Origin of the sequence: Nonomuraea candida (assembly GCF_000725485.1) — a bacterium.
GTDB lineage: Bacteria > Actinomycetota > Actinomycetes > Streptosporangiales > Streptosporangiaceae > Nonomuraea > Nonomuraea candida.
In genome coordinates this window covers 1-56,015 of sequence record NZ_JOAG01000044.1, presented here as the reverse complement: position 1 = coordinate 56,015, position 56,015 = coordinate 1, and the positions used below count along the sequence as shown (strand labels likewise).

Genomic DNA, 56,015 nt, shown 5'->3' with positions numbered 1-56,015 from the left:
GCGGTGAGCTGCCACAGCGCCCACTCGGCGTGCCTGCGGTCCTGGAAGGTCACCTCCATCCGCAGCCGGCCGTCCGGGTCGGTCTCCTCGGCGAGGACGGCCAGCGCGGTGCCCACCAGGTCCTCCCGCCGCGCCGGGTCGATGCGCACCAGCACGGCGACCTGGTCGCCGCCGGTGCGGAACCGGGTGCTGCGCTCCTGCCAGGCGCGGTCCAGGTCGACCCGGTCCGGGCGCTGCGCGGGCTCGGCGAGCTCCTCGGCGGCCAGGATGCGCGACAGCCGGTACGTGCGGTCCGCGCCGGACCTGGTGGCCAGCAGGTAGCCCCGCTCGCGTACGGTGACCAGGCCGATCGGGTCCACCGTGCGCCACTTCGGGCTCTGGTCCACCGCCGCGTAGTGGATGCGCAGCTTGCGCCCGGCGAACACCGCGCGCAGGACCTCGGCCACGATCGCGTCCGGCACCTCCTCGTCGGCCAGCCGGCGCGACAGCAGGTCGGTCTCCGGGTCGATGAGCAACCGCTCGGCCGCGCCGGCCGCGGTGCCCCGATAGCTCTCGGGCAGCGCGTCGACCACCTTGAGCATCGCCGAGGCCAGCGCCGAGCCGAGGCCGAACGCCTGCGCGCCGCGCCGCGACCCCGCGACCAGCAGGGCGAGGGCCTCGTCGTGGTTCAGCCCGGTCAGCTCGGTACGGAAGCCGGGCATCAGCGCGAACCCGCCGTGCCGGCCGCGTTCGGCGTAGACCGGGACGCCGGCCGCCGACAGCGCCTCGATGTCGCGCAGCACGGTGCGGGTGGACACCTCCAGCTCGCGGGCCAGCGCGGTGGCCGACATCCGGCCGTGCTGCCGCAGCAGCAACACCAGGGAGACCAGCCGGTCGGCACGCATGCGGAAAATCTATCCGGAATACACGACACAGGATGTCGCCATTGCCTGGAAGGCTCATCGACGTGCCGGAAGGGCCCGAGGGCCCCGGCGATGTCGACGAAACGAATGGAGCTGATGTGGCAATGGAGCGTACGGCGGTCAACCCGTGGACGTGGTCGGTGGAGCTGGGGTACAACCAGGGCGAGCTCGTCTCCGGGCAGACCCGCACCCTCTACTGCGCCGGGCAGACCGCGATGAGCGGCGACGGCAAGCCCCGGCACGCCGGTGACATGGCGGCGCAGCTGGCGCTGAGCCTCGACAACCTGGAGGCCGTGCTCGGCGAGGCCGGCATGTCCCTCGCGGACCTCGTCCGGCTCAACGTCTACACCACCGACGTCGATCGGCTCTTCGAGCACTACGGCGTGCTGGCGTCCCGGCTGGGCGCCGCGGGGGTGGCGCCGGCCACCACGATGCTCGGGGTGACCCGGCTGGCGATCCCCGACCTGATGGTCGAGCTCGAAGGCACCGCGGTCGCGTGACGCGACCTCGCCGCCTCCGGCCGGGCCGCCGGAGGCGGCGGGGATTCCCGAAGCCCAGGACCCACGGGCGACGGAGGCCGTCAGCCGTGGCGGGGCTCCCAGCGGAAGTACTTGCGGGCGATCAGTGTTCCGACGACGATCCATGCGCAGATGAGCAGGAGCCGTGGTGCGGCGGCGGCCCAGGACTGGGTGAAGCCGAGTTCCGGGTGCGGGGCGGCTGTGGTGAAGTCGAGGCCGAAGTAGCCGATGCGGATGACGTCGACGACCGGGGACAGGGGCAGGGAGGCGGCGATGCGCTGGAGCAGCTCGGGCATGCCGGTCAGGGGGAAGCTGGCCTGGGAGGTGGCGGCCAGGACGAGCATCGCCGGCAGGACGGTGATCTGCGCGGACTCGCCGCTCTTGGTGACGCCGGACAGCGCGGCGGCCAGCGGGACGAACATGACCGAGCCCAGGACCACGCCGAGGAACAGCAGGGGCAGGTTGCGGGGCAGGTGGCCGCCGAGGGTGGTGATGCTCAGGGTGATCAGGACGGCTGCCTGGACGACGTAGACCAGGGTGGTGGCCAGGCCGCTGCCGGCGAAGATGGCCGTCTCGGACAGGACGCTGCCGCGCATGCGTTTGAGGACGAGTTCCTCGCGGCGGACGGTGAAGACGGTGGTCAGGTGCATGAAGGTGACGAAGAAGCCGGCCAGGGCGAGCATCCCGGTCAGGGTGTAGAGGCCGGTGGAGACGCCGGAGACGTAGCCGCTGCGCAGCAGCAGGGCCACGCTGCCCAGCAGCAGGGGGAAGGCGATGGCGGTGAAGAAGGCCATGCGGTTGCGCAGCAGCAGGGTCAGGTCGAGCCGGGCCACCCTCCAGGTGTTGCCGAGCAGCAGTGATGGATCGAGGGACGGGGACTGGGGCCGGCTAAGCGCCATGAGCCACCTCCAGGAAGACGTCCTCCAGGGAGGCGCTGCGCACCTCGAGCCGGGTCAGGACGAGACGGTGTTCGGATGCCCAGGCCAGCAGGCGGGCCAGGGCGTGCTGGGTGTCGGCCGGGTCGGGGCTGAGCCGGTACTCGACCGTGCCGCGCTCCACCCGGGGCCGGACGCCGTTCAGGGCGGGCAGGTGGCGGGCGGCGACCTGGGCGGGGTGCTGGAAGCGGATGCTGTGCCCGTGGGCGGCCACCACCTCGGCGACGGTGCCGGTCAACTCGATCCGGCCGGCGTGCATGATGGCCAGCCGGCCGGCGAGTTGCTCGGCCTCTTCCAGGTAGTGGGTGGTGAGCAGGACGGTGGTGCCGGCGGCGACCAGGTCCTGGATGAGGGTCCAGGTGTTGCGGCGCGCCTCGGGGTCCATGCCGGTGGTGGGCTCGTCCAGGAACAGCACCTGGGGCCGGGCCAGCGTGGCCAGGGCCAGGTCCAGGCGGCGCTTCTGCCCGCCGGACAGCTGCCTGACCCGGACGCCCGCCTTGTCGGCGAGCTCGACCCGTTCCAGGATCTCGGTGGCCGAGCAGGGCTTGCGCGGGGAGACGTCGCGCCAGAACCGGACGGTCTCCGCCACGGTCAGGTCGCCGAAGAACCCGCCTTCCTGGAGCATCAGGCCGGTGCGGGCGCGGACCCTGGCCCGCTCGGTGAACGGGTCGTGGCCGAGTACCTTCACGCTGCCGCCGGTGGGCGCGGAGAACCCTTCCAGGACCTCGATGGTGGTGGTCTTGCCGGCGCCGTTGGTACCCAGCAGCGCGAACAGCTCGCCCGGCTGGACCTGGAAGGAGACGCCACGCACGGCCTCGAAGTCGCCATAGCTCTGCCGCAGGTCACGCACCTCGATGGCGGGCGCACCCCGGGCGCCGTCCGGGATCGTCACTGGTGAAACCTCGTGTGTGATCATGGATTTCTCAGCCTTACCTGTAGGGGATGTTCCGGCGTGCGCGGGCGCACGACGTGGCTTGGCGCATCGCACATTAGGCGGCGCGGCTTTTCCCGAAGAGGGAGAAGCTGCCGGATGGCAGCAAGCTGCCTGCCCATATCCGGTGGAATTCGCGCCGATACGGGTGGCTACCGGATAAATGGCCGCGAGTGGCGGTGTTATAGTGCCCGCGCTCACTGTCGTACATAGGGCTCAGCGGGGGATCTGTGACGGAGAAGGCGCGGATTGAAGAGCACGACGAGAGCGCCGCGAGCGAAATGGGAAACCTGCTGAGCGGGCTTCTTCCCGAGCGGCTCGCCACCGGTTACGCGGCTTTTCTCAGCCACGGTGAATGCTCCGAATCCGAGGCGGTGGAACGCGCGGGTTCGCCCGTCTCGCTGGACGAGCTGATCAGCCGCGGCCTCGTCCACCGGGTGGTCTACAGCTCCTCGACCGCCATCCGGCCCACCGACCCCACCCTGGCCTTCCGTGACATCCTTCATGACCTGCAGAGACAGCTGATCGAGTCGAGCGATCAACTCGCCGCGGCCTACGTCCGGCTCAACGACATCCAGCGGATCTTCTCGCAGCGGGCCGTCGAGCGGGCCCCCGAGGAGGGGATCCGGATCGTGACCGACCCGGAGGAGATCCACTCGCTGTCGCTCTCCCTCGTCAACTCGGCCCGCTCCGACTTCCTGGGCCTGCACACCTGGCGCTTCGACATGCCGCTGCGCAAGGAGAGCTCGGTCCCGCCACCGCGCCGCGTGACCTCGCGCAACGTCCGCTGCCGGTCGGTCTACTCCACCGAGTACTTCGGCAACGAGGTCGGCCACCACGTCATCCAGAGCTCCATCGCCGATGGCGAGGAGGTGCGGATCATGCGCAACCTGCCGATGAAGATGAAGCTCGTCGACGAGGAGGTCGCGATGCTCCCGCTGACTCCCAGCGGCGCCCATGGGATCGCCCTGGTCAGGGCTCCCGTCATCGTCAAGGCGCTGCGGCAGTACTTCGAGCTGCTGTGGGCCAGGGCCACGCCCGTCGCCTCCCCCGCCGGAGCCGGGGCCGCCCCGGCGCCCTCGGCTCCCGGCGGGCCCAGCGAACTGCAGCTCCAGCTCGTGGGGATGATGGCCCTCGGGCTCAAGGACGAGACCATCGCCAACCGCACCGGCATGAGCCTGCGCACCGTCCGCCGCCACATCTCCACGATCATGGAGATGTGGCGGCGGAGACCAGGTTCGCCGCCGGCGTCACGGCCGCCAGGCGCGGCTGGATCGGCTGAAAGCCGGGCGGTCAGGACGGGGTTCCGGGGGTGGTCGCGGGCCGGGCGCCGTCGGCGTTCCTGCGCTCCTCCTCCTCGGTGACGGCGACCCTGGCCATCGCCACCCGCAGGATCGGCGGCGCCATCAGCGAGGTGACGACCGCGACGAGGATGATGATCGTGTACGTTTCCAGGTTCAGCACGCCGAGCCGCAGGCCGACCATGGCGACGATGACCTCGATGACGCCGCGGGCGTTCATCCCCGCGCCCAGCGCGAGCGCCTCCCAGGAGGTGAGCCGGCTGAGCCGGGCCCCGAGGAAGGCCCCGGCGAACTTCCCGGCAACGGCGACGGCCAGCACCAGCAGCCCCGCGCCGAGGACCTCGGGCCTGGCCAGGGCGGTCAGGTCCATGCGCAGCCCCGCGGTGGCGAAGAACACCGGGGCGAGCACGGCCAGCACGACGGTGCGCAGCGGGGCGAGCCCGGCGGGGTCGGGTTTGCCCCAGGCGCCGATGAGGATGCCCATCACGAAGGCGCCGAAGACGGCCTCCAGGCCCAGCGCGTGGGTGCCGGCGGCGGACAGCAGGACGAGCACCACGGTGACGGCGGTGACGGTGGAGGGCGTGCGTACCCGCCGGTAGAGCCGGGCGACCAGCGGCTTGCCGACGAGCGCCGCGAACAGGAGCACCGCGAGCACGTACGCGATCGAGAGCGCCACGTTCCGCGCGGCCAGCCCGGTCGTCGCCATGACCGAGACGATCGACAGCATCACCCAGCCGAACACGTCGTCCACCATTCCGGCGACCAGGGTGAGCTGGCCGATGTTGCGGTGCAGCAGGTTCATGTCGAACAGGGTCTTGGCGATGACCGGGATGGCGCTCACGCACATCGCCACCCCCAGGAAGAGCGCGAACACCGTGCGGTCCGGGCTGCCGGCGGCCAGCGGCGAGGGCAGCAGCCCGGCGCCGAGGCCCAGCGCGAACGGGATGACCAGGCCGAACAGGCTGACCTTGGCGGCGGTGGCGCCGCGCCTGCGCACCAGCCCGAGATCCAGGTGGCTGCCGGTGATCCCCACCAGCAGCAGCACGCCGAGCTGGCCGACCGAGTCCAGCAGGTGGAGCTGCTCGGCATCGCGCGGCAGCAGCCAGGCGGCCAGGGCGGGGGCGGCGTGCTGGAGGAGCGACGGGCCCAGGATGACGCCGGCGCACAGCTCGCCGACCACGGCGGGCAGCTTCCACCGTACGGCGAGCCGGCCCAGCGCCACGGCGACCAGGAGCAGCACCGCGACCTGGAGCAGGAACAGCAGCAGCGGATGGGCGCCGAGCGGCGGGACCGGCGGGGCCGCCACCATGGATGAGTCGGTCACAGTGCTGCCTTTCTCGCGTCATCGGACGTGCCCGGCGCGCGGCGCGCGCACGGGTTGCGGCTGTCGCACGTTCGCGTGGATCCCCCCGAATGCCCCGTTCGCTCCCGGGGGCCCCGCGACAGGGCTCCGGGATCTGCCCAGTGATACGCCCGGGACGGCTCCGGGGATGACGCCACTTTTCGCGCGTGCCGGTCGGCGGGCGGGACTGCAACGGAACTGCAACGGCCGCCCGGAGCATCGGGACTGACCAAGAAGACGAGCCCAGGAGGGACCGGTCACATGTCAGAACTCACCCAGTGGCAAGCCGAGGAGGTCGTCGCCGCCTGGCGCGCCGGGCACCAGACGGCCCAGGGGTTCGACGAACTGATCAACCCGGCGGGACCGCTGTTCGGCGCCGGCGAGGACGACCTCACCTTCGAGTCGGTCACCTTGGGCAGCACCCGGAGTGCCGGCAACACCCGGAGCCCGGCCAACACGCGGGAGATCAACACCCGCGCGGCCAACACGCGCCAGGTCAACACGCGGGAGATCAACACGCGCACGGTCAACACGCGTACCGCCAACACGCGCGAGATCAACACTCGCCAGATCAACACCCGCGCGGCCAGCACGCGTCAGATCAACACCCGCACAGTCAACACGCGCACGGTCAACACCCGCGCCGTCAACACCCGCGCCGTCAACACCCGCGCCGTCAACACCCGGGCGACGGTGAACACGCGGGCGCTGGCGAACACGCGCAGCCTGGCGAACACCCGCTCCACCCGTACCGTCCAGTTCGAGATGGCCGCGGTCTCCTAGCCGTGGGCAGCTTCGACCGGACGCCTCCGCACGCGGAGGTGACGACACCGTGAACGACACCGTGCCGGGTCACCTGCTGGAACCTGCCCTGGTCCGGCTGGCGGCCCGGCTCGGCGCGGTGCCGGGGCTGGCGGAGGCGGAGCGGGAGGCGCTGCACGCCGCCGCCGAGGCGGCGCTGCACGACACCGTACGCCGGCTCGTGGGCCGCGTCCTGCTCCTGGAGCTGCACGCGGCCCGCCTCACCGGCCGGCTCACCGGGGCCGACCCGGCGGCCCGGTGGGCGGAGTGGCGGGCCCTGACGGCCACCCCCGCCTTCTGGACCTCGCTGGGCGGCCACTATCCGACGCTGCTGCCCCGCCTGCGCCGGGTGATCGGCAACAGGTGCGCGGCGGCGCTGACGCTGGCGCACCGGTTCGCCACCGACCGCGCGGCGCTGGGCGCGCTCCTGGGCGGTGGTGGAACGGGGCTGGCCGAGGTGGAGTTCGCGGCCGGGGACAGCCATCGGGGCGGGCAGACCGTGGTCATCCTGGGGTGCGAGGGCGGCCGCGTCGTCTACAAGCCGCGGCCGGTCTCCGTGGACCGCGCCCTGGCGCGGTTCCTGGAGCGGGTGCTGCACGACGAGCCGGCCGAAGCCCGGATCCGGGTGCCCGAGGTGGTGGCGCGCGGCACGTACGGCTGGGCCGGACATGTCGGGCACCGCCACTGCGACGGCGACGCGGAGCTGCGGGCCTTCCATCGTGGCCTGGGACACTGGCTGGCGGTGATGCTCCTGCTCGGCGGCAGCGACCTGCACGCCGAGAACCTCGTCGCGGCCGGGCCGGTGCCCGTCGTCGTGGACTGCGAGACGCTGTTCACGCCGCCGCCGCCCGCCGTGGAGCTGGGGTGCGGCGACGCCACCGACAGGGCCGCGGCGCTGCTGGGCGGCTCGGTGCTGGGCACCGGCCTGCTGCCGGACCGCGGGGTGGCGCTCGGCTGGCGCGGGATCGACCCGTCCGGGATCGGCTCGCTGCCCGGCCAGCAACCGGCCGCGGAGCTGCAGGTCGTCCTGGACGCGGGCACCGATCGGGCCAGGATGGGCCGGGCCCGCGTGGAGGTGCCCGTGGAGCGCAACCTGCCGAGCCCCGAGCCGGTGCTGGGGGCGTACTGGGATCGGGTGGTCGCCGGGTTCACCGAGCTGACCGAGCGGTTGCGGGGCCTGGACGAGGCGGGTGAGCTGGAGCCGGCGCTCGCCGGTTTCGCCGACGTGCCGGTCCGGGTCGTTCCGCGCTCCACCGAGTCGTACGCCGAGCTGGGCCGCATGTTGTGGCACCCGGCGTCGCTGCACGACGAGCCGGCCGCCCGCGCACGCGCCGAGGCCGTGCTCGCCCGGCAGGCGGCCAACGCGCCCGGCAGGCCCGACGATCCGGCGGTGATCGCGGCCGAGGTGGCGGACCTGCTCGTCGCCGACGTGCCCGTCTACTCCACCACGCCGCGCAGGGGACTGCTGACCGGGCCGCGCGGGACGACGTGGGGGGCGGCGGACGACCTGTTCGCCGGCGCGCTGCGCCGCTGGCGGGCGGCCGACGTCGAGGTGGAACGGCAGGTCATCCGGTCCGCCGTGGTCGGCGCGTACCTGAACGACGGGTGGTTGCGCGGCGCGCGGAGCCTGGTGCCGCGCCGGGTGCGCACCACGGACCTGGACCGGCGGCGGCGCGCGGCGGCGGCCGGGATCGTGCGCGTGCTGGCCGCGTCCGCCGTGCGGGGGAACGACGGCAGCGCCACCTGGATCGGGCCGGTGCTCGACCCGGCCGGCTGGGCGGTGCTGCCGCTCGGGCCGGACATGTACGGCGGTACGGCGGGGGTCGCCGTGCTGCTCGCGGCCTACCGGCACGAGGTGGCGCACGGCCGGGCGGACCCGGTGCCCGAGGCGGACGGCCTGCTGCGAGCCGTGCTGCGCACCCTGCGCGCCACCGGCGACGCCCTGCTGCCGGCCGGCGCTTTCGAGGTCGCCGGGGGCTATCTGGGCATCGGGTCGTGGATCTGGGCCTGGCTGCTGCTCGGCCGGCTCGGTGCGGTGGAGCCGGCCGAGGCGGTGTCCCGGGCGTCGGCCGCGCTCACCTCCCTGCCCGCCGCCCTGCCCGCCGACGGGCCGGCCGGGCTGCCCGCCGACGGGCCGTCCGGGCTGCCGGACGGATCGGCCGGGCTGCCGGACGGGCCGGCCGGGCTGCTCGACGGGCCGGCCGGGGCGGTGGTGCCGCTGCTCAGGCTGGACGAGCACGTCCCGGGCGGGCACGCCGGCGCGGTGGCGCTGGCGGCCGAGATCGGGTCCCGGCTGGTGGCGACGGCGCAGGTCCGCGACGGCATCGTCCGGTGGACGGAGCCGGATCCGTCCGTGGCCTCCGCCGGCGAGCCGGCCCATGGGGCCGCTGCCGACCCGGCTTATGGCCCTGCCGGCGGGCCGGCTCATGGTGCCGCTGGGCTGGCCCATGGGGCCGCGGGGATCGGCTGGGCGCTGTCCCGGCTGGCGGCGGCCACCGGGAACGCGGAGGCCGCCGCTCTCGCCGCCGCCGTCTCGGGGCGGGACGAGCTGCCGGCGGGGCTCGATCATCCGACGGTCGGCGCTGCCACCTGGGCTTACGGGGCGGGCGGGATCGGGGTCGTCGCGGCGGACGAGCTGCGGCGGGTGGCCCGGGACGATCCGGCGAGCGCCGCGCGGTGGCGCGCCGTGCTGGGGCGGGCGGCGGCGGTGTGCCGGGCGGACGGTTTCGGCCGCAGCCACACCCTGGCCCACGGGGACCTCGGCGCCTGGGAGGTGCTCACGCTCGCCGCCGACGCCGGCGCGATCGGCGTGGACAGGGAGCGGCTGGACGGCCGCATGCTCAGCGGGATCGAGGAGTTCGGGCCCTGCAGCGGGTTCGCCGGGAACGCGCTGGTGCCGGGGCTGCTGCCCGGGCTCGGCGGTGTCGCCTACCAGCTGTTGCGGATGCATCCCGGCTGCCCGCTGCCCTCCGTCCTGCTCCCCGACCCGGGCGCCGGCGACCTGACCGCGCCCGCCCGCCCACCGGCGGCCGGGCTACCGGCGGCCGGCCTCCGCCAAGGGGCCGGCGGATGAACGTGACGCGGCGGAGGAGTCAGGGGGTGAGCGTGACGCGGCGGAGGAGTCAGGGGGTGAGCGTGACGCTGCCGAGGAGTCAGGGGGTGAGGGTGGCGCTGCGGAGGATGGCCACGTGGAGGGCGCTGGTGGCCGGGGTGGGGTCGATGCCCAGCTCCTCGGCGAGCGTGGCCCGGAGCCGCTCGTACGCGGTCAGCGCCTTGGCGGGCTCGCCGGCCAGCTCGTGGGCCCGCATGAGCAGGCGGCAGGCGATCTCGTCGTACGGATCCTGCGCCACGGCGGACTGCGCGGCCAGGCGCGCCTCCGTCAGACGCCGGCGGCGCAGCGCGGCGGCGGCGGTCACGTGCAGCGCCCGCCGCAGAACGTCGGCCCGCGCCGCCCTGGCGGGCTCGGCCCACGGCGCGTCCGTGGCGTCGGGGAACACCTCGGCGTCGGCGACGAGGCGGACGGCGTCGCCCGCCAGCCGCATGGCCAGGCGCGCGTCCCCCGGCAGGGCGCCTTCGGCGTGGCCGGTCAGCTCGCGCGCCTCCCACAGGTCGACGCGGACGTGCCGGTCCAGGCGGTATCCGCTGCGCCCGCCGAGCACGACGCCGGGGCCGAGCGTGGCGCGCAGCCTGCTGACCAGCGTGGCCAGGTTGTCCCCCGGCCGGGCCGGCCACGTCTCGCCCCACAACGCCTGGGCGGCGGCGTCCAGGCGCACCGGCCGCCCGTCGGCCACGGCGAGCAGCGCGAGCAGCGTACGGGCCTTGCGGCTGCCCACCTCGGCGCCGGTCAGGCGGCGCGCCCCGGAGAAGACCGCGAACTCGCCGACGATCCTCAGCCGCGTCTCCCGCCCGTCACGCTCCTGCCCGCTCATCCGGCCCGGCCCGTGAGCAGGGCGTGCGTCTGTACGGCGATCAGGGACAGCACCAGGACGCCCGCGCCCAGCGTGAGCCCCGCGAAGCCGAACGTGCCGACCACCGGGCCGGCGATCAGCCCGCCGGTCGCCGCGCACAGGCCCACCGTCATGTCGGCCGTGCCCTGGACCCGCAGCCGCCGCCCGGCCGGCACCGACTCGCTGAGCAGCAGCGAGCCGGAGACCAGGCAGGCCGACCAGCCCACGCCGAGCAGCACCAGCCCCGCGGTCAGCCGCCAGGAGTCGTGGCCGGCCGTGCCGGTCACGACGGCGGCGGCCAGCAGCAGCGCCGAGCCGGTCACCAGGCCCGCCCGCCGCCCGAACCGGTCGCAGAGCCGGCCGGCCAGCGGCGACAGGACGTACATGCCCAGCACGTGGGCGCTGGCCGCGGCGCCGATGACGGTCAGGCCGGTGCCCGCCGCCGCCATGTGCACGGGGGTGATCACCATCAGCGGCAGCATGACGGAGTGGCTCACCACCATCGTCATCAGCGCCAGCCGGGCCGGCGGGGTGGCCAGGATCAGCCGGGGCGCCCAGGCGCCGCCGGGGGCGGGCCGGGCCGGCTCGCCGGCGACCCGGCGGGACAGGAGCAGGGGGTCGGGGCGCAGCATCGTGCCGGCCACGGTGGCCGCCACCAGGAAGGCCGCCGCCGCGAAGACGTACGCGCCGGTCAGCGGGGGCAGGCCGGCGCGTCCGGCCACCGCGGCGGCGGGCCCGACCAGGTTCGGGCCGATCGCCACGCCGGCGGTAGCGGCCCAGACGACGGTGGACAGGGCGCGGGCGCGCTGCGCGGGCGTGGCCAGGTCGGTGGCGGCGTACCGGGACTGCAGGCTGGTGGCGGTCGCGGCGCCGTACAGGATGAGCCCGGCCATCAGGACGGGCAGCGAGTTCGTCCAGCCGCCCAGGACCGCGACGCACGCGCCGGCCAGCCCGGTGGCGAAGCCCGCGACCATGCCGCGGCGCCGGCCGAACCGCTGCATGACGAGCACGATGGGCAGGGCGAGCAGCGCCGCCCCGGCCACCTGGGAGCCCTGCGCGTATCCGGCGGCGGCCGGGTCGCCGGCGACGGACGCGGCGAGCAGCCCGCCGGCCGTGGTGCCGGCCAGCGCGCCCACGCCGCCGACGACCTGGGTGACGGCCAGCACCCGAACGGTACGCGCCTGCGCGCGGGCCACGGCGGCGGCGGTCACGTCCACGCCGGTGCGGTTGCCGATGCCGGTCACGGCAGCCGGTAGGCCAGCAGCCGGCCGTTGAGGGAGACGGAGTCGTCGGCGACGTACAGGGTGTCGCGGGCGAAGGACAACGAGCTGGGCATCGTCAGCCCCTCGGTGATGACGGGCACGGCCGTCCCGTCGCGTTCGACGCGGGTGACCCGGCCGGCGGGCGGAGGGACGGTGTGGGGGCTGCCGGCGTAGTCGACTTCGAGGACGTGCAGCCGTCCCCGGGCGTCGACGTCCATGTCGAGGATGGGTGACAGGCCCTGGGCGTGGACGCGCGGCGGCTGCCCGGGGACCACGTGCCAGACGCGCGCGATCTTGCCGGTGTAGGGGTATCCGGTGTACTCGCCGACGTAGTACGAGCCGCGCGGCCCGCGTACGACGGAGGTGGGCACCGACTGGACCTGGGCGGGCCCGTTCGGCGTGGTCACCGTCTGGGCCGGGAACACCGCGACGACCGAGACGGCGCCGTCTGCGGCCACCCGCAGCAGCGCGTTGGCCCCGGCGTCGGCGACCAGGAACCCGTCGCCGTCCGCCAGCACGGCGTACGGATGGCACCACAGCCCGGCGAAGCCCGCGCCGCCGTCCGGGTTGTTCGCGATCTCGTGGGCGGCCAGGTCGGCGAACGGCCGCAGCCCCTTGCGGGTGGCATAGGCGAGGGTGCCGAGGTCGCGACCGGCCGCGCCGAGCGCCTCGCGCCCGGTGGGGTTGTTGGCCAGGCCCATGACGACGACCAGCCCCTTCGGGGTGATGAGCAGGTCGCTCGGCCCGTGCGCGAAGGCGCCGTCCTTGGTGCCGAGCGAGGCGGCGCCGCCGACGAGCGTGGTCCTGCGGCCGTGCGTGAACAGGGAGACGGCGCCGGTGCGGCTGAGACACTGCTCGGCTCCCGCGCTGCCCGGGCTCCTGGGCAGGCAGGGCTCGGTGCCCTCCCGCCCGGACTCGGCGACCAGCACCACGCCGTCGGCCAGGGCGCGGATGCCGCGCGGATGCGCCAGCCCCTCCGCGACGATGCGGGGCGCGGGCGGCACCGGTGACGCCGCACGGGCCGTGGTGGTCGTGGTGGTCGCGGTCGCGCCGGTGGGCGCGCCGTGGGCCGGGAGCGGCAGGGCCGCGCAGGCGAGCAGGGTCGCCGCGAGGACGATGGCTGGTCTCATGAGGAGACGTCCTTTCTGTACGGTCCGCCCGCCGCCTCGGCGCCTTCACGCAGGACGAAGCGGCGGAGTTTGCCGGTGTGCGTGCGCGGAAGCTCCGCGACCACGCGGACCGACTTGGGCACCTTGAAGGCGGCCAGGTGTGCGCGGGCCAGCGCGATCAGCTCCGGCTCCAGCCGCGCGCCGTCCGCCCCGGGCGTGCCGGGCACGCGCGCGGCGTCCGCCCCGGGCGTGCCGGGCACCCGTGCGCCGTCCGCCCCCGGCGTGCCGGGCACCACGAACGCGCGGAGTGCGGTGACGCCGGCCGGGTCGCGCACGGACACCACGGCCACCTCGCGGACGCCGGGATGGCGGGCGAGCACCGCCTCGATCTCGGCCGGCGCCACGTTGATACCGCCGACGACCTCGATGTCGTCGGTGCGGCCGTGGTGCACGTACGTGCCGTCCGGGCGGCGGCTCACCTGGTCGCGCGTGTTGAGCCAGCCGTCGGCCAGCACGCTCGCGGTCAGGTCCGGCGCGCCGAGGTAGCCCGGCATGATCATGGGGCTGCGTACCCACAGCTCCCCGATCTCGCCGTCGGGGACCGGGCCGCCGTCCCGGCCACGGAGCTGGAGCTCGCATTCCGGCACCGGCCGGCCGAGGGTGCCGGGGGTGTTGTCCCAGACGGTGTTGGCGCAGTACGCGTGACCGGCCTCCGTGGCGCCGATCTGCTCCAGCACCGGCGCCCCCAGGGCCCTGGCCACCTTCTCGCCGAGCGCCGGGAGCAGCCGTTCGCCCGCCGACACCGCGGCGCGCAGCGAGGCGAACCCCTCCGGCGGGCAGTGGTCGAGCAGCTTGGCGTAGAACCCGGGCACGGAGAACAGCAGCGTGACCCCGTGCCGGCCGATCGCCGCCGCGACCTCCGCGGGCTTGGGCCGGTGCCCGAACAGCACCGCGCCCGCCCCGGTGAACAGCGGGAAGACCAGCGCGTTGCCGAACCCGTAGGCGAAGTACAGCTTCGACACCGACAGCAGCACGTCGTCGGCGCGCATGCCCAGCACGCCCGCGCCGACGCACCGCTGGTAGGCGGCGAGCTGCCCGTGGGTGTGCACCGCGCCCTTGGGCGCGCCGGTGGTGCCGGAGGTGTACTGGACGTACAGGGGCTCGCCGGGCCCGACGTCGAGGGGCTCGGGGACCGGCCGGGTCCGCCCCAGAGCGAACAACTCCCCGGGAGTGACGCGACACCCGGCGTCGAGGTGGGCGGCGACGATGGTGTGGGGGGTGCAGCCGGCGGCGATCCTGGCGTGGTCGGAGGTCGTGAGGTCGGGGTTGACGATGACGGCCGGCGCGCCGATCCGCGCCGCGCCGAGGAAGGCCGCGACCAGGCCGATGCCGTCGGGGAGCGCGAGCAGCACGCGGTCGCCCCGGCGCACCCCCCGCGCGGCCAGCCCGGCCGCGGCGACGGCGGCCAGCCGGTGCACGTCCGCGTGCGTGTGCGGGACGCCGTCGGCCCAGAACGCGGTGCGCCCCAGCCAGCCGCCCGCTTCGGCGAGCCGCTCGATCTGCCGGACGACGTTCATCGGGCCGCCTCCGGCAGCCCGCCGCCCGCACGCCCGCCGGCCTCTGATCGCGCGTCAGCCTCCAGCGGACCATCGGCCACCGGCGGCGCGCCGGTCGCCGGGTTGCCCGGGGTGGTCTCCTCGGCCAGGCCGAGGAGCGGGGCGCAGGCCTTGAGCAGCATCTCCTCGTACTCGGCCACGGGGTCGGAGTCGAGCACGACGGCGCCGCCCGCGCCGATCCTGACGCCGTCGGGGGTGAAGACGGCCGTCCTGATCGTGATGTTCAGGTCGGCGGTCCCGTTGCAGCCCAGGAACCCGATCGTGCCCGAGTACGGGCCGCGCGCCTCCGTCTCCAGCTCGTCGATGATCTCCATGGTGCGCAGCTTGGGCGCGCCGGTCATGGAGCCGCCGGGGAAGCACGCGCGCAGGCAGTCCACGGCCGACGCCCCGGGCCGCAGCGACCCGCGGATCGTCGAGACGAGCTGGTGCACGGTCTGGTACGACTCGACCTGCATCAGGGCGGGCACGTGCACGCTGCCGGGCTCGCACACCCGGCCGAGGTCGTTGCGGAGCAGGTCGACGATCATGAGGTTCTCCGCGCGGCTCTTCGGGTCGCCGGCCAGCGTGGTGCGCAGGCGCTCGTCCTCGGCCTCGGTGCCACCCCGGGGAGCGGTGCCCTTGATCGGCTTGCTCTCCACGACGCGGCCCCGGTCGATCGTCAGGAAGCGTTCGGGCGAGGAGCAGGCGACCTGGACGCCGCCGGCCGACAGGTAGGCCGCGTACGGCGCGGGGTTGCGGGCGCGCATCCGGCCGTAGAAGCGCAGCGGGCTCGCGACGGGCGGCAGGCGCACCGCGTTGGTCAGGCAGATCTCGTACGACTCGCCGGCGAGCAGCTCGTCCTGGCAGCGCCGCACGTCGGCCAGGTAGCGCGCGCGGCCGCGTACCAGACCGGCCTCCGCCACCGCGCGCAGGCCGGAACCGCCCATGACCCCGGAACCACCCGCCGGGCCGGGACGGGGCGGCCGCGGCGGGTGGGTGAGCGCGCCCGCGGTCGTGGCCGCCCGGTCCAGCCAGCCGGTCGCCGCCCGCTCCGACTCCCGCGTGGCGACGCTCAGGGCCACCAGGTGCAGGGTGCCGTCGGCGTGGTCGGCGACCGCGAACCGGTCGGGGAACATCCACACCGCGTCCGGCACCTCGGAGGAGTGCTTGGCCGAGGCGCCGCAGTCGGCCTTGACCTCGTAGCCGAGGTAGCCGATGAACCCGCCGGTGAAGTCGAACGGCAGCTCCGGCGCGTGCACCGTCCGCCGCCGCAGCTCCCGGTCCAGGACCTCCAGGATGGTCCCGGTGACCCGCCGCGTGCCGGCGCCGACCGTCTCGATGGCGACCTCCCCCTCGCCGACCCGGTAGGTCAGCACCTCGCCGTGCGCGGGGGACGCCTCGGCCAGGTAGGAGAACCTGGCCAGGCCGGGGCCGTGCCGGGCGCTGTCCAGCCACATGGTGTGCCGGGAGCCGCCGAAGAGCGCGTGGTAGACGGCCTCGCTCCCGGCGCGCAGCGGGACCGACCGCAGGTGCGCGGTGTACTGCCGGGGGCCGGTGGCCCGTGCCGCCGGGCGGCGGTGGTGGCGTTCGGCGATGTGCCGGAAGTTCGCCAGCAGCCGCGCCCCGTACTCGGTCAGCACCGACTCGGGGTGGAACTGCACCCCCCAGATCGGCCGGTGCCGGTGGCGCAGCCCCATGAGCACGCCGTCCTCCGCCCACGCGGTCGCCTCCAGGTGGCCGGGCAGCGGCTCGGGCACCCGCAACGAGTGGTAGCGCACTCCCCTGAAGTCCTGCGGGATGCCGTGGAACAGCTCGTCGCCGGTGTGGCGGACGCGGCTGACGTGCCCGTGCCGGGCGGCCGGGGCCCGCTCGACCGCGCCGCCCCCGGCCGCCGCGATCCCCTGGTGCCCGAGGCACACCCCGAGCACGGGTACGGTCGCCTCCCGCAGCACGTCGGCGCACCGGCCGAAGTCCTCCGGATTGCCGGGGTCGCCGGGGCCCGGGGAGATGACCACGCAGTCCAGCTCGGCGGCCAGCTCCAGGCAGCGCGGGTCGTCGTTGGCGACCACCACGGGGTCGGCGCCGTTGATCCGCGCCAGCAGCTGGAACAGGTTGTAGGTGTAGGAGTCGTAGTTGTCGATGAGCAGGCAGCGGATCAATTCCGGCCACCGCCGATCACGGTCGTCTTGCGGACGGCGAGCATGTGCATGAGGCCGTCGCCGTACAGGGAGGGGGGCATCGTGGCCCAGGGCGGCACGGGGGCGGTGACCACCCGGCCGATGCGGGGCTCCTCCTCGGCCAGGCGGGCCAGGCGGTCGTCGCCCAGCACGGTCACGACCAGGGAGTCACGCAGGGGCGCCACGCCCTCGTCCGGACGCCAGGGGGCGACGACGACGAAGGGCGAGGTCAGCTCGGTGTGCACGGCCGGGTGGGCGGAGCTCGGCGCCGACAGCACCACCGGGCGCACCGCGTACGAGCCGTCGCCGAGCGCGGCCAGCGGGTCGCCGCCGTAGTGCGGGGCGGTGTGGTCGGTCAGGCCGGCGGCCAGCTCGGCCAGGTGCTTGCGCAGGACGGCGGCGCGTTCGGCCGGCACGGCGGGCAGCCGTGCCCGGTCGTCGGTGACGAGGCGGACCGGGGTCGCCGCGAGCCGTTCGGCCAGGGTGTCGGCGAGCGCGCCGGGGTCCTGGGTGGTGAGGATGGCCGAGACGTTGTCGCAGCGCACGCCGCCGTCGCCGAGCACGGTGTCCAGCAGGTAGTCCAGCTCGGCGGCGGAGGGCTCGTGGTCGATGACGAGCTTGCTGCGGCCGGGGCCGTTCACGCGGACGTCGCGCCGTCGCTCCCACTGGCGGGTGAGCTTGGGCGGGCCCTGCACGGCTCCGGCGTCGGCGCGCTCGACCAGCAGGTGGCCGAGCCGGTCCGGTCCCGGCAGCAGGGTGAGCTTCTCCGGCGCGACCCCGGCCGCGAGCAGCGCGCCCATGAGGCGGTGCGGCGTGAGCGGGTCGGAACGTCCCGGGCGGATCATCACGCTGTAGCCGAGTGACAGGGCGCGCAGCCACAACGAGTTGCCCCCGGAGTGGGTGCCGAGGTTGGTGAGCATCGCGAAGAGCCGGCCCCGGGGGATCCAGCGGGTGGCGATGCCGTCCACGTCCGGGATCGGCGGCAGGTCGAGCGCGTTGTGCCGGCGCACGTCGGTGAGCACCCGGGCCAGGTAGTGCAGGCCGTCGCGGACGACGGGCTTGGGCACGCCGGTGGCGAGCGCGCAGCGGGTCAGGTAGTCGCCGGGCGAGCGGCCGTCCACCTCCTCGGTGAGCAGGATCTCGGCGGCGCGCGAGAGCGTCGCCTGGCCGGGCGGTACGCCGTCGGCTGCCGCGCGGACCCGTTCCACCGCCGGCGCCGCCGTCAGCGGCGCGGCCGGGCGCACCTCCGCCACGGGGGCGCCGTGCACGCCGAGGAGGTCGGAGCGGTCGTGACTGTCCATGGGCTCGCCGGCGACCAGCGGCCGGATCGTGGGGATGGGCATCGGCAGGTCTCCTGCGCGTCGGATGGGTCAGAGGGGTGGCGGTGGGTCATCGGGCGAGCTCCCGGGCGAAGGCGGTGACAACCCGCCGCGCCTGCTCCGGGTTGAGCCGCGGGTCGCACCCGGTCCGGTAGCGGCTGGGGTCGATACCGGGCAGCGGCCGCCCGGCGTGGTCCAGGCATTCGGCCACGTCGTCCGGGGTGATCTCCAGGTGCAGGCCCGCCGGGCGTACGCCGTGGCGGCGGGCGAGCCGGACGAACGACCGGGCCTCGGCGACGACGCGGTCGACGACGCGGATCTTGTATCCGCCGTGGCGTTCGGTGTTGCCGTGCATCGGATCGCACAGCCACAGGGGCCGGGCGCCGGCCCGGCGGGCGGCGGCCAGCAGCCCGGGCAGCGACTCGGCCACGCGGCCGGCCCCGAGCCGGGTGACGAAGGCCAGCCGGCCGGGCTCCCGTCCGGGGTCCAGCGCCTCGACGAGCGCGGTGACGTCCTGAGGCCGGGCGGACGGTCCGAGCTTGACCGCCACGGGGTTGGCGATCCGCGCGGCCAGCGCCACGTGCGGGCCGTCGGCCTGGCGGGTGCGCTCGCCCACCCACAGCAGGTGGGCGGAGGAGGCGTAGGCCGTGCCGGCGATCCCGGCGGGCCGGACCAGCGGCTCCTCGTAGGGGTGCAGCAGGGCCTCGTGGCTGGTGAAGACGGGGTGGGGGGTGCGCGCGGCGGCCAGGTGGGCGAGCACCTCGGCGGACTTGTCGTAGGCGAGCAGCAGCCGGCCGGGCCGGGGTGTGCGGGCGTGCGGGGTGGCGGCCAGGCCGTTCACCGCGTCGCCCATGTAGATCGGCACGCGCGTGCCGTCGGCGGCGGCCTCGGTGGGGTGTGACCGCGGCTTGGCGAACTGGCCGGCGATCCGGCCGACCACGACGGTTCCGGCGGGTCCGGCCACGCCGGCCAGGATCGTGGCCAGCTCGGCGAGCTGCGCGGCCTTGCGGGCGACGAGGCCGGGCAGCACCTCGGCGAACAGCTCGGCGCAGTCACCGGCGTGCAGGACGAGCCCGCCGCCCGTGGCGACCTCGGCGAGCCGCTCGCGCAGGGCGCGGGTGGCCGCGAAGGACACCAGGGCGGGCCGTCGCGCGAGCTCGGCGACCACCGCGGCGAGGTCGCCGCCGGCGGACCAGTCGGGCATCGGCACGGCCGGGGCCGCGACCGGCCGGGAAAGCGGCATCGAGGTCACCCTTCTCGTGGCGGGGAAGCGGGTTTCACGGGCGGGCGGGGAAGCGGGTTTCACGGCCGGGCGGCGATGCGCTCCGCGATGGCGTCCCACAGGTCGTGCCGGGCCTGCAGCGCGGTGTTCAGCGTGCGCGCGCACTCGTCCCACCTGGCCTGGTCGTCGCCGCAGAGGTCGACGAGCATCTGCATCGCCATCGGGGTGTGCTGCTCGCCGTCGACCTCGATGTGCCGCTCCAGGTAGTCGCGGAACGTGCCCAGCGCGCCGGCGTGCCGGTCCATGCGCATGACCCGGTCGAACATCTCGGGGATGAGGTCCTCCCTGCCGAACGCGAACGCGGCGGCCTGGCAGTGCAGCGGCTCCTCGGCGATGATGCGCCAGGTGGTGGTGACGAACGCGGCGGCCGGCCGGGGGACGCGCGCGCCGGCCAGCCCGTCGGGTACGGTGCCGCCGGAGCGCAGGTGGGCGATGAACGCCTCGATGGCCGTGGTGTCGGCGCCGGCCTGCCGCATGCCGTCGACGTACAGCTCGAAGTGGCTGATGTGACCGCCGGCCAGGGTGTCGCTCTCCTCGACCAGCACGATCTCGTTGACCAGCCGGCGGCTGGTCTCGGGGCCCTCCGGCACCCAGGGCACGCGCACGCAGGTGAGCTGCAGCTGGAGGCTCTTGAGCAGGGACATGAAGTCCCAGACGGCGAAGACGTGGTGCTCCATGAAGGTGACCACGTCGCCGAGGTCGTTGAGCGAGGTGTACATGGGGTGGGCGAGGATCTTGTCCCTGATCGGCTCGATGGCCTGCTGGAGCCCGTCCAGCCCCGGGTGCGAGATGCCCCACTTATAGCGATTTGTCGACATTTTGTGCTCCAGATGGTGTGGTCGGAACGGGAGAGGTGATCGGAAGGGGGCCGGGCGGCACCCGCGCCGGCTCCAGCTCGGTGCCCAGCAGCCCGCGGATCTCCAGCCGCTTGATCTTCCAGGTGGAGGTGCGCGGGAAGTCGGCGAAGTGCCACTGGACGGGGTCGCGCAGGCCGGGCAGCCCGGCCACGGCCGCCGCCCAGCGCCCGGGGTCGAGTGGCCGGTCGTGGCGGGTGGCCAGGACGGGCGTGGGCCGCCCCGACCGGTCCGGCACGATCACCAGCTCGGAGATCTCGGGCAGGCGCTCCATCAGGACGTCCTCCAGTCCGAGGTTGCTGTCGATGTCGCTGATCTTGTCCACCTCGCGGTCGGCTAGGTGGACGCGGCCGGCCCGGTCCCGCCAGCCCATGTCGCCGACGTACCACCAGCCGCCGTTGAGCTGGGACCGGAAGCGCTCCTCCTCGCCCAGGTAGGTGCGGACCCGGCCGCGGGTGCGCACCTCCAGGCGGCCGATCGTGCCGCGGGGCGCGGGCCGGCCGGCGGCGTCGACGACCCGCAGCCGGACGAAGCCGGGCAGCGGGTAGCCGATGCAGCGGCCGTCCATCCGCTCGACGTTGCGCCTGGTGTTGAGCCAGCCGGTGAGCGGGCCGGTCTCGCTCTGGCCGAACAGTTGCAGCAGGGCCGGGCGGCGGTGCCGGGAGGCCGACAGGAGCCGCTTGACCGTGCCGGGATGGATGGCGTCGAAGGTGCTGCTGTAGTAGCGCACGCCGGACAGCGGACCGCCGATCTCGTCCGCGAAGTCCTCCCACAGCACGAAGTTGTTCGGGTGGGTCTCCACGACGGCCGGCCTGGCCGTCTCGAGCATCCTGCGGACCGTGGCCAGGCCCGTCTCGCCGATCACGGCGAGGGGGTTGCCGTAGGACAGGAACACGCCGAGGGAGTTGAAGAAGCGCGAGTGCACGAACGACATCGCCAGCAGCACCCGCGCGCGGCGCCGGACCGGCCAGGCCAGCAACTGCTGGGGAAGCAGGCGGTGGGCGAGCGTGCGCGTGGTGTGCACCATCAGCTTGGGCACGCCGGTGGTGCCCGAGGAGTGGGTGATGAGCGCGGCGTGGTCGGGCGGCAGGTCGATCGGAGGACGCCGGGGCGCGCCCGCCAGCGCCGCGAGGTCGATGATGCGGACGCCGTCCAGGCCGGACGGCGGCTCGGGCCGAGTGCGGTCGGGACCGGACGCCGGCGCGGGCCGGGCGCCGTCGGGGCTGGACGGCGGCTCGGACCGGACGCCGTCGGGGGCGGCCGGTGGAGCGGCCGGTGGGGCGGAGCGTGCCGGGCCGTCGGTGAGGAGGACCTTCCGGCCCGCGAACGTGCCCTCGCCGGCCAGCCGGGCGAGCTGCGCCGTGTCGGTGACGATCCACGGCGACGACAGCCGGGCCAGCAGGGTCAGGACCACGGCGGGCTCCAGCGCCGGGGAGAGCATGACGGGCACCGCGCCCGCCCGGGCCGCGGCGCAGGCCAGCAGCGGCAGGTCGAAGTTCAGGCCCTTGTAGACGGGCAGGTGCTCCCCCCGTCCCACGCCGGCCGCCCGCAGCCGGGCGGCGAGGTCGTCGACGACGTCGGCCAGCTCGTCGTAGCCGTAGGCGGTCTGCCCGGAGCCGAGCACGCTCAGCGGCCGGTCCAGCCGGACCGTGGCGGCCGGGTGCCGCCGCGCCGCCTCCTCGAACATCCGCCCGATGCGGAACGTCCGCCGCAGCGCCGTCCGCAGGACCGGCGCCAGTGCGCCCGCTGCCCTCATGGTCTTTTCCCCTTCGTCGCTCACGGTCGTCATCCGTCCTGGTCGGGGCGCCACGCGGCGAAGCGCCGCAGGCCGTACAGCAGCGGGACACCCGCCGCCCGCGTCACGTCGGTGACCTCGCCCAGCACCACCGCGTGGTCGCCGACGAGCAGGCTCCTGGTCACCCGGCAGCCGGCGAAGGCGACGGCGTCCTCGGCGAGCACCGGCTGGCCGTTGGTCTCGGAGAAGGCCCAGGCGACGTGGGCGAACCGGTCGTCCACCGGCCGGGAGAACAGCTCGGCGACCCGGCGGCCCTCGGCCCGCAGCAGGTTCACCGCGAACCTGCCGCTCCGGCACAGCGCCTCCAGCGTGGAGCTGCGGGTGTGCAGGCAGATCAGCAGCGTCGGCGGGCTCACGGCCACGCTCGTCAGCGACGAGCAGGTCAGCCCGCGCGGCAAGCCGTCGGCGCCGGTGCTGGTCACCACCGCGACGCCGGTGGGGAAGGACCCCATCAGCGCGCGGTAGTCGTCCTCCGCGCACGTCCGCACGCCGGGCTGCGCGCCGGGCCGCGTGGTGGGCTGCGTGGCGGGCTGCGTGCCGGGCTGCGACGCCACGGCCGTGGTCGTCGCTCCGGCGGCTGCGATCTCCATCGGACGCCCGTCACGCACCGCTGTGCCAGAGCCAGCGCTCTTCGCCGTACCCGGTCACCCAGCTGTGCGGCCCGTGGACCAGGTTCCGGGTGAGCTCGGGCCGGGCGTGGAAGGCGGCCAGGGCCTGGCGCTGGGTCAGGGCGCGGGCCACGAGGGCGTCGGCGGCCGACTTGCGGGCCTGCCACGCCTCCAGCGGCTCGGCGCCGGTGACGAGCTCGGCCGGGTAGTTCTGGCCGAGCAGCAGGCAGTCGACGCCGTCCAGCTCGTAGAAGGTGGGGGCGGCGGCGCGGGCGAGCCTGCGGGTGATCGGGTCGCGCAGGTGCAGCGGCGCGCCGGCGGCGTAGACGTCCAGCAGCGGCTGGATGCCGGAGACGTCGGTGGAGGTCCAGACCTCCCGCCAGAACGGGGTGTCGCGGCGCCGGTTGTAGCGGTAGTGGAGGGCCAGGAACCAGCGCAGCCCGTCCCAGCGGTTCGCGGTCACCCGGTTGAGCGTCTCGCTGGGCACCGGGTGCTTCCAGGACGCCGGCAGCAGCGGCATCATGGACATGATCGTGAACACCAGCATGAGCAGGCTGCTGGACTCCAGCGGCTCCACGAACGCGTACGAGTTGCCCAGCGCGATCACGTTCCCGCGCCAGGTCTTCTCGTGCCGGCCGACCCGGAAGCGCACCGTCCTGAGGTCGCCGACCATGCCGTGCTGCCGGATCACCTCGCCGGCGGCCTGGTCACCGGAGAGGAAGGCGGAGGAGTAGACGTAGCCGACGTGGTCCTCCCCGGGGACGGGGATGCTCCAGCACCAGCCCGCGTCCATGGTCGCGGCCGTGGTGTACGGCTCGATCTCCTCGCTCTGGTGCGTGTAGCCGGTGACCGCCGTGTCGGTGAAGAGGCTGCCGGCGTAGCTGGTGAAGGGGGTCTTCAGCGCGTCGCCCAGCAGCAGGGAGCGGAATCCGGTGCAGTCGATGTACAGGTCGAAGTCGAGGCTGCGGCCGTCGGTCGTGCGCAGCGACTCGATCCAGTCCTCGCCGGACAGGCGGACGTCGCTGATCTGGGCGTCGATGTGGCGGATGCCGCGCTCCGCGGCGATCTGGGAGAGGAAGGCGACCAGGGCGCGGTTCTCCAGGTGGTAGGCGAACGGGAGGTCGTCCATCAGCGAGACGTACTCGCCGTCGCCGGTGCGGAACACCGGCACCCGGTTGTGCAGCATGAACAGCGACTGCAGGGTGTAGGCGTTCGGGTCGTTCCTGGTCGCCAGCGAGCCCAGCACCCCGATGGAGTTGGCGCCCCAGTCGAAGGGGGCCATGATGCCGTCGGGGTAGGGGCCCCAGTCGAACTTGATGCCCAGCTTCCAGGTCGGCTGGACCCGCTTGAGGAAGTCCAGCGCGTCGATGCCGAGATAGTGGTGCAGGAACGCCAGCAGCGGCGGCGTCGTGGCCTCGCCGACGCCGATGACGGGGATGGCGCTCGACTCGACGAGCGTGACGTCCAGCCAGGGCCGCCTGGCCCGCAGCGCCAGCGCCACCAGGTAGCCGGCGGTGCCGCCGCCGATCACGCCGACGCGGCGCACGGCGTGCGGGTCGTCGGGGTCGGGGCGGGGCGGCTCGTGGGTGAGCGCGGCGCGCTCCCGGTCGGGGACGCGGGAGCGGAACGCGCCCGCGCCGTCGCTCGCGGGGCCGGGCAGCAGGCTGGACAGCGTGCGCGCCTGGGCGTCCGGCATGGTGCGGGCCAGCAGCTCGATCTTCTCCGGCCAGGTCATGCCGTGGCCGGCCGCGGATGTGCTCGTCATCTGTGCGTCTTCTCTCTCGAAGTGGCGCTTCGATCCGGGGGTCGTCAGTACAGGCCGCCGCGCAGCGTGATGGGCCCGCGCGGGCCGTAGGGGGCCTTGTCCAGCCAGGCGCCGAGGCGCGGCAGCCATGGCGCCAGCCGGGCGGCGCCGGCCTGGGCCAGCCGGGACCGGGCGGACTCCGCGCGCAGGTGCCGCAGCGCGCCTTCGACGCGGGCCCGGTTGTGCCGCGCCGCCTGCCGGCGCACCGTGTCGTAGTCCTCGACGACGCCTCTGGCCCGTGCCACGCCGGTCGCGTGGAGCGCCAGGCACACGGCGGTCGCCGCGGCCTCTGCGTCGGCGATCGAGCTGTTCATCCCCCGCGCGCCCAGCGGGGCGAACAGGTGCGCGGCCTCCCCGGCGAGCAGGACGCGCCGGTGCCGGTCGGTGAAGGCGGTGGCGACGCGCTGCAGGCAGGGGTAACGCGACACCCAGAGCACCCGCTCCGCCTGCTCGGGCGCGACCACCTTGGGCAGCCACCGGCGCACGGCATCGGGGTCGCTGAGCGCCTCGCCGTCCGCCGGGTCCCGGCACTGCACGTCCACCTGGACGCCGCCGGTGAACGGCACGATCAGCAGGTTCCGGCCGTCGAGCGCGGGGTGGCGGTAGTGCATGTGCCGCTCCGCCGGCGCGCCGCCGGCGTCCTCGCCGGACAGGTCCACCGCGACCCGGTAGTCGCTGGAGCGGCCGCCGTCCATCTCGATCGGGAGGGCGGCGCGTACGGCGGACCGCGCGCCGTCGGCGGCGATGACGTAGCGGGCCCGCCACTCGCCGCCGTTCCCGGCGCGGACGGTCACCCCGTCGGGGTCGGGCAGGACCGCGTTCACCCGGGCTCCCCAGACGGGCTCCACGCCGGCGGCCCGGCAGGCGTCGAGCAGGAACCTCTCGGTGTCGAGCTGCCGCAGGCTCGCGTACGGCGGCAGCCCGCCGCCCGGCCCGGTGTCGTGCTCGCTGCCGTGCTCGCCGTCGTGCCCGCTGCCGTGCCGGCCGCCCGGCCCGGTGGCGTGCCCGCTGCCCGGCCCGGTGTCGTAGCGGCGGGCGTAGACCTCCCTGCCGCGGTAGAAGGTGCGGGCGACCTGCCACCGGACCCCGAAGCCGGCGATCTTCTCCCCCAGCCCCGGGCTCAGCCGCTCCAGCCGTGCCAGCGTCTCGTGGTGCACGAACAGCGCCCGGCTGCCCGGCCGCTCCTGGTCCCGCGCGTCCGCCTCGATCAAGGTCACCTCGACGCCGAGCGACCGGGCGGCCAGAGCGGCGCTCAGACCGGCCGGGCCGGCGCCCACGACCAGCAACTCCTGCTCATGGCTCATCGATCGGGCCTTCCTCGTCGGTGGTCCCCCGCCGCTCGTGCGGACAGCCCGGGTCGCTGAAGGGCCGAAGGGGGCGAAAGCCGGTCGCCCCGCATGCGGGGCCCGGGGGCGCGGCTCGAAGCCGTCGCTCACGCAGTTCAACAGGCGCCGGGCCGGAAAGTCCACTACCTGATTGAGTAGTGGACGGGCGGAAGGCCGCCTTTTATGGTGATGCCGTGAGTTCACGAGAGCGGCCGTGTCACGTCAAATGACTTTTTCGGGTACGGCGCCCGTGTAAATTCAGCCGACCTTTCGAAGGAATTCCATGACGAGTCAATCCGCGCGGCTGCCGCTGTTCCACATCGCCCGCGAGAGCTATGCGGCCATGGGCAGGCTCGCCCAGACCGTGACGCAGAGTGCGCTGCGGTCGGGGATCGCGGCGGAGGTCGTGCACCTCGTGAAGATCCGGGTCTCCCAGGTGAACGGCTGCGCGTTCTGCATCGACATGCACGTCATCGACGCGCAGGCCGCCGGGGTCACCGCCCAGCGCACCTACCTGCTGGACGCCTGGCGGCACTCACCGCGGTTCTTCTCCGAGCCGGAGCAGGCCGCGCTCGGCCTGGCCGAGGCGATCACGCTGCTCGGCGCGGACGCGGTGGACGACGACGTCTACCAGCGGGCCCGCAAGCACTTCAGCGAGGAGCAGGCCGCCCACCTCATCTTCGTGGCGACCGTCATGAACGCCTGGAACCGGCTGGCCATCTCGGCCCGGCTGGCGCCCGGCGCGCACCAGGGCCGTTCGTGAGCGCGGATCCGCGCTCCCCCGCCCCGCCCGGGGCCGTCCGTCACACGCGGGCCCGTCCCACGCAGGCCCATCACACGCAGGCTCATCACACGCGGGCCCGTCCACATGCGGGCCCGTCCACATGCGGGCCCATCACCCACAGGCCGGTCACACGCGGGCCCGTGAGCCGGGTTCGCAAGCCACACGCAGGGAGTAGAGCATGTCCGCGGTAGACGCGCACGCGCCGGCGACGGAGCTGGGCCGGCACCTCCAGGAGACCCTCGACTGGCACTTCGACCCGGCGACGGGGTCGCGGTTCTGGCTGGGGCTCGCCGGCGGGCTCGGCTTCGACCCGCGCGCCGACATCCGGTCCGTCGCGGACCTGCGGCGCTTCCCCGACGTCGGGGAGCTGCTGCGGACCGTGCCGGCCGAGGATCTGATCCCCCGGGGCGGCACCGGCACGTACGAGGTGTTCGACTCCGGCGGGACGACCGGGACGCCCAAGCGCGTCGTGGACGCCACCTCGCGGGTGGCCAACGCCGACTGGTGCGCCGACGTGCTCGACGCCCACGGCTTCCCGGCCCGGGGGCACTGGCTGCACATCGCGCCGTGCGGGCCGCACGTGGTCGGCCGTACCGTCCGGCGGATCGCGGCGCGGCGCAACGGGCTGTTCTTCACCGTCGACATGGACCCGCGCTGGGTGCGCAAGCTCCTCGCCGACGGCCGCGGCGACCTCGCCGACGAGTACGTCGAGCACGTGCTGGACCAGATGGAGGCGATCGTCGCCACCCAGGACATCCGGGTGCTGTTCATCACCCCGCCGATGCTGGAGGCGGCCTGCGCGCGGCCGGCCATCTACGAGGCCCTGTCCGAGCGCCTGGAAGGGCTGCTCTGGGCGGGCACCTCGGCGGGGCCGGAGACGCTGCGGCTCATCGAGGAGACGCTGTTCCCCAAGGCGAAGGTGTGCGGCATCTACGGCAACACGCTGATGGGCATCGCGCCCCAGCGCCCCCGCGAGCCCGGCGACGAGCACCCCTGCGTCTTCAGGCCCTACCACCCGGCCTCGGTCGTGGAGATCGTCGACCCGGACACCCGGGCCCCGGTGGCCTACGGCGAGCGCGGCCAGGTGCTCATACACCTGCTCTTCCGCGACATGTTCCTGCCCAACATCCTCGAACGCGACACCGCGCTGCGGATCGCCCCCGCGGCGGGCGACGTGGTGGACGGCATCGCCTCCGTCCGCCCCGTCACGACCGAGGAGATCGTCGAAGGGGTCTACTGAGCTTCACCGGCGACCGGCCGATCAGGGAGGAGGTGCCGGTTGGAGACGATCAGCGTCTTCGCCGGAGGCGGGTTCGTCGCGGGCGTGCCCGTCGAGGACGACCTGCTGGCGGCCGACTCCTGGCTGGTCGTGGACGGTGCGGCGCGCTTCCTCGCCGACCACGGCCGCCGCTTCCGCGCGGCCTGCGAGGCGGCGGCCGCGGCCGGGGAGCTGGTCGCCGCGATGTGGCGGGCGGCCGTCGCCGCGCTGCCCCGGGAGGGTGACTGGTTCCCCCGCGTGGAGCTGTCCGCCTCCGGCGAGCTGCGCCTCCGCCTGCGTACGGCGCCGCCCAGGGGCGGGCGGCTGACCGTCTGGGCCGGGCCGCCCGGCGACCCCCGGCGCGCGCCCCGCGTCAAGGGGCCGGACCTGGCCCTCCTCGCCCGCCTGCGGGCCGAGGCCCTGCGGCACGGCGCTCACGAGGCGCTGATCACCACCGCGGACGGGTGGGTGGTCGAAGGCGCCACCACCAGCCTGCTGTGGTGGGAGGACGGCACCCTCTGCGCACCGCCGGACGAGCTGCCCGCGTTACCCGGAGTGACGGCCGCGCGGCTCCGGCGCCGGGCCGCCGAGCTCGGCATCCCGGTCGCCCGCCGGCGCCGGCGCGTGCCGGACCTCGCGGGCCGCGAGATCTGGCTGGTCAACGCGCTGCACGGCATCCGTCCCGTGCGGGGCTGGGCGGCGCCCGGGCTCCCCGGCCCCGGCCCGGCCGCGATGGCGCCGTCCTGGCAGGCGTGGCTGGCGCGGCAGGCCGAGCCGCTGCCGCCGCCGCCCGCGCGATGAGCGGCGCGAGTAACCGCTCCGGAAAAAGAGCCGCCTTTTCGCGAGGTCCGGCCGATTCCTCTCATCCGGGACGGGCGGTCGCACGAATTGCTGTCACGACGGGAGAAAAACCGATAGGGGGCGGCACCTATGTCGATCGGTTTTGACAATATCGAAAAACAAAGCTGGCGGCCGTTCTTCAAGGTCCTGCGGCAGGCGGGGCCCGGCTGGACGCTGATCCTGCTGGCGCAGGAGGGCGAGCCCGCCGGGGCGCCGCGCCCGGCGGGGGCGGCGGGGACGGCAGGGGCGGCGGGGACGGCAGGGGCGGCGGGGACGGCGGGGCGGCGGGGCGGGCACGTCCTGCACCGCTCGCCGCCCGCCGGCGCCGAGACGGGCCAGGCGGACGCCGCCGTGGTGCGGCGCCAGGTCTGGGTGCTCCTGGTCACGCCGCCCGGCCCGGCGGAGACCGAGGCGAACCGCGAGCCCACCGCCGCCGACACCCTCGCCCGCGCCGTACGCGAGATCCTGCCGGTGTCCGCCCAGGCCGCGGTCAAGCTGGCGGATCGGCTCCTGGAGGAGCTGGACGCGCCGGAGCCCGCCCTCGCGCCCCACCTGGTGACCGTGGCGGACGCCCACCTCGCCGGCGGGCGGCTGGCCGGGGCGGGGGTGCTGCTGCGCGAGAGCCTGCGGCGGCCGTTGCCGGGGGACGTCGCGGCGGAGCTGCGTACCCGGCTGGTGCACGTGCTGGTCGCGGGCGGCCGGACCGCCGAGGCGATCACCGTCGCGCGGGCCGCGCCGCCCGGGCAGGACGGGCACGACGACGCGCGCGCCGCGCTGGCCTTCGCCCTCTCCCTGCACGACCCGGCACGCGCCGCCCCGCAACCGGCTCCGAGCGCTCCTCCGGGGGCTCCGGGGACGGCCGCGGGAGCGCCTCCGACGACGGCTGCGGGAGAGGCGGCGCGGACGGCTGCGGGAGAGGCGGCGGGGACGGCTTCGAAGGCGGTGGCGGAAGCGCCCGCGGGGGCGGTGGCGGCGGTGGCCGCGTGCGCGCTGGCCGGGAGCGCGTGGCGGCGCGGTGACGCCGGGCAGGCCCTGCGGCTGGCCCGGCAGGCCGTCACGGCCGCCGACGCCGGCGCGTCGCCGGTCTGGCGGATGCTCGTCCGGCTCGCCCACGCCCGCCGCCTCATGAGCTGCGGCCGGTACGCCGAGGCCGGCGACCACATCGAGCGGGCCGCCGGCGAGCTGTCCCGCCCCGGCGCGCCCAGCGTCTACGCCCCGGCCCCCGCCATCGCCCGGGCCGAGCTGCTGCTGCGCACCGGCGACCTGGAACAGGCGGTGGAGCTGGCCGAAGCGGCGCTGCGCAGCGCCCGCGAGATGGACGCCGGCCTGCTCGTCCCCCTCGGCCACGCGGTCCTGGCCGAGGCGCGGCTGCGGATCGGCGACCTCGACAGGAGCCGCCGGCACGCGGAGGTCCCGGACCGGCTGCGCGCGGCCGGCCGGCCCTGCCTGTGGCCGGTGCATCCCGGCTGGATCCAGGTGCGCGTCGCCGCCGAGTCCCACGGCCCGCGGCAGGCGGCCCGGCTCTTCGCCGGCGCGCACGCCGGCCCGGCCACGTACGCGCCGCTGCTGCTCGACGAGCCCGGCGCGGCCGTCTGGCTCACCCGGCTCGGCATCGCGGCGGGCGACGACGCGCTCACCGGCCGGACCCTCGCCGCCGTGGAAGGGCTGGCCCGGCGCAACCCGGACCTCCACCGCCTCGCCGTCGCCGCGCGCCACGCCAGGGCGCTGCGCGAGAAGGACGTGACGGCGCTGCGCCGGGCGGCCGCCGAGCATCCCGACCCCTGGGACCGGGCCGGTGCCCTGGAGGACCTCGCGGCCCGGCTCGCCGCCCCGCCCGCCGCCGACCTCGCCGAGGCCGCCCGGCGTTACCAGGCGGCCCTGTGCCTGTTCGAGCGGATCGGCGCGGTACGCGACAGCGAGCGCGTACGCGGCCGCTTGCGGGAGCTGGGCCAGGAGCCGGCGCCGCTCCGGCAGGGACGGCCCCTGTGGCGCGGCTTCAGCGAGACCGAGTGCCTCATCGCGCTGCTGGTGAGCCAGGGGCTGACCAACCACCAGATCGCCGGCCGGGTCTCGCTGTCGGCGCACACGGTCAACTACCACCTGCGCAAGATGTTCCGGAAGGTAGGGGTGAACTCGCGCGTCGAGCTCGCCCGCCTCGTCAACGAGGCCGGCCGCGACTCCCTGCCCCTCCCCTGCGCCTCCCGCGCCCTGCCCTGACCGCCCCGCGCCGCCGCCGCGCGCCTGCTTAGTATCCGCTGCCGGACGGGGCGATGTTCGGCGCCTTCGAGCCGCAGGCCGAGACGCGTGGCGGTGACTCCGGCGACTGCTGGTACACCATCCGCTTCCCGATCTCCACCGACCTGCCCGTCCACGAGGTGCTCCGCCACTACCGCCAGGCCAGGATCGAGGACCCTGACGGCGAACTCGGCGACTTCACCGTCCACGCCTGGATCATGGCCGACGAGTCCGGCCGCCGGGCGAACGAGGACCCGGCCACCGGCCCGGTGATCATCGACGTGGACGGCGTCTACTCAGGCGATCCCCCGGACTCGCGCTGCTGGTGAGCATCCCGGTCCCGGGCGCGCGCCGCGTACGGGGCCGAGGACGCGCGGCCGTGAGCTCCCCCGCGCGGGGGAGCCGGCCGGCCCGTGGGAGGGACGCCGGAGGCGGGCGGCCGGTCTTACCGTGGGCGGCCATGAGATCACGTACGCGGCCGGCGCTGCTGGCCGCCGGCTGGGCGGCCTCGGCCGCGCTCGTGCTGGTGGCGCCGGGGAACCTGGTCATGCGGCTGGCGTTCGGCAAGCTCGGCGATCCCGCGCTCGCCTGGCAGCTGCCCCTCGCCGCGCTGGGGCTGCTGCTCGCCCTGGCCACCCACCGCCACGGCGTGCGCACCGCCGCCCGTGCGCCCGGGCGCCGGGCGGACGGGACGGCGCGTCCCGCGCTCTGGGCCAGGTCGGCGGCCTGGGGCGCGGCCGGCGTGCCGGTGCTCGGCTTCTCGCTCCCGCACCTGCTGTGGGGGGTGGGCGTGCCGCTGGGCGTCGCCGCCGAGTCCCGTGCGGGCCTGGCGGAGCTGGGCGGCTCGCCGGTGTTCTGGGGGCTGCTCGTCGCCGGGCCGGTGCTCGGCGGGCTGCTCACGCTGGGGCTGGCCAGCCGGTGGGGGCAGGTCGTCCCGCGCTGGGTGCCGTTCGCGGCGGGGCGGCGGGTGCCGCGCGGCCTGGCCGTCGTGCCGGCGGTGGCCGTCGGCCTGCTGGTCGGCCAGTACGGCGCGATGATGACGACCTGCCTGACGTTCGGCATCACCCGCGCCTGCGCGCCCGGCGGCGGCGCCGGGATCCTCGACGGGAGCTGGGGCTTCGCGGCGACCTACCCGGTCTTCCTGGCCTGGGGGCTGTTCCTGCTCGCCGCCGCCGTCGGCTATCTCCACGCCACCCGGCGTGAGGGCGAGACCACGCCCCGCGCAGCCACGCCACGCCCCCGCTAGCGCCCTTCCGCCCGCGGCGGGCCCGGTTCGGGGACCAGCGTCGGTGCGCAGCCGCGCCGGCAGGCCGGCGAGGCGGTGAAAGGCCGCCCTGGACGTCTCCTGACCCCGAGCGCCCGGGGCCGCGCCGTCAGCCCTGGGGCCGCACGTCGGAGAACAGCCTGTCCAGGTGCAGGTCGATGGCGGCGAGCGCGTCCCGGGGCGCGATCACGTTCAGCTCGATCAGGGGGCTGAAGCCGGTGAGGGCGAGGAGCAGGTCGGTCTCGGCCGCCGGGTCGCGGTCGGCGGCGAGGTGCCCGTCGGCGATCGCCTGGCGGAGCAGCCGCTCGACCAGGGCCCGTCCCTGGACGAGGCCGCGGCGCGCCTGCTCGTGGACGGCCTCGTCGTGCAGCGCCTCCAGGACGTAGGCGGCGTTCATCCGGCTGGTGGCGCGGGCGTCGGCGTGCAGCGGGAGCATTTCCGCGAGCGTCAGCCGCAGCACGTCACGCGGGTGCGGGCGGTCTCCGAGCCGCTCCAGCCCCCGCTCGACGCGCAGCGCGGTCTGCTCGGACGCGAAGTCCATGGCGAAGGAGAGCATGGCGGCCCGGGAGGCGAAGTAGTGCTGCAGCTGCCCGAGCGAGATGCCCGCCTCCTGCGCCACCACGCGCATCGTCAGGTGCGTGACGCCGCGCCGCTCGACCACCCGCCACAGCGCGCGGGCGATCGCCTCGCGCCGTCCGCGATGGTCCACCTGTTTCGGCATCGCCGGCCTCTCCCCCGTCTCTCGGAGCCTTTCCCATACAGTTGACATAATACACCTGACCTATAACCTTGGCTCCACTCCAGGAAGGGACGGTGTCATGCCTGAACGACTGCCGGAACGGCCGAGCGTGCGCACCACGGAAGGGATGGTGCAGGGGCGCCGGCGGCGCGGCCACGCGGTGTTCCGCGGCATCCCCTACGCGCAGCCGCCGGTGGGAGCGCTGCGCTTCGCCGCGCCCGCCCCGCCGCTCCCCTGGGAGGGGACGCGGCAGGCGGCGGAGTTCGGCCCCGTGGTGCCGCTGTCCCTGCCGATCGACGTGCCCCCGCAGGGCGCCGACTGGCTGACGCTCAACGTCGGCACTCCGGATCCCGGCGCGGCGGGACTGCCGGTGCTGGTGTGGATCCCCGTGGGCGGCTACCTCGCGGCGGCGTCGAGCGACCCCATGTTCGACCCGGCGGCGCTGGCCGAGGCGGGACTCGTCGTGGTGACCATCAACTGCCGCGTGGGCGCGGAGGGTTTCGCGTTCCTCGACGACGTGCCGCCCAACCGCGGATTCCTCGACCAGATCGCGGCGCTGGAGTGGGTGCAGCGCAACATCGCCGCCTTCGGAGGCGACCCCGGCCAGGTCACCGTGGCCGGGGTGTCCGCCGGGGCAGGGTCGGTCGCCGCCCTCCTGACGATGAAGGCGGCGCGCGGCCTGTTCCGGCGGGCCATCGCCCACTCGGTGCCGGGGCTGCACAGCACGCCCGCGCTGGCCCGGCAGGTCACCGCCGCGTTCGCGGAGCGGCTCGGCGCGGGGGCTCCCACCGCCGCCGCCTGGCGCGACATCGACCCCTGGCACCTGGCCGCCGAGCTCACCTCCTTCAACGCCGGCCTCCACGCGCACCGGGAGAGCTGGGGACGTCTCACGGAGGCCGGCACCGCGCTGTGCCCCGTCGTCGACGGCGAGGTCCTCCCGGAAACGCCCTGGCCCGCGCTGACCGGCGCGCGCGCGAGCGGGACCGAACTGCTCGTCGGCCACACCCGGGACGAATTCCGATACTTCAGCGTCATGAGCGGACGGTACGGCACCTTCACCGAGGAGGACGCCCACGCGGCCCTGGAGCTGCTGGCCCCGCGGCCGGACGGCGCGCGGGCCTACCGTGCCGCGTTCCCGCAGGCGGGCCCGGAGGAGCTGGTGGAGACGGTGTACTCCGACGCCCTCTTCCGCATGCCGTCACAGAAGCTGGCCGAGGCGAACGCCGCAGCCGGCGGCACCTCCTACCTGTTCGAACTGTGCTGGGCCGCCCCGGCCCTCGGCGGCATCCTGGGCGCCTGCCACAGCCTCGACGTGCCCCTGGCGTTCGGCACGCTGGACAGCCCCGTCGGCACCCGGCTCATCGGCGAGGAGCCCACTCCCGAGGCCGTCGCGCTCTCCCGCGAGCTCCAGGAGGCATGGGTCCGCTTCGTCACCACCGGCGACGCGGGCTGGCCCGCCCACCGGCCCGGCGAGCGGCTCACCCGGGTCCTGGACGCCGGCTCGGAGACCGTGCCCTACCCCGAGGACGCCTCCCGCCGGATCTGGGCAGGCCACTCCCCCGCCCCCTTCGACCTGCCGTAGCGGCGGGCCGGCACCCGCCCACCGGTCAGGACCAGTCGTCGAGGTCTTCCCAGAGCAGCCGGCGGTGCTTGGTGAACAGCCAGTCGTGGGTGAGCCGCTCCCGGGTCAGGTGCTCGCAGAGCGCCGGCGCGAAGGCCCGGAACGCGACGACCTCGCCGGTGCCGAATCCGCCGCTCGCCGGCCGGCCGTCTCGGAAGACGTGGCGTCGATCATCGTACGGGACAGCGTCGGGGCGCCGGGCCGGGCCGATCAGTGGCCGTCGGCGGCAGGAGCCGGCCGGGCCGGGTCCTGCCGCCGATCGGCTCGGGCCGGTCAGCCGGTGACAGCGGGGGAGGTGTCGGCCGGCGTGGCGCCGGAGGGCTCCCGGCGGGGGCGCGGCAGGGCGAGCGTGACGAGCAGGCCGACGATCATCGCGGCCGCGGTGAGCAGGACGACGAGGAACTCCCCTTCCGCCGTGGCGGCGCGCAGCGCCTGGCCGGTCTTGCCGGCGGTGCCGACGTCGGCGATGACGGTGAAGACGGCCAGGCCGATGGCGTTGCCGAGGTTGAGCGCGGTGGAGGCGATGCCGTTGGCGACGCCCTGCTCGTGGGCGGCTGTGCCGGTGGCGGCGGCGATCCACATGGCGGTCCAGACGACGCCCTGCCCCAGGCCCGAGACGATGAGGCCGGGCACCAGCAGGCCGTAGCCGGCCCCGACGTCGAAGCCGAGCGCCAGCACGGCGGTGCCGGGCACGCCGACGGCGAAGCCGATGAGCAGGGTGGCGCGGGTGCCGAGGCGGGTGGCCAGGCGTTCACCGGCCTGGGTGCCGGCGGCGATGGCCAGCGAGGGGACGAGGAAGGCCAGCCCGCTCTGCAGCGCGCTGTAGCCGTGCACGCTCTGCAGCAGCACGGTGAGGAAGTAGGGCAGGACGCCGAAGGTGGCCATGTAGACGAAGGTGACCAGCATGCCGACGGTCAGGTGGCGGTTGCGGAAGAGCCGGAACGGCATGAGCGGGTCGGCGCTGCGCGCCTCGACCAGCGCGAAGATCACCAGCAGGACGGCGGCCAGCACGAAGGCGCCGATCACCAGCGGGCTGCCCCAGCCCAGCTCGGGCCCTTCGACCAGGGCGAAGACCAGCAGGGTCGATCCGCCGGTGACGCTCAGCGCGCCCGGCACGTCGAACCTGCGCCGCTCCCGCCGGGCCGGGTCGCGCGGGATGACGGCCAGCGCGGCCAGCGCGACCAGCCCGGCCAGCGGGACGTTGACGTAGAAGACGGCGGGCCAGCCGAAGTTCTCCGTGAGCAGGCCGCCGAGCAGCGCGCCGATGGTCAGCCCGCTCGCCCCGGCGCCGCCCCAGACCGCCAGCGCCCGGTTGCGCTGCGGACCTTGCGGAAACAGGCTGTTGAGCAGGGCCAGCGTGGCAGGCAGCAGCAGCGCCCCGCCGATTCCCTGGACGGCACGGGCCACGATGATCAGGACGGGGCCGTCGGCCAGGCCGCCGGCCAGCGAGGAGACGGCGTACAGGGTCAGGGCGAGCACGAAGACGCGGCGGCGGCCGAGCAGGTCGGCCGCCCGGCCGCCGAACAGCAGGAAGCCGCCGGCGAAGACGACGTAGGCGCTGACCACGAGCTGCTGGGTCTGGCCGGGGAAGCCCAGGTCGGCGCCGATCTGCGGCAGCGCGACGAACACGATGTTGAGGTCGAGCGCGTAGATGAGCTGGGCCAGGGCGAGCAGCGCCAGGGTCCAGCCGAGTCGCGGCGCTGCCCCCGCCGCGGACGGCGCGGGCAGCGTGGATGGTGCGGACATGGAAACGCCCTTCGGAGGAGGGAGACGGGTGGCGGGCATGCGGCGGCCCGCCCCCACAGGACGACTGTACGAGTATTCACGTACGATCGAACTATGCCACATCGGGAGACGATCGTTCGACCTTCGCAGTACAGTGGGACCATGGCCTTCCGTCATCCAGACCGCGACCAGATCCGGGTCGAAGACGTGCTCTCGGCGCTCGGGAACGGCGTGCGCCTGGCCGCCGTACGCGTGCTCGACGCGGGCGGCGAGCACAACTGCACCAGCGTCCTCAACACGCTGGGCATCACCGCGAAGTCGACCATGACCCATCACTGGCGGGTGCTGCGCGACAGCGGCGTCATCTGGCAACAGCCCTCGGGCCGGGAGAATCTGCTCGTCCTGCGGCGCGAGGATCTGGACGCCCGCTATCCCGGGCTGCTCGACGCCATCCTGTCCGGCGCCGCCGCTGACGCCGCCCTCGACCAAGCCGCCCCCGGCCAAGCCGCCCTCGACCAAGCCGCCCCCGGCGAGGCGGCCCCGGGCCGGGCTCAGGGCTCGTAGCCGTGCGGATCATCTCTCTCAACGCCTGGGGTGGCGCGATGTTCGATGAGCTCGCCCCCTGGCTCGACGAGTGCGACGCCGACGTGCTGTGCCTGCAGGAGGTGACGCGCACCCCGGGCGGCGGCGGGTGGACGCGCTTCGACGACGCCGAGCGGTCACTGCCGCAGCGGGCCGACCTGCTGGCCGACGTCCGCGCCCGCCTCCCCCGCCACCTCGGCCTGTTCACCGCGAGCGACTCGGGGCCGGTCCTGGACCACGGCCACGGCACGCGCCGGCAGGACTTCGGGCTGGCCACCTTCGTCGCCGAGACGTACCCGATCGCCGGCCTGCGCTCGGCGTTCGTCCACGGCGGCTACACCGAGCACCAGGAGGCATGGCCGGCGGACGGGCGGCCCCGCGCCGCCCTGGCCGTACGGACCTACGACCACCGGGCGCGGCGGTTCGTCACCGTCGTCAATCTCCACGGCCTGCGGGACTCGCGGGGCAAGGCCGACACCCCGGCGCGCCGCGCCCAGGCGGACCGGCTCGCGGACCTCGTCAAAGGCGTGCGCGAGGACGGCGACCTGACGGTGGTGTGCGGCGACTTCAACGTGCTGCCGGGCAGCGAGACGTTCCGCGTCCTGGCCGGGCTCGGCCTGACCGACCTGGTGGGCGACGCCGACACCAGGACCTCCCGCTATCCCAGGCCCGTACGCCATGCCAGCTACCTGCTCGTCTCCGACCCGGCCGCCGTCCGGCGGTTCGAGATCGCGACCGCGCCCGAGGTGTCCGACCACCGTGCCTTGATACTCGACCTCTGACAGCCTCCATTCCCATCCCCTGGGCCGCTCTCCTGACGGCCGCCGGGCGCGCTACGCGCTCGCGCGGGACCGGGACGGGCGCAGCCGGTGGAACAGCTCCACCCGGGCGCGATGGTAATCGAGGTCCTCCTCGTCGTGCGTCACCCCGGAGCGGACGGCCTTGTGGAAGTAGGCGTACTCCCTGCGGAGCTTGTGCCTGACGAGCTGGGCGAGCGACTCCTCGTCCAGCCGCGCCGCCGTGCCGCCCGCCTCGTGGTACGCGGCCAGGAACTCCTGGCTCGGCCCGGCCAGCTCGTCGCCCCATTCCAGGGCGGCGGCGGCCAGCTCCAGCTCGGGGGCGCCGACGAGGGCCTCGTCCCAGTCGAGCACCGCCACGATCCGGCCGTCCCTGGCCAGGGTGTTGCCGGGGTAGAAGTCGCCGTGCAGGGGGTGGCGCGCGGGGTGCGCGGCGTGGAAGGCGGCCAGCCAGCGGTCCAGGTCGGGGTCGTCCAGCTCGGCGGCGTCGCGGGGCGGATCGCCGTACAGGCCGGTCTCCTGGAAGGCGGGCACCGGGCGCGGGCCGGGGCGGAAGCCGGCCAGGGCCCGGTGCAGCCCGGCGAGCAGCCGGGCGCCGGCGTCGCGCTGGGCCGGAACGGCGGAGTCCGGCCAGGCGCCCTCGACGTACGGCCAGCAGGAGATCGGGCGGCCGCCGACGACGACGACCGTCGCTCCTTCGGGGGTCGGCAGCGGGGCGACCGCCTCGGGGAGGCTCGCGGCGGCGTGCCGGGCGATCGCGTGGCACCACTCCGACTCGGCGGCGGGGCGCCCCGCCGGGCCCACGCGGACGACGTGCCCGCCGAGGCGGTAGGCGGCTGACTCCTCCCCGCCGTGCAGCCTCTCCCCCTCTCCCGTGACACCCCAGGTCAGGGCCGCGGCTTCGCGGATCTCACGGGTGAGGGGCGTCTTGACGTAGATCATCCCGCCAGCCTACGCGCCCGCGCCGGGCGGCGGACTCCTCGAAGCCGGCGCCGGCCCGGCCGGACGCCACTCCGGCGGCCTGGAGCATCACCCGCGACCCCCAGGAGCTGACCGTCCCGGCGTCGCCGGTGAGGATCGCGCCGGTGGAACGCGGCGCGCACGGCCCGGTCGGTCAGCGCGACCGCGTGCGCCGGCCCCATCACGCGCTCGCTGAACACGCACGCCGGCTCCAGCACCCGGGCGCTGTCGATGTCCTGGAGGAAGTGCGTGCCGACCAGGTCGTGGTAGGTCATGCCGGTGATGGCCAGCACGGGCGCGCCGTCGATCCTGCCGTCGTACAGGCCGTTCATCAGGTGCAGCGCGCCCGGGCCCGGGGTGGCCACGCAGGCCGCGGGCCGGCCGGTGAACCTGGCGTGGCCCACCGCCGCCAGTGCGGCGTGCTCCTCGTGCCGTACGTGCACGAACCGCAGCTCCGGGTGGGTGCGCAGGGCCTCGAAGAAGCCGTTGACGGCGTCGCCGGTGCGGGTCTTGGCCGGGTGCGGGCGGAAGCCGCAGCCTCGCGCCGCTGGCCTTCGGCGTGGCCGTGCAGGGGCCGCCGCAGCGCGCGGACGCGCCGGGCCCGGCCGGTGGTCGTCTGGGTGCCGGTGCTCTTCGCCGCCGTGGCCGGCATGCTGATCAACCTGGGCGGCGACTCGGTGCGCGCCGCCGCCCGGTACACGGCTCTTCGGCCTCGCCCTCTCACCCGCCGCTCACGACAGGGAGCCCTCATGACCGACGCCCGGAAGCGCCCGGCGGTGGTCAGCCGCAGGCGCCCCAGGACTTCCAGGCGGACTTGGCGGCCTCGGCGCCGCGTCCCTTGCCGTGGATCGTCCCCATGTACTTGACGCAGCGGCCCTTGCCGTAGGTCTTCACCGGTCCCAGGTAGTGCTTGACGCTCCGGCCCTCGTTCTCGCCGCTCGCGCGGGAGCGGGGGCCCCGCGTCTGCGTCGTGATCGTGGCCATGACGAAGGTGGGGGTGCCGACGTTCGAGGTCTTGATCGTGGTCACGCAGGCGGCGCCGGTCCTGCGGTTGTAGAGCAGGTAGACGTGGCCCAGGACGCGCTTGCCCGGGGTCTGCACGGCCTGCTTGCTCTGGGGGACCCGGGCGAAGCCGGAACCGCACACCCGCTCCGGGGTGACGGCGGCGGCGGCCGCGTACGCGGGGGCGGCCATGACCCCTCCGATGGACAGCGCCGTGGCGAGGAGGACCGTCGTCGTTGACGCGCGCATGCAGCCAGCCTTTCGCAACCGTCTCCCATCGGCCGGGAGACCCGATGGCTGATCATCTTGCCGGATGTTCTCGCGCGGAATGACCGAAAGGACGAATTCGGGGGCATCCGGGGGCGGATGGTAGTGCCAGCTGTACCGAGAGACTCCAGCCCGCGGGATCGAGGCGGCGATCTTCCCGGGGACATGCTGTGAGGGTCAGGACCGACCCCGCCCATGAGGAACCCTTATGATCAAGCTCCGCCCGACCGCCCTGCTCGCGCTCAGCGCCCTCGCCCTCGGCGCCGCCCTGACCCGGGCGGGCCGTGGATCGACGTCACCGCCTTCGACCCGTCCTCCGGCTGGGCCGCCGGGCAGCTGATCGGCACCCCCGGCGACCTCAACCGTTTCCTGGTCGCGCTGCTGAACGGCCGGCTGCTCGAACCCGCGCAGCTCGCGGAGATGAAGAAGACCGTCGCCGCGCCGAAGATGGACACGGTCGGCGGCTCGCGCTACGGCCTGGGGCTGGCCACGTTCAGGCTGAGCTGTGGCGGCTTCGCCTGGACCCACGGCGGCGACGCCCCCGGCTACAGCACGCGCAACGCCGTGGCCAAGGACGGCAGGGCGGCCGCCGTCGCCGTCACCGGCGGGCCCCGCACCATGAAGGCGGCCGCCAACGTGGAAAAGGCCCTCGACACCGCCCTGTGCGACTGAGACCGCCGAGCCTGCGGGAGACCGGGGCGCGGGCCCGGTCCGCGCCCGGCTCGGCCGGATGAGCGCGTCTCACGCCCCGGGCGTCCACGCGGTCGCGTGGTCGCGGACGAACGCGGCGAAGCTGCGGGGCGGGCGGCCGGTCAGGTCCAGGACATCGGTGCTGACCTGGTCCTGCAGCCCGGCGGCGAGGCCGGCGTCCACGGCGGCGAGGGCGTCCGCGAGCGCGGCCGGCAGCCCGGCGGCCCGGTGGCCGGCCGCCACTTCGGCGGGCTCGATGGGCTCCACCCGGACCGGCCGGCCGGTCTCGGCGGTGATGATCGCCGCCGCCTCCCCGTAACTGAGCGCCTTCGGCCCGGTGAGCAGGTAGTCACGCCGGTCATGGGGGTGGCCGTCCGGGCCGGCCAGGAGCGCGGCCGCGGCAGCGGCGATGTCCCGGGCGTCGATCCAGCCCAGCCGGCCCGCGCCGGCGGCGGTGCGGATCTCGCCGTGCCGCCGGATCCCGTCGCCCACGGGGTGGGGGCTCAGGAAGTTCTGCATGAACCCGGACGGGCGCAGGACGACCCAGCCGGGGCGGGCCCGCACCCGCGCGGCCAGCTCCAGCGCGCCGGGCGCGTCCGGCAGCACGACGGCGGAGCCGAGCAGCACCACCCGGCGCACGCCGAGGCGTTCCGCCTCGTCCAGGAACGGCCCGACCTGGGGCATGGGGTCCACGGTGAGCGGTGGGGGCACCAGGTAGACCCGGTCCATCCCGCGCAGCGCGGCCGGGTGGGTGGCGGGGTCGTCCCAGTCGAACCGGACCGCGCCGGGATCGCCGGCCGGCGGCTTGCGGCCGGCCACCCGGACCGGCACCCCGCCGCCGCGCAGCAGCTCCGCCAGCACGCTTCCGGTCTTGCCGGTGCCGCCGGTGACCAGCACGCCGGTCATCGCGCGTCCTGCGTGCGCAGCTCGCCGAGCAGCTCGGGCAGCCCGCCGCCGGCCGCGGCGGCGGCCAGCGGGTTCCAGTAGTCCCGGTAGTGCGTGATCAGGCCGTCCCTGGTGGCGATCACCGTGACGTAGTCCAGCCGGTACGGCTCCCCGGTGCGCACCGTGCGCCCCTCGGCGGTGAACTCCACCACGATGGTGTCCGGCCGGCGGGTGTGGTGCACGGTGACGGACGGGATGGCGCGCACGTCCATGCGCTCCGGATAGCCGGCCAGGTAGGCGCGGACGGCCTCCCGCCCGGTCAGCCGGGTGGGCGAGGAGCCCTCGGCGAACGGGAACTCGGCGGTGCCGTCCTGCGCGAACAGGTCGGCGATGGCGTCCATGTCCTTGGCCAGCAGCAGGTCCAGCAGCCGGCGGAACGTCTCCTCGGGGGTGCGTGGCACCGTGGTCCTCCAATGTGTCGCGGGAATGACCACCCCAGAGTGGGCGCACCCGCCACGCCCGCGGAACGGCCGGGTGAGCCCCGGACCGCCGATCCGTGGACAAGACGCGGGGCGGGCCGATAAGCCCCGGACCACCCGTCCGTGGCTGGGGCGGGCGCGGGCGTGCCAAGCTGGTCCGATGAGCAAGCGTGAACTGGGCGACTTCCTGCGCCGCCGGCGGGAAGCGCTGCGTCCTGAGCAGGTGCACGGCGTCCATCCGCCCGGGCGGCGGGCCCGGCGCACGCCGGGGCTGCGCCGGGAAGAGGTGGCGGCGCTGGCCGGGGTGTCCACCAGCTACTACGAGCGGATGGAGCAGGCCCGCGGGCCGCGCCCGTCGCCGGAGGTGCTGGCCGCGCTGGCCACGGCGCTGCGGCTCACCGGCGCCGAGCGCGAGCACCTGGCCCGGCTGGCCGGCCAGGTCCCGGCCGCCCCGGAGGCCGCAGGCGCGCCGGTGCCCGAGGAGGTCCGGCGCTTGCCGCACCGGCTCGGGCCGGTCCCCGCGTACGTGGTGGACGCGCGGGAGGACATCGTGGCCTGGAACGACGCGGCGGCCGCCCTGATCACCGACTTCGCGCGGCTGCCCGCCGGGGAGCGCAACACGCTGCGGCTGTCCCTGCGGCTGCGGGGCACCCTCTGCTCGGCGCCGGCCGGCGCGGAGGGCGCGTTCGACCGGCAGGCCGCCGCCGCGCTGCGGACGACCAGCGCCCGCCATCCGGGCGACCGCGCGCTCGGCGAGCTGGTGAACGAGCTCGCGGCACACAGCCCCGACTTCGCCGCCGGCTGGCGCAGCCACGACGTCCGCCCCCGGCCGGCGCTGCGCAAGCGGCTGCGCCACCCCGAGCTGGGCGAGCTGGACCTGGAGCGCCAGACGCTCCTGCTGCCCGGCACCGACCTGCGGCTCGTGATGTACACCGCGGACCCCGGCAGCCCGAGCGCCGCCGCGCTCGCCCGGCTGGCCGGTCCGGGCGCGGCGTCATGACCCCGCGACCGGACATGTCCCACGACGCGCGGGTCCGCAGGCACGGCGAGGTCGCCGGCGCGCTGGCGTCGTACAGTGATCGGCGGCTCGGCGAGGCGCTGGAGCGGGCGCCGGCGCTGGGGACGGGGATCGGCGGCGCCTCGGCGCTGCTGACCGTCGGGGGCGTGCCGGTCTTCGCCAAGCGCATCCCGCTGACCGACCTGGAGCGGCGCGCGGACAACGTGCGGTCCACGGCCAACCTGTTCGGATTGCCGCCCTTCTGCCAGTACGGGCTCGCCGCCATCGGCTCCCCCGGCCTCGGCGCCTGGCGCGAGGTCGCGGCCTGCGTCATGACGACCGGCTGGGTCCTGGCCGGGCGCAGCGCGGCCTTTCCGCTGCTGTACCACTGGCGGGTGCTGCCGGGGGCGCCGCCGCCCGTCAGCGCGCGCGCCGACGTCGAGGCGGCCGTGCGCTACTGGGACGGCTCACCGGCGGTGCGCGATCGCCTCCACGCCCTCGCCCGCGCCTCGGCCGGCGTGGTGCTGTTCCAGGAGTTCATCCCCACCACCCTCGACGACTGGCTCGCCACCCGGCTCGCCGCCGGCCCCGAGGCCGCCACGCGGGCGGCCGCCATGGTCGAGTCGTGCCTGCTCACCGACGTGGCCTTCATGAACGGCCAGGGGCTGACGCACTTCGACGGCCACTTCGGCAACATCCTCACCGACGGCGAGCGCCTCTACCTCACCGACTTCGGGCTGGCGACCTCCTCCCGGTTCGACCTGTCCGGGGAGGAGATCGAGTTCCTGCGGCGCAACCGCACCCATGATCTCGGTTACGCGCTGATGCGGCTGGTCAACTGGCTCGTCATCCATCTGTGCGGGGTGGGGACACCGCCCGACGGCATACCCCGGCCACGTAATGACTACATCCGCGCGTGCGCGGACGGCGCCGAGCCCGCCGGCGCCCCGCCGGCCGCCGCCGCGATGATCCGCCGCTACGCGCCCGCCGCGGCGGCCATGAACGATTTCTACTGGGACCTGTACGGCACCAGCAGGACCACGCCGTATCCGGGCGAGCGGCTCGAACGCGCGATGAGCGCCATGCGCTGATCCCGCCGGACGCGGTGGCCCGGCCGGGGCGGTGGCCCGGCCGGGCCGCCCGTCAGACGCGCGCGCCGGACTCGACCGGCAGGCCGGCCGCCACCCAGTCCTCGATGCCCTCGACGTACCGGCGCACGTTCGTGTAGCCGAGGGCGGTCAGGCGGGCGGCCACCGCCTTGCTGTTGTTGCAGGCCGGGTTGCTGCAGTAGGTGACGACGGCGGCGTCCTTGTCGGGCAGCAGCTCGGCCGCGCGCTCGGCGACCTCGCTCTCGACCAGCGGGAGCGCGCCGGGCAGGTGCTGCTGCTCGTAGTACATGCCGCCGAGCGTGTCGAGCACGACGACGCTGCCGAGAGCGGCGCGCAGCTCGTCCCTGGTGATCGTGGTCATTGTCACTCCTGAGTTAAATGGACTACAGTCCGGTTTGTGGATAGCTCGAAAACTAACGGACCGCAGTCCGCTTCGTCAAGCGAGCCGCTCGAACTGCTGCGCGCCCGCCCCGCCAAGGAGCGCGCGGACGCCGCCCGCAACAGGGAGAAGGTGCTGGCCGCCGCGGCGCGGCTGTTCGCCGACAAGGGCGTGGAAGCAGTCTCGATGGACGCGATAGCCGCGGCGGCGGGGGTCGGGAAAGGCACGCTGTTCCGCCGGTTCGGGGACAAGTCCGGGCTCGCGGTGGCCCTGCTGGACGCCCGGGAGTACGAGCTCCAGGAGCGCGTCCTGTCAGGCCCTCCGCCCCTGGGCCCCGGCGCGCCCGCCGCCGCCCGGCTCTCGGCGTTCATGGACGCCTACCTGACCTACCTCTTCGCCCACCTGGACCTGGTCAGGATGTCGGAGACGGCCAGCCCCGGCGCCCGCTACCGCATCGGCGCCTACCGCTTCTGGCACCGTCACGTGTCGATCCTGCTGGCCGAATGCCGTCCCGGCGCGGACGCCGACCCGCTGGCTCACGCCCTCCTCGCGGCGGTGAGCGCGGAGACGGCGGGCGTCGTCCGGCAGGAGCACGGGGACGAGCGGGCCAGGCAGGCGATCATGACCCTGGCCGCCGCCCTGGCCTCCTAGGCGCGGCGGCGCGGAGAGCCGTGGACCTCGGCGCCGGCCGACTCACCCCTTCCGCGATATACCCATAGGGGGTATATTTCGGGAAAGAGTCGACGCACGGGAGGCGTACAGCATGGGTGACGCATCCGAGAGGTCCGATGGGGCGCAGGTCGAAGGGTTCGTGGCCGAGGGCTACGACAAGGTGCGCGAGGTCTTCCAGAGGCTCCTCCACGACGGCAGGGAGACCGGGGCGGGAGTGTCGGTCTGGCGGGACGGGCGCGAGGTCGTCCGGCTGAGCGGAGGATGGGCCGACGCCGGGCGGCGCCGCCCCTGGCGGGCCGGCACCCTGGTCCAGCCGTACTCGTTGTCGAAGTCGTTCGTGACGCTGGGCGCCCTGGTGGCGGTGCGCGACGGGGCGCTGGCGCTCGACGAGCCGGTGGCCGGGCACTGGCCCGGATACGGCGTCAGGGGCAAGGAGCGCACGACGTTGCGCCAGGTCCTGACGCACCGGGCGGGACAGCCGAGGTTCCCGGCGGAGGCGGCCGGCCTGGATCTGCTGGACGACGCCGGGCTGCGCGAGAGCCTGGCGGAGGCGGCGCCGGAGTACGTTCCCGGGACGTCGCTCGGGGAGCACGCGCTGACCTACGGGCACCTGGTGGACGGCATCCTGCGCGCGTCCGCCGGCACCACGCTCGGGGAGCTGTTCAACGAGGTCGTCCGGCCCGCGCTGGGCCTGGACGCCTGGTTCGGGGTGCCGGACGAGGAGCTGGGGCGGGTCGCCGACCTGGAGTACGCCGACCCCGCCTGGCCGCGCCTGCTGCACGCCGCGCCGTGGCTGCGGATCCCGGACGGGACCCTGGACGTCGAGCGGGCCAACTCCCGGGCGTGGCGGCAGTCGGTCTTCGGCGCGGTCAACCTGCACACCACGGCCACGGCGATGGCGCGCTTCTTCGCCGAGCTGACCGCCGCGGACGGTCCCGTACGCGCCCTGCTGGGGCCGGAGCTGCACGCCGACCTGCTCGCCCCGCAGGTCACGGACTTCGACGAGGTCTTCGGGACCAGGATCACCTGGACGCTGGGCTTCGTACGGGACCACGGCAAGATCGCCAAGGGCGGGATCGGCGGCTCGGCCGCCTGGTGGTCGCGCCGGCACCACCACGGCTGCGCCTACCTGACCCGCCGGCTGGACGACCACTCCAGGGCCGCGGAGATCGCCGCCGCCCTCGGCGACGACCTGGCGGTCGTGGGCGAGGACTGACGGGGGCCCCGCCCGCCGCCCCGGCTCTCACAGGCGGCCCCGCCCGGCGGCCTGCGGAAACAGCTCCTGCCGAAAGGTGTCCGGGGCGCCCGCGCGGCCGGGAGCGGATCAGGTGAGCCGGTGCCGGGCGCGCGGGCGAGCCGTGGTGTCGCGCAGGTCTCGCAGCATCGGTTCGGCGTCGCGGACGGCGAGCAGGACCTGCGGGTCGAGGTCCGCGGTGATCAGCTCGGGCTGATCGGGACCCGCCTCGGCGAGCGGCCGCCCGTCCGGGCCCCAGACGGCGCTGGAGCCGCAGGCGTTCCAGCCCCCGGTGGTGCCGATGTGGTTGGCCAGCACGGCATAGCAGGTGTTGTCCAGGGCGCGTGCCGGGAACCAGGTGCGCGACTCGTGGTAGCCGTTGCCGACGCTGAACAGGCCGCCGACGACATAGGCGTGGCAGCCGTCCAGCGCCGCCGCGCGGGCGTGCTCGGGGAAGCCGGAGTCGTAGCAGATGCCCAGCCCCAGGCGCCAGCCGCCGAGTTCGAGGGTGCACCCGGCCGCGCCCGCGCGATAGATCTTGCGTTCCGACTTGAACAGGTGCTGCTTGTCGTAGCGGGTGACGAGCTCCCCGTTCGCGCCCATGACGAGCGCCGAGACGTACAGATCGTCCTGATCCTGGAACGCGGCGCCGACGAGGGCGGCCGTGCCGGTCTCCCGGCACGCGCCGGCGATGGGGGCCAGTCGCGGGTCGTCCGGCTGTACGGCGCAGCGCCGCGGGTCGGCCTGGATGAGATCGGGCTCGTAGCCGCTGAGGAACTTCTCCGGGAAGACCACGAGCCGGGCCCCGGCCCGGGCGGCCTCCCGGACCATGCCGGCCACGGTGGCCGCGTTGGCCTCGATGTCACCGGCCTGCGCCTGAGCCTGGGCGGCGGCTATGCGGATCGGGTGGGAGGGGAGCGGCTGAACGCCCGGCCGGCCTGCCTGCACTGTCATGATCTTCATCGTAGCGCCGCGCGCCCCGCGCCTCCGGCGGGCGTCAGGCGAGGGCGTCCGACAGGCGGCGGGCTTCGTCGGCCCACCGGGCGAGGAACATCATGGCGGCGCCGCGCTCCCGGAACAGGCGGGCGGCCTCGACGGGCGCCCGGCCCCCGTACCCCTGGGGTTGCCGGTCGATCTGCTGCATCATGCGTGGCACCAGCCAGTCGTACTTGACCGCGGAGGCGCAGACGGCCAGCCGCACCAGGCGCTCGTCCCCGCGCCACCCGGCCTCCCGCAGGCCGCGCACGTACCCGCCGAAGACGGCCGCGTCCAGGTCGGGCAGCCGCGCGGCCGGCACGTACAGGTCGAAGACGCTGTCGGGGATGTAGTTGCCGACGTCCTCGCCCAGCGCGCCGTCGCCGGCGAACGCCCAGTCGATCAGCACGCTCCGGCCGTCCACGTCGAGCGCGTTGCTGGGCCACAGGTCGAGGTGGCACAACGCGCGGGGCAGCGACTCCAGGAGGGTCAGCAGCCACGCGCGGTCGCGGTGCAGGCGCAGCAGCTCCGCGCGCAGGCCGGGCGGGAAGGTCTCGCCGATGAGCGGGTGCCGCCAGGCGGAGTCGTCCTCCAGCAGCTCGTACGGCACGCGCTTGGAGTCCACGTAGTCCCGCAGGAACGAGCGGCTCGTCCAGGGACGCTCCACCTGCCCCGCGCCGCCCTGGGCCAGGCCGAGCTGGTGGCCGAGCAGGCCGTGGCGGTCGATGGACCAGGCGGTGGCGGGCCGCCCGGCCACGTCCTCGAGCCAGAGCGCGAGGTCGCCGTCGTCGCGCTCGACCAGCTTCAGCAGGCGGGGTGCGCGTACGCCGGCGCCCGCCCACACCGCCGGCAGGTCGGTGGCGTAGACGTCGGCCTCCCGGCGCCAGTAGTTCCAGTGCCGCGGATCGGTGCTGCTCTCCCATCCCGTGTGCGCGTTCTTCCGCCTGGTCAGCACCTTGAGCAGGGCCGAGCGACGCTCCGTGCGGACCCGCCAGATGCCCGCCGTCACGCCGTTCATGGCGTTGTGCGTCAGCGCCTCCACCTCGGTGGCCGGGGCGCCGAGCACCGCGACGATCTCTTCCTCCACGCCCGTGACCTTAGCGGAGCGGGACCGGCCCGCATCACGACGCCGGCCGGCTCAGTCCTTGTGACCGGTGAAGGCGACGGAGATGCCCAGGCCGATCATCGCCAGGCCACCCGCGCCCCCGACCGTGGCCATCCGGCGCGGCGAGCCGCCGAACCAGGCCCGGGCCCCGCTCGCCACCAGGCCCCATCCCGCGTCACACGCGAGAGCGATCACCGTGAAGACGAGCCCGAGCACCATCATCTGCACCGGGACGGCCCCGGCAGAGCGGTCGACGAACTGGGGCAGCACGGCGCCGAAGAAGAGCAGGGTCTTGGGGTTGGTCACGCTGACCACGAAACCGTCACGCAACGCCCGCCATCCGTCCGCGCTCCCGGAAACGACCTGGAGCTCGGCCTTCTCGCCGCGCTGCCGGAAGGCCCGGACACCCAGATAGACCAGGTAGGCGGCACCGGCGAGCTTCAGCACCGTGAACGCCACGACCGAGCGCTCCACGACCGCTCCCACCCCCAGGGCCACCGCGGCGGCCACGAGCACGGCGGCCAGGCCGTTGCCCAGCACCGACAGCAACGCGACACGCCGCCCGTGGGCCAGTGCCCGGCCGATCACGAACAGCACGCTCGGCCCCGGGATGAGGATGATGGCGGTGGCGGCCGCCGTGAACGCCAGAAGATTGTCGACAGGTACCATAGGCGTACATTAGCCACCCCGCTCTGACCGGGGCCCCGGCCCGCCACGATGCGGGTGCCCCGCCGGGCGGACCCCGGGGAGAGGTCCCCGCGGCGGTCACAGCGGTCTCAGCGCGCCATGGCGCCGGGGGCGCGGGTGCGGACGATGCCCGTCACCACGGATTCCAGGCGTTGCCGGTCGCCGGGGCCGATCTCCCCGATCAGTTCCCCGATCAGTTCCCCGATCAGTTCCCCGATCCGCGCGGAGTCGGCTCGAACTCCTTGCCGACCTCGGCCTGGACCCGGCTTACCAGATGCGAGAGCCGTAGCGGCGCGGTGGCCAGCGCGGTGTCCTCCATGTCCGCATCCTGGTTGACACTAGTTCGCTGCACGAATAGTTTGCTTCGCGCCACGTACTATTCGTATAGCGAACTAAGGTGAGCCGGTGAAGAGTGCCAACGCGACGTTGTTCGCCCTTGTCGCCTCCGTCTTCAGCTACGCGCTCATGCAGACGATGGTCGTCCCCGCGGTCGGCCTGCTGCAGCGCGAGCTCGACACCACGCCCGGCTGGGCGTCGTGGATCATCAGCGGGTTCCTGCTGTCCAGCGCCGTGCTGACCCCGCTGCTCGGCCGGATGGGCGACCTGTACGGCAAGCGCCGGGTGCTGCTCGCCGTACTGGTCACCTACCTCGTCGGCATGGCCGGCGCCACGGCCGCGCAGGACATCGGGCAGCTGGTCGCGGCCAGGGTCGTGCAGGGCGCGGCGCTCGCGCTGGTGCCGCTGTCCATGGCCATCCTGCGTGAGACGATGCCGCGCGAGCGGATGGCGTTCGCGTTCGGGCTGATCTCGGGGATCGTCGGCGCGGGCGCCGGGGCCGGGCTGGTGGTCGGCGGGCTGCTCGCCGACCACCTGTCCTGGCGCTGGCTGTTCGCGTTCGGCGCGCTGCTCGCCCTGGTCAGCCTGCTGCTGGCGGCCCGGGCCGTGCCGGCCGGCACGCACACCGCGCGGGGCCGGCTCGACATCCCCGGCGCCGTCCTGCTCGGCGCCGGGCTGGTCGCCCTGCTGCTGGCGCTCACCCAGGGCCGGGGCTGGACCGCGGTCGCGCTCGGGGCGGCCGCGGCGATCCTGTTCGCCGCCCTCCTCCTGGTCGAGCGGCGCAGGGACGACGCGCTGATCGACGTGAAGGAGCTGGCCGACCGGCCGATGCTGGCCACGCACGCGCTGGCGTTCCTCTTCGGCGTCACGTCATACGTCTTCTACCTGGCCCTGCCCGCCTACGCCCAGCTGGAGCCGGGGGCGAACGGGATCGGCTTCGGCGCCACCGTCACCGTGTCGGGCCTGCTGATGCTGCCGGGCGCCCTCGTCCTGCTGCCCACCGGCACGGCGGCGGGCAGGCTCGCCGAGCGGTTCGGCCCGCGCTGGCCGGCGGTCCTCGGGTTCGCGGTGGCCGTGGCGGGTTCGGCACTGCTCGCCCTGGCCCACGCCTCGATGTGGCAGCACCTGGTCTTCTACACCGTGGTGGGCGCGGGCTCGGGCCTGGTCATGGCCGCGCTGCCGAAGCTGATCGGCGACCTGGTCCCGCTCGCCAGGACCGGGGTGGCCAACGGGCTCAACAACATCGCCCGCACGGTCGGCGGCGTGGTGGGCAGCGGCCTGGCCGGCACCGTCCTGGCCGGCGGCTACACCGGCGCGGCCTTCACCACCCTGTTCTGGCTGGCCACCGTGACCGGCGTGCTCGGCCTCGCGGCCGCCCCCTTCGCGGTACGGCGCGCATCCGGCGAGAAGCCCGAACGCGCCCAGCAGGCGAGAGCCTGACCCACCCCAGATTGTCTGCAACAAAACTATCTGCTACGGTCCTTGCTTAGTGAAGCGCATCCCGTGGCACGCGCTCCCCGGTGCCGCACCGTTCGATGGAGAGAGCATGAGCGAGAACCAGTCGGGCCCCGCCCCTCGGCCGCTGAGCGAGGAGGAGCTGCTGAAGCTGCTCGACGGGCAGCAGTTCGGCGTGCTGGCGACGGTCCGGCGCACCGGTCACCCCGCGCTGTCCACGGTCCTGTACCGGTGGGACCCGGCCGCGCGGGTCATCAGGATCTCCACGACGGCCGACCGGCTCAAGGCACGCCAGGTGCGCAACGATCCGCACGTCGCCCTGCACGTACACGGCCCCGACGTCTGGTCGTTCGCCGTGGCCGAGGGCGAGGCCGAGGTGTCCGACGCCGCCGACGAGCTGCTGGCCTTCGCGGGCGAGCAGCCGGACACCGCCGCCTTCCTGGAGCAGCAGGCCCGGGAACGCCGCGCGATCATCAGGATCAGGGTGTCCCGCCTGTACGGAACCGCCTTGGACCTCCCCTAGACAGACCCCGACCGCCGGCTTCCGGTGGGCGCCGTCCGGCGAGAACACGTCACGGATGTGTTACGAGCCGTTGACGGCGCCCTCTTCGTTGCGTAGACATGACTGCGCAGACAGACTGCGCAGACATGACAGCTCTTCCCATGGCGGTGCCGCTCCGGCGGCATGACAGGACGGGCTGTTATGACTGCGCAGACAGAGATCTTTTCTCGATAGACTCGGCGCGAACGGCCACGGGGGAGACCATGACACGACTGGTGAAAGGGCCCGGCGACGCCCGGCTGCCCCGCAGTGTCGACGTGGCCCGCCTCGCCGGGGTGTCACAGAAGACGGTGTCGCGGGTGCTCAACAACGAGCCCTACGTCTCCGCCGAGGCGCGCCGGCGCGTGCTCGCCGCGGCCGACCAGCTCGGCTACCGGCTGAACAACGCGGCCCGCGCGCTGGCCTCCGGCCGGACCCGGTCCATCGGCGTGGTGTCGCTCGGCACCGCGCTGTTCGGGCCGGCCTCGCTGCTGATCGGGGTCGAGCGCGCCGTCCGGGACGCCGGCTACGCGCTCCGGGTGGTCAACACCCTGGAGGGCGATGCCCGGGGCGTCGCCGGTGCGGTGGAGTCGCTGCTGGAGCAGGGCGTGGACGGCATCGTCATCTCCGAGCCGATCGACGAGCAGACCGGGCCCGTCCGGGTGGACGTGCCCGTGCTCGTCCTCGGCGCGCCCTCCTCCTTCGCCGCCCCGCGGGTGGTCACCACCGGGGTCAGCACCGAACTGCTGGCACGCGTGGCCACCGAGCACCTGCTGGATCTGGGGCACGCGACCGTCCACCACGTCGCCGGGCCGCAACGCTGGTTCGCCGCGCGGGAGCGCCTGGAGGGCTGGCAGGCGGCGTTACGGGCCCGCGGGCTGCGCGAACCGTCCGTCCTGCGCGGCGACTGGTCGGCCGCCTCCGGCTACGCGGCGGGCCGTGAGCTGGCGGGCCGTGAGCCGGGGGGCCGTGAGCCGGGGGGCCGTGAGCCGGGGGGCCGTGAGCCGGGGGGTGACGCGGTGACCGCCGTGTTCGCCGCCAACGACGACATGGCCATCGGCGTGATCCGCGCGCTGGTGGAGGCCGGCCGGCGCGTCCCCGAGGACGTCAGCGTGGTCGGATTCGACGACATCCCCGTCGCCGCGTACGTCACCCCTCCCCTGACCACGGTGCGCCAGCCGTTCGACGCCGTGGCGCGGGAGGGGATCAAGCTCCTCGTGCAGACCATCGAGCAGCCCGACGCCGACCTGCCCGCGGCGGCCGGCCAACCGGTCGAGCTCGTCGTCCGCAGCTCGACCGCGCCTCCGCCCTGGACGACCCCAGGCCCCGCGCGCACCACCTCGGGCTGACCCGCCCCGATCACCCCGACGGCCGCCGGCCGGCGTGCCCGTCCGGCCACCGCGGCGCAGCGTTCTCCCACCCCTGGCCCTGGTCTTCTCCGTGATCGGCAGCTTCCAGCTGTTCAACGAGCCGAACCTGCTGCAACGCCTGGCCCCCGACGTCATCGACAGCGCCTACACCGCCAACCTCTACTCCTACTCCCTGGCCTTCACCAGCCAGCAGATCAACTACGCCGCCGCGGTCTCGTTCCTGCTGGGGCTGGTCATCGTGATCGTCTCCTACGCCGTCCTGCTCACCGCCAACCGCAGGAGGACGCCGTGACCGCCCCGGCCCGGGCCGCCCGCCTCAGGAGGACCCCGTGACCACCCCGGCCCAGGCCGTCTCCCGAGCCCCGGCAGGGCGGCGCCGGCTCCGGCCGCCGGCCCGGCGGCACAGCACCCCGCTGACCATCGCCATGCTGGCCGCGCTGGCCTACTTCCTGCTGCCGCTGTTCTGGCTCGTGGTCGCCTCGACGCCGTGCCCGACGCCATCCTGGAGGCCGCCCGCATCGACGGGGCGGGCGAGGCGGCGATCTTCTTCAGGATCGTGTTGCGGCTGCTCGCGCCGGGCCTGGTCACCGTCGTGCTCTTCACGCTGGTCGCCACCTGGAACAACTATTTCCTGCCGCTCATCATGCTCAACGACCCGGACCTGTATCCCAGCACGGTCGGCCTCGCCTCCTGGGCGTCGCAGGCCGTCGGCGGCGGCGCCGGCGCCGACAGCGACCTGCTCGCGCTCGTCGTGACCGGCTCCCTGCTGTCCGTCGTGCCCCTCATGGTGGCCTTCCTCCTCCTGCAGCGCTACTGGCAGAGCGGTCTGACCAGCGGCGGCGTCAAGCAGTAGGTCATTCACCCAACCCCTCCGGAGGTTTCTCATATGGCGGATCTTCCCGCCCGTGTCCTGTTCGGCGCCGCTTACTACCACGAGTACGAGCCCGCGTACGACCCCGCGCGCCGGCCGGACGAGCGGCTCAAGACCGACCTCGACCTGATGGCCGGCGCGCGCTTCACCGTCATCCGGGTCGGCGAGTCGGTCTGGTCCACCTGGGAGCCGGACAACGGCCGCTTCGACCTCGACTGGCTGCAGCCGGTGCTCGACGGCGCCCATGAACGCGGCATCTCCGTCATCCTGGGCACCCCGACCTACGCGGTGCCGCCGTGGCTGGCCCGGCTGTACCCGGAGATCACCGGTGAGACCGCCACCGGGCGGCGCATCGGCTGGGGCGCCCGCCAGGAGGCCGACTTCACCCATCCGGCCTTCCGCTTCCACGCCGAGCGCGTCATCCGCGCCATCACCGCCCGGTACGCCGGCCACCCCGCGGTCATCGGCTTCCAGGTGGACAACGAGCCCGGCCTGCACCTGCTGCACAACCGGGGCGTCTTCCAGCGCTTCGTCGACCATCTGCGCGAGCGGTACGGCGACGTGGAGACCCTGAACCGCGAGTGGGGCCTGGTCTACTGGTCGCACCGCCTGTCCACCTGGGCCGACCTGTGGACGCCCGACGGCAACGCCCAGCCGCAGTACGACCTGGCATGGCGGCGGTTCCAGGCGGAGCAGGTCACCGAGTTCATCGGCTGGCAGGCCGGCATCGTGCGCGAGTACGCCCGCCCCGGGCAGTTCGTCACCACCTGCATCTCCTACACCCGGCAGGGCGTGCAGGACGACCGGCTCGCCGAACGGCTCGACGTGGCGGCGGGCAACCCGTACTACGACATGCAGGACGGCCTGGCGCTCCCCGACCGCACGCCCGGCGAGCACGAGCAGCGGTGGAAGACCACCGGCGTGTGGGCGATGTACCGGACCGCGGACTGGATGTTCGCCTCCCGGCAGGCGCCGTTCCTGGTCACCGAGACCAACGCGGGCTCCATCGGCTTCGCCTGGGACAACCGCCCCGCCTACGACGGCCAGTGGCGGCAGGCGGCCTGGGCCCACGTGGCGCGCGGCGCCCGCATGATCGAGTACTGGCAGTGGCAGACCCTGCGTTTCGGGGCCGAGACGTACTGGGGCGGCGTGCTGCCGCACAGCGGGCTGCCCGGCCGGACGTACGCGGAGCTGGCCCGGCTGGGCGCCGAGTTCGAGACCGCGGGCGCGCTGGTGGCCGGGCTGGCGCCGGAGGCCGATCTCACCCTGGTCTACTCGACGCCGAGCAAGTGGCTCATGCAGGGGCACCCGCCGCTGGCGACCGCCGGCGGCGATCCCGACCCCGCCTCCTACCACCGCATCTTCGACCCCTTCTACCGGGGCGCCTTCGACGCCGGCCGCCAGGTGCGCATCGTGCACGACGGGCAGCTGCACCGGATGACGGCCGAGGAGGCCGCACGCCGCCATCCCGTGCTCGTCGCCGCGGCGCTCTACGTCGCCGACGACGCGACCGTCGACTGGCTCGCCGCCTACGCGCACGCGGGCGGCCACCTGGTCCTCGGCCCGCGCACCGGCTACGCCGACCACGAGGCCCGCGCCCGGCACGAGCCGGCGCCCGCGCGGCTGACCGGCGCGGCGGGCGTGCGTTACGACGAGTTCAGCAACCTCACCCACGACCTGCCGGTACGCGCCGCGCCCGGCGGCGGACTCGACGGCGGACTCGACGGCGGGCTCGGCGGCGGGCTCGCGGGCACGCCCGGCGGCCGGCTCGAACTGCCGGACGGCGCGACCGCGACGCACTGGATCGACGGTCTCACCGTCGTCGACGCCGACGTGCTGGCCACCTACGACCACCCGCACTTCGGCCGCTGGCCGGCGGTCACCACCCGCCGCCACGGCGCGGGCCGCGTCACCTGCGTCGGCACCGTGCCCGGCCGCGTCCTCGCCCGCGCGCTGGCCGGCTGGCTCGCGCCCGCCCCGGTCTCCGGCTGGCGCGACCTGCCCGCGTCCGTCACCGCGACCACCGGCACCTCCCCGGACGGGCGCCGCGTGCACGTGGTGCACAACTGGAGCTGGGAACCGGCCCGTGCAGAGGTTCCCGCCGATCTGGCCGACGTCCTCGACGGCACGCCCCTTCCCGCGGGAACGGCGCTGGATCTCGGCCCCTGGGACGTGCGGGTGCTCGTGACCACCACAGCTCTCCGATGAAGACGCCCGCCGGGTCCTGGCCCCATGGTCCAGGACCCGGCAGCATGCCCAACGTCGTGCCCACCACCGACGGCCGCTGGATGATGACCTACGAATACTTCGGCGGCGGCGACAACGTCCGCTACAAGATCTCCACCAACC

At 74.7% G+C, this 56,015-nt stretch carries 50 protein-coding genes and 2 pseudogenes (1 of these 52 running past the window's edge); 24 read left to right on the top strand and 28 right to left on the bottom strand.

Translation table 11 applies throughout. The features are described from left to right. On the bottom strand, positions 1 to 884 hold the 5' portion of the coding sequence (locus IO39_RS34605; protein ID WP_043632370.1) for a helix-turn-helix transcriptional regulator. It extends 91 nt beyond the left edge of the window; only the first 884 of its 975 coding nucleotides appear in the window; the start codon lies at positions 882 to 884; its stop codon lies off the left edge, out of view. A gap of 122 nt (positions 885 to 1,006) precedes the next feature. Here IO39_RS34605 and IO39_RS34600 point away from each other — a divergent pair, with 122 nt between their 5' ends. Then, positions 1,007 to 1,402, top strand: a complete 396-nt coding sequence (locus IO39_RS34600; protein ID WP_043632366.1) for a RidA family protein — start codon at positions 1,007 to 1,009, stop codon at positions 1,400 to 1,402. An 80-nt stretch (positions 1,403 to 1,482) separates the two neighbouring features. On the opposite strand, the gene IO39_RS34595 is transcribed toward IO39_RS34600, so the two are convergent. Together IO39_RS34595 and IO39_RS34590 are read right to left on the bottom strand one after the other, a co-directional pair. Then, a complete protein-coding gene (locus IO39_RS34595; protein ID WP_084773976.1) occupies positions 1,483 to 2,319 on the bottom strand; it encodes an ABC transporter permease in 837 nt (278 codons plus the stop codon). After that, entirely contained in the window at positions 2,309 to 3,271 is a 963-nt protein-coding gene (locus IO39_RS34590; RefSeq protein WP_052423737.1) for an ABC transporter ATP-binding protein, read from the bottom strand. The genes IO39_RS34595 and IO39_RS34590 overlap by 11 nt, the downstream gene beginning before the upstream one ends. Positions 3,272 to 3,660: 389 nt before the next feature. On the opposite strand from IO39_RS34590, the gene IO39_RS34585 reads away from it, so the two are divergent. Beyond that, entirely contained in the window at positions 3,661 to 4,650 is a 990-nt protein-coding gene (locus tag IO39_RS34585) for a helix-turn-helix domain-containing protein (protein WP_157549257.1), read from the top strand. Here the strand turns inward: IO39_RS34585 and IO39_RS34580 are convergent. After that, positions 4,580 to 5,911, bottom strand: a complete 1,332-nt coding sequence (locus IO39_RS34580) for a cation:proton antiporter (protein WP_245642467.1) — start codon at positions 5,909 to 5,911, stop codon at positions 4,580 to 4,582. The genes IO39_RS34585 and IO39_RS34580 overlap by 71 nt on opposite strands. A 279-nt stretch (positions 5,912 to 6,190) precedes the next feature. Here IO39_RS34580 and IO39_RS34575 point away from each other — a divergent pair, with 279 nt between their 5' ends. After that, on the top strand, positions 6,191 to 6,712 hold the full coding sequence (locus tag IO39_RS34575) for a DUF6229 family protein (protein WP_043632351.1): 522 nt from the start codon (positions 6,191 to 6,193) through the stop codon (positions 6,710 to 6,712). 49 nt (positions 6,713 to 6,761) lie between these two features. Further along, positions 6,762 to 9,803 carry a type 2 lanthipeptide synthetase LanM family protein gene (locus IO39_RS34570; RefSeq protein ID WP_063765399.1) on the top strand — a complete coding sequence of 1,014 codons (3,042 nt, stop codon included), beginning with the start codon at positions 6,762 to 6,764 and terminating at the stop codon, positions 9,801 to 9,803. 79 nt (positions 9,804 to 9,882) lie between these two features. On the opposite strand, the gene IO39_RS34565 is transcribed toward IO39_RS34570, so the two are convergent. Genes IO39_RS34565 through IO39_RS34510 form a run of 12 tightly spaced genes read right to left on the bottom strand, consistent with a single transcriptional unit; the run spans position 9,883 to position 25,786 of the window. Further along, complete coding sequence (locus IO39_RS34565) at positions 9,883 to 10,659, bottom strand: AfsR/SARP family transcriptional regulator (RefSeq protein ID WP_043632348.1); 777 nt, start codon at positions 10,657 to 10,659, stop codon at positions 9,883 to 9,885. Further along, positions 10,656 to 11,921 (bottom strand): MFS transporter, encoded by a 1,266-nt coding sequence (locus IO39_RS34560; RefSeq protein ID WP_211267267.1) that lies wholly within the window; start codon positions 11,919 to 11,921, stop codon positions 10,656 to 10,658. The genes IO39_RS34565 and IO39_RS34560 overlap by 4 nt, the downstream gene beginning before the upstream one ends. After that, positions 11,918 to 13,069 carry a ScyD/ScyE family protein gene (locus tag IO39_RS34555; RefSeq protein WP_052423736.1) on the bottom strand — a complete coding sequence of 384 codons (1,152 nt, stop codon included), beginning with the start codon at positions 13,067 to 13,069 and terminating at the stop codon, positions 11,918 to 11,920. Before IO39_RS34555 ends, IO39_RS34560 begins: the two co-directional genes overlap by 4 nt. Then, positions 13,066 to 14,625: an AMP-binding protein gene (locus tag IO39_RS34550; protein WP_052423735.1), complete on the bottom strand. Its 1,560-nt coding sequence runs from the start codon at positions 14,623 to 14,625 to the stop codon at positions 13,066 to 13,068. The genes IO39_RS34555 and IO39_RS34550 overlap by 4 nt, the downstream gene beginning before the upstream one ends. Then, positions 14,622 to 16,799: an aminodeoxychorismate synthase component I gene (gene pabB, locus IO39_RS34545; RefSeq protein ID WP_043632450.1), complete on the bottom strand. Its 2,178-nt coding sequence runs from the start codon at positions 16,797 to 16,799 to the stop codon at positions 14,622 to 14,624. Before pabB ends, IO39_RS34550 begins: the two co-directional genes overlap by 4 nt. Continuing rightward, complete coding sequence (locus tag IO39_RS34540) at positions 16,799 to 18,163, bottom strand: aldehyde dehydrogenase family protein (RefSeq protein WP_052423734.1); 1,365 nt, start codon at positions 18,161 to 18,163, stop codon at positions 16,799 to 16,801. Before IO39_RS34540 ends, pabB begins: the two co-directional genes overlap by 1 nt. 46 nt (positions 18,164 to 18,209) lie before the next feature. Further along, the gene (locus IO39_RS34535) at positions 18,210 to 19,382 is read right to left on the bottom strand and encodes a 3-deoxy-7-phosphoheptulonate synthase (RefSeq protein WP_043632444.1); all 1,173 of its coding nucleotides are present in this window, start codon (positions 19,380 to 19,382) and stop codon (positions 18,210 to 18,212) included. A gap of 59 nt (positions 19,383 to 19,441) precedes the next feature. Then, positions 19,442 to 20,239 (bottom strand): DUF3050 domain-containing protein, encoded by a 798-nt coding sequence (locus IO39_RS34530; RefSeq protein ID WP_043632345.1) that lies wholly within the window; start codon positions 20,237 to 20,239, stop codon positions 19,442 to 19,444. Next, positions 20,220 to 22,031, bottom strand: coding sequence for an AMP-binding protein (locus IO39_RS34525; protein ID WP_084773984.1), 1,812 nt, complete (start codon positions 22,029 to 22,031; stop codon positions 20,220 to 20,222). The genes IO39_RS34530 and IO39_RS34525 overlap by 20 nt, the downstream gene beginning before the upstream one ends. Before the next feature lie 29 nt (positions 22,032 to 22,060). Beyond that, positions 22,061 to 22,660 (bottom strand): flavin reductase family protein, encoded by a 600-nt coding sequence (locus tag IO39_RS34520; protein WP_084773974.1) that lies wholly within the window; start codon positions 22,658 to 22,660, stop codon positions 22,061 to 22,063. A gap of 10 nt (positions 22,661 to 22,670) precedes the next feature. Then, positions 22,671 to 24,443, bottom strand: coding sequence for a tryptophan halogenase family protein (locus IO39_RS34515; RefSeq protein ID WP_157549255.1), 1,773 nt, complete (start codon positions 24,441 to 24,443; stop codon positions 22,671 to 22,673). Positions 24,444 to 24,487: 44 nt separating this feature from the next. Then, positions 24,488 to 25,786, bottom strand: coding sequence for an FAD-dependent monooxygenase (locus tag IO39_RS34510; protein WP_043632341.1), 1,299 nt, complete (start codon positions 25,784 to 25,786; stop codon positions 24,488 to 24,490). 304 nt (positions 25,787 to 26,090) lie between these two features. Between IO39_RS34510 and IO39_RS34505 the strand changes: the two genes are divergently transcribed. The 6 genes from IO39_RS34505 (at position 26,091) to IO39_RS34480 (ending at position 32,170) form a co-directional block, all read left to right on the top strand. Beyond that, complete coding sequence (locus IO39_RS34505; protein ID WP_043632338.1) at positions 26,091 to 26,570, top strand: carboxymuconolactone decarboxylase family protein; 480 nt, start codon at positions 26,091 to 26,093, stop codon at positions 26,568 to 26,570. A gap of 199 nt (positions 26,571 to 26,769) precedes the next feature. Continuing rightward, the gene (locus IO39_RS34500) at positions 26,770 to 27,831 is read left to right on the top strand and encodes an acyl-CoA synthetase family protein (protein ID WP_043632334.1); all 1,062 of its coding nucleotides are present in this window, start codon (positions 26,770 to 26,772) and stop codon (positions 27,829 to 27,831) included. Positions 27,832 to 27,870: 39 nt separating this feature from the next. After that, positions 27,871 to 28,650 (top strand): aminotransferase class IV, encoded by a 780-nt coding sequence (locus IO39_RS34495; protein WP_043632330.1) that lies wholly within the window; start codon positions 27,871 to 27,873, stop codon positions 28,648 to 28,650. A gap of 129 nt (positions 28,651 to 28,779) precedes the next feature. Next, positions 28,780 to 30,906, top strand: a complete 2,127-nt coding sequence (locus IO39_RS34490) for a LuxR family transcriptional regulator (protein ID WP_043632327.1) — start codon at positions 28,780 to 28,782, stop codon at positions 30,904 to 30,906. 53 nt (positions 30,907 to 30,959) lie between these two features. After that, the gene (locus IO39_RS34485) at positions 30,960 to 31,253 is read left to right on the top strand and encodes a hypothetical protein (RefSeq protein ID WP_043632323.1); all 294 of its coding nucleotides are present in this window, start codon (positions 30,960 to 30,962) and stop codon (positions 31,251 to 31,253) included. 131 nt (positions 31,254 to 31,384) lie between these two features. Next, positions 31,385 to 32,170: a hypothetical protein gene (locus tag IO39_RS34480; RefSeq protein WP_052423732.1), complete on the top strand. Its 786-nt coding sequence runs from the start codon at positions 31,385 to 31,387 to the stop codon at positions 32,168 to 32,170. Between the two features lie 127 nt (positions 32,171 to 32,297). Here the strand turns inward: IO39_RS34480 and IO39_RS34475 are convergent, their stop codons facing one another. After that, entirely contained in the window at positions 32,298 to 32,909 is a 612-nt protein-coding gene (locus IO39_RS34475) for a TetR/AcrR family transcriptional regulator (protein WP_043632318.1), read from the bottom strand. A gap of 97 nt (positions 32,910 to 33,006) precedes the next feature. Here IO39_RS34475 and IO39_RS34470 point away from each other — a divergent pair, with 97 nt between their 5' ends. After that, on the top strand, positions 33,007 to 34,509 hold the full coding sequence (locus IO39_RS34470; RefSeq protein ID WP_211267266.1) for a carboxylesterase/lipase family protein: 1,503 nt from the start codon (positions 33,007 to 33,009) through the stop codon (positions 34,507 to 34,509). A 312-nt stretch (positions 34,510 to 34,821) separates the two neighbouring features. Here the strand turns inward: IO39_RS34470 and IO39_RS34465 are convergent, their stop codons facing one another. Further along, positions 34,822 to 36,294 (bottom strand): MFS transporter, encoded by a 1,473-nt coding sequence (locus tag IO39_RS34465; RefSeq protein WP_211267265.1) that lies wholly within the window; start codon positions 36,292 to 36,294, stop codon positions 34,822 to 34,824. A 141-nt stretch (positions 36,295 to 36,435) separates the two neighbouring features. Between IO39_RS34465 and IO39_RS34460 the strand changes: the two genes are divergently transcribed. Both IO39_RS34460 and IO39_RS34455 read left to right on the top strand, forming a co-directional pair. Next, a complete protein-coding gene (locus IO39_RS34460; RefSeq protein ID WP_052423731.1) occupies positions 36,436 to 36,837 on the top strand; it encodes an ArsR/SmtB family transcription factor in 402 nt (133 codons plus the stop codon). 2 nt (positions 36,838 to 36,839) lie between these two features. Beyond that, positions 36,840 to 37,637: an endonuclease/exonuclease/phosphatase family protein gene (locus tag IO39_RS34455; protein WP_043632314.1), complete on the top strand. Its 798-nt coding sequence runs from the start codon at positions 36,840 to 36,842 to the stop codon at positions 37,635 to 37,637. A gap of 51 nt (positions 37,638 to 37,688) precedes the next feature. On the opposite strand, the gene IO39_RS34450 is transcribed toward IO39_RS34455, so the two are convergent. From IO39_RS34450 to IO39_RS51225, 3 genes and pseudogenes are all read right to left on the bottom strand, one after another. Beyond that, positions 37,689 to 38,594: a phosphotransferase enzyme family protein gene (locus tag IO39_RS34450; RefSeq protein ID WP_043632309.1), complete on the bottom strand. Its 906-nt coding sequence runs from the start codon at positions 38,592 to 38,594 to the stop codon at positions 37,689 to 37,691. Next, positions 38,591 to 39,103: pseudogene (locus tag IO39_RS34445) on the bottom strand (thiamine pyrophosphate-binding protein); the annotation flags it as partial. The gene IO39_RS34450 and the pseudogene IO39_RS34445, both read right to left, overlap by 4 nt. A gap of 289 nt (positions 39,104 to 39,392) precedes the next feature. Then, positions 39,393 to 39,863, bottom strand: coding sequence for a hypothetical protein (locus IO39_RS51225; RefSeq protein WP_052423730.1), 471 nt, complete (start codon positions 39,861 to 39,863; stop codon positions 39,393 to 39,395). 213 nt (positions 39,864 to 40,076) lie between these two features. Between IO39_RS51225 and IO39_RS34435 the strand changes: the two genes are divergently transcribed. After that, a complete protein-coding gene (locus IO39_RS34435) occupies positions 40,077 to 40,553 on the top strand; it encodes a serine hydrolase (RefSeq protein ID WP_052423729.1) in 477 nt (158 codons plus the stop codon). Between the two features lie 69 nt (positions 40,554 to 40,622). Here IO39_RS34435 and IO39_RS34430 read toward each other — a convergent pair whose 3' ends face one another. Further along, positions 40,623 to 41,477, bottom strand: coding sequence for a Rossmann-fold NAD(P)-binding domain-containing protein (locus IO39_RS34430; protein ID WP_043632303.1), 855 nt, complete (start codon positions 41,475 to 41,477; stop codon positions 40,623 to 40,625). Next, positions 41,474 to 41,917 (bottom strand): nuclear transport factor 2 family protein, encoded by a 444-nt coding sequence (locus IO39_RS34425; protein WP_043632300.1) that lies wholly within the window; start codon positions 41,915 to 41,917, stop codon positions 41,474 to 41,476. Before IO39_RS34425 ends, IO39_RS34430 begins: the two co-directional genes overlap by 4 nt. 178 nt (positions 41,918 to 42,095) lie before the next feature. Here IO39_RS34425 and IO39_RS34420 point away from each other — a divergent pair, with 178 nt between their 5' ends. Together IO39_RS34420 and IO39_RS34415 are read left to right on the top strand one after the other, a co-directional pair. Then, on the top strand, positions 42,096 to 42,935 hold the full coding sequence (locus IO39_RS34420; protein ID WP_043632297.1) for a helix-turn-helix transcriptional regulator: 840 nt from the start codon (positions 42,096 to 42,098) through the stop codon (positions 42,933 to 42,935). Beyond that, complete coding sequence (locus IO39_RS34415) at positions 42,932 to 44,023, top strand: BUD32 family EKC/KEOPS complex subunit (RefSeq protein ID WP_245642466.1); 1,092 nt, start codon at positions 42,932 to 42,934, stop codon at positions 44,021 to 44,023. Before IO39_RS34420 ends, IO39_RS34415 begins: the two co-directional genes overlap by 4 nt. Positions 44,024 to 44,075: 52 nt before the next feature. On the opposite strand, the gene IO39_RS34410 is transcribed toward IO39_RS34415, so the two are convergent. Then, the gene (locus IO39_RS34410) at positions 44,076 to 44,402 is read right to left on the bottom strand and encodes a rhodanese-like domain-containing protein (RefSeq protein WP_043632291.1); all 327 of its coding nucleotides are present in this window, start codon (positions 44,400 to 44,402) and stop codon (positions 44,076 to 44,078) included. 36 nt (positions 44,403 to 44,438) lie between these two features. Between IO39_RS34410 and IO39_RS34405 the strand changes: the two genes are divergently transcribed. Both IO39_RS34405 and IO39_RS34400 read left to right on the top strand, forming a co-directional pair. Then, positions 44,439 to 45,071, top strand: coding sequence for a TetR/AcrR family transcriptional regulator (locus tag IO39_RS34405; protein WP_157549253.1), 633 nt, complete (start codon positions 44,439 to 44,441; stop codon positions 45,069 to 45,071). A 112-nt stretch (positions 45,072 to 45,183) separates the two neighbouring features. Then, positions 45,184 to 46,308, top strand: a complete 1,125-nt coding sequence (locus IO39_RS34400; RefSeq protein WP_052423728.1) for a serine hydrolase domain-containing protein — start codon at positions 45,184 to 45,186, stop codon at positions 46,306 to 46,308. Positions 46,309 to 46,416: 108 nt separating this feature from the next. Here the strand turns inward: IO39_RS34400 and IO39_RS34395 are convergent, their stop codons facing one another. From IO39_RS34395 to IO39_RS55140, 4 genes are all read right to left on the bottom strand, one after another. Continuing rightward, positions 46,417 to 47,280 carry a carbon-nitrogen hydrolase family protein gene (locus IO39_RS34395; protein WP_052423740.1) on the bottom strand — a complete coding sequence of 288 codons (864 nt, stop codon included), beginning with the start codon at positions 47,278 to 47,280 and terminating at the stop codon, positions 46,417 to 46,419. A gap of 43 nt (positions 47,281 to 47,323) precedes the next feature. Next, positions 47,324 to 48,388, bottom strand: coding sequence for an aminoglycoside phosphotransferase/choline kinase family protein (locus tag IO39_RS34390; RefSeq protein WP_043632287.1), 1,065 nt, complete (start codon positions 48,386 to 48,388; stop codon positions 47,324 to 47,326). A 51-nt stretch (positions 48,389 to 48,439) separates the two neighbouring features. Further along, on the bottom strand, positions 48,440 to 49,075 hold the full coding sequence (locus IO39_RS34385) for a LysE family translocator (protein ID WP_043632284.1): 636 nt from the start codon (positions 49,073 to 49,075) through the stop codon (positions 48,440 to 48,442). 223 nt (positions 49,076 to 49,298) lie between these two features. After that, the gene (locus tag IO39_RS55140) at positions 49,299 to 49,445 is read right to left on the bottom strand and encodes a hypothetical protein (protein ID WP_157549251.1); all 147 of its coding nucleotides are present in this window, start codon (positions 49,443 to 49,445) and stop codon (positions 49,299 to 49,301) included. Between the two features lie 53 nt (positions 49,446 to 49,498). Here IO39_RS55140 and IO39_RS34380 point away from each other — a divergent pair, with 53 nt between their 5' ends. The 6 genes and pseudogenes from IO39_RS34380 (at position 49,499) to IO39_RS34355 (ending at position 55,874) form a co-directional block, all read left to right on the top strand. After that, a complete protein-coding gene (locus IO39_RS34380; RefSeq protein ID WP_157549249.1) occupies positions 49,499 to 50,869 on the top strand; it encodes an MFS transporter in 1,371 nt (456 codons plus the stop codon). Positions 50,870 to 50,975: 106 nt separating this feature from the next. Further along, on the top strand, positions 50,976 to 51,407 hold the full coding sequence (locus IO39_RS34375; protein WP_043632281.1) for a pyridoxamine 5'-phosphate oxidase family protein: 432 nt from the start codon (positions 50,976 to 50,978) through the stop codon (positions 51,405 to 51,407). Positions 51,408 to 51,649: 242 nt separating this feature from the next. Next, a complete protein-coding gene (locus tag IO39_RS34370; RefSeq protein ID WP_052423726.1) occupies positions 51,650 to 52,774 on the top strand; it encodes a LacI family DNA-binding transcriptional regulator in 1,125 nt (374 codons plus the stop codon). Between the two features lie 91 nt (positions 52,775 to 52,865). After that, the gene (locus IO39_RS34365; protein WP_211267264.1) at positions 52,866 to 53,087 is read left to right on the top strand and encodes an ABC transporter permease family protein; all 222 of its coding nucleotides are present in this window, start codon (positions 52,866 to 52,868) and stop codon (positions 53,085 to 53,087) included. Positions 53,088 to 53,252: 165 nt separating this feature from the next. Further along, positions 53,253 to 53,648, top strand: a pseudogene (locus IO39_RS34360) (carbohydrate ABC transporter permease); the annotation flags it as partial. A gap of 33 nt (positions 53,649 to 53,681) precedes the next feature. After that, positions 53,682 to 55,874: a beta-galactosidase gene (locus IO39_RS34355; protein ID WP_043632275.1), complete on the top strand. Its 2,193-nt coding sequence runs from the start codon at positions 53,682 to 53,684 to the stop codon at positions 55,872 to 55,874. The last annotated feature ends 141 nt before the right edge of the window (positions 55,875 to 56,015 follow it).

Excerpts from the sequence above, each read along its gene's own strand:
- IO39_RS34600 (WP_043632366.1), top strand. The coding sequence starts at position 1,007 with ATGGAGCGTACGGCGGTCAACCCGTGGACGTGGTCGGTGGAGCTGGGG.
- IO39_RS34595 (WP_084773976.1), bottom strand. The coding sequence starts at position 2,319 with ATGGCGCTTAGCCGGCCCCAGTCCCCGTCCCTCGATCCATCACTGCTG.
- IO39_RS34590 (WP_052423737.1), bottom strand. The coding sequence starts at position 3,271 with ATGATCACACACGAGGTTTCACCAGTGACGATCCCGGACGGCGCCCGG.
- IO39_RS34575 (WP_043632351.1), top strand. The coding sequence starts at position 6,191 with ATGTCAGAACTCACCCAGTGGCAAGCCGAGGAGGTCGTCGCCGCCTGG.
- IO39_RS34565 (WP_043632348.1), bottom strand. The coding sequence starts at position 10,659 with ATGAGCGGGCAGGAGCGTGACGGGCGGGAGACGCGGCTGAGGATCGTC.
- IO39_RS34555 (WP_052423736.1), bottom strand. The coding sequence starts at position 13,069 with ATGAGACCAGCCATCGTCCTCGCGGCGACCCTGCTCGCCTGCGCGGCC.
- IO39_RS34550 (WP_052423735.1), bottom strand. The coding sequence starts at position 14,625 with ATGAACGTCGTCCGGCAGATCGAGCGGCTCGCCGAAGCGGGCGGCTGG.
- IO39_RS34540 (WP_052423734.1), bottom strand. The coding sequence starts at position 18,163 with ATGCCCATCCCCACGATCCGGCCGCTGGTCGCCGGCGAGCCCATGGAC.
- IO39_RS34535 (WP_043632444.1), bottom strand. The coding sequence starts at position 19,382 with ATGCCGCTTTCCCGGCCGGTCGCGGCCCCGGCCGTGCCGATGCCCGAC.
- IO39_RS34530 (WP_043632345.1), bottom strand. The coding sequence starts at position 20,239 with ATGTCGACAAATCGCTATAAGTGGGGCATCTCGCACCCGGGGCTGGAC.
- IO39_RS34525 (WP_084773984.1), bottom strand. The coding sequence starts at position 22,031 with ATGAGGGCAGCGGGCGCACTGGCGCCGGTCCTGCGGACGGCGCTGCGG.
- IO39_RS34520 (WP_084773974.1), bottom strand. The coding sequence starts at position 22,660 with ATGGAGATCGCAGCCGCCGGAGCGACGACCACGGCCGTGGCGTCGCAG.
- IO39_RS34515 (WP_157549255.1), bottom strand. The coding sequence starts at position 24,443 with ATGACGAGCACATCCGCGGCCGGCCACGGCATGACCTGGCCGGAGAAG.
- IO39_RS34510 (WP_043632341.1), bottom strand. The coding sequence starts at position 25,786 with ATGAGCCATGAGCAGGAGTTGCTGGTCGTGGGCGCCGGCCCGGCCGGT.
- IO39_RS34505 (WP_043632338.1), top strand. The coding sequence starts at position 26,091 with ATGACGAGTCAATCCGCGCGGCTGCCGCTGTTCCACATCGCCCGCGAG.
- IO39_RS34500 (WP_043632334.1), top strand. The coding sequence starts at position 26,770 with ATGTCCGCGGTAGACGCGCACGCGCCGGCGACGGAGCTGGGCCGGCAC.
- IO39_RS34490 (WP_043632327.1), top strand. The coding sequence starts at position 28,780 with ATGTCGATCGGTTTTGACAATATCGAAAAACAAAGCTGGCGGCCGTTC.
- IO39_RS34485 (WP_043632323.1), top strand. The coding sequence starts at position 30,960 with ATGTTCGGCGCCTTCGAGCCGCAGGCCGAGACGCGTGGCGGTGACTCC.
- IO39_RS34480 (WP_052423732.1), top strand. The coding sequence starts at position 31,385 with ATGAGATCACGTACGCGGCCGGCGCTGCTGGCCGCCGGCTGGGCGGCC.
- IO39_RS34475 (WP_043632318.1), bottom strand. The coding sequence starts at position 32,909 with ATGCCGAAACAGGTGGACCATCGCGGACGGCGCGAGGCGATCGCCCGC.
- IO39_RS34470 (WP_211267266.1), top strand. The coding sequence starts at position 33,007 with ATGCCTGAACGACTGCCGGAACGGCCGAGCGTGCGCACCACGGAAGGG.
- IO39_RS34465 (WP_211267265.1), bottom strand. The coding sequence starts at position 36,294 with ATGTCCGCACCATCCACGCTGCCCGCGCCGTCCGCGGCGGGGGCAGCG.
- IO39_RS34460 (WP_052423731.1), top strand. The coding sequence starts at position 36,436 with ATGGCCTTCCGTCATCCAGACCGCGACCAGATCCGGGTCGAAGACGTG.
- IO39_RS34450 (WP_043632309.1), bottom strand. The coding sequence starts at position 38,594 with ATGATCTACGTCAAGACGCCCCTCACCCGTGAGATCCGCGAAGCCGCG.
- IO39_RS51225 (WP_052423730.1), bottom strand. The coding sequence starts at position 39,863 with ATGCGCGCGTCAACGACGACGGTCCTCCTCGCCACGGCGCTGTCCATC.
- IO39_RS34435 (WP_052423729.1), top strand. The coding sequence starts at position 40,077 with ATGAGGAACCCTTATGATCAAGCTCCGCCCGACCGCCCTGCTCGCGCT.
- IO39_RS34430 (WP_043632303.1), bottom strand. The coding sequence starts at position 41,477 with ATGACCGGCGTGCTGGTCACCGGCGGCACCGGCAAGACCGGAAGCGTG.
- IO39_RS34420 (WP_043632297.1), top strand. The coding sequence starts at position 42,096 with ATGAGCAAGCGTGAACTGGGCGACTTCCTGCGCCGCCGGCGGGAAGCG.
- IO39_RS34415 (WP_245642466.1), top strand. The coding sequence starts at position 42,932 with ATGACCCCGCGACCGGACATGTCCCACGACGCGCGGGTCCGCAGGCAC.
- IO39_RS34410 (WP_043632291.1), bottom strand. The coding sequence starts at position 44,402 with ATGACCACGATCACCAGGGACGAGCTGCGCGCCGCTCTCGGCAGCGTC.
- IO39_RS34400 (WP_052423728.1), top strand. The coding sequence starts at position 45,184 with ATGGGTGACGCATCCGAGAGGTCCGATGGGGCGCAGGTCGAAGGGTTC.
- IO39_RS34395 (WP_052423740.1), bottom strand. The coding sequence starts at position 47,280 with ATGACAGTGCAGGCAGGCCGGCCGGGCGTTCAGCCGCTCCCCTCCCAC.
- IO39_RS34385 (WP_043632284.1), bottom strand. The coding sequence starts at position 49,075 with ATGGTACCTGTCGACAATCTTCTGGCGTTCACGGCGGCCGCCACCGCC.
- IO39_RS34375 (WP_043632281.1), top strand. The coding sequence starts at position 50,976 with ATGAGCGAGAACCAGTCGGGCCCCGCCCCTCGGCCGCTGAGCGAGGAG.
- IO39_RS34370 (WP_052423726.1), top strand. The coding sequence starts at position 51,650 with ATGACACGACTGGTGAAAGGGCCCGGCGACGCCCGGCTGCCCCGCAGT.
- IO39_RS34355 (WP_043632275.1), top strand. The coding sequence starts at position 53,682 with ATGGCGGATCTTCCCGCCCGTGTCCTGTTCGGCGCCGCTTACTACCAC.